The sequence below is a fragment of the Aliihoeflea sp. PC F10.4 genome, assembly GCF_054612275.1.
Genome location: NZ_JBTSWH010000001.1, coordinates 3,830,684 through 3,886,212, shown reverse-complemented (window position 1 = coordinate 3,886,212; position 55,529 = coordinate 3,830,684). Strand labels below are relative to the sequence as shown.

At 62.5% G+C, this 55,529-nt stretch carries 57 protein-coding genes (2 of these 57 running past the window's edge); 42 read left to right on the top strand and 15 right to left on the bottom strand.

The window, feature by feature from the left end; genetic code table 11:
• The 3 genes in view from ACX82Z_RS19470 to dnaQ are tightly spaced (each overlapping or abutting the next) and all read left to right on the top strand, a layout consistent with a single transcriptional unit that may run on beyond the window.
• A protein-coding gene (locus ACX82Z_RS19470; RefSeq protein WP_459590708.1) for a shikimate dehydrogenase crosses the window boundary here: on the top strand, positions 1 to 727 show its 3' portion. The gene continues 110 nt to the left of window position 1, outside the view; only the last 727 of its 837 coding nucleotides appear in the window; its start codon lies beyond the left edge, outside the window; the stop codon is at positions 725 to 727.
• On the top strand, positions 724 to 1,323 hold the full coding sequence (gene coaE / locus ACX82Z_RS19465; protein ID WP_459590706.1) for a dephospho-CoA kinase: 600 nt from the start codon (positions 724 to 726) through the stop codon (positions 1,321 to 1,323). Before ACX82Z_RS19470 ends, coaE begins: the two co-directional genes overlap by 4 nt.
• Positions 1,316 to 2,041, top strand: a complete 726-nt coding sequence (gene dnaQ, locus ACX82Z_RS19460; RefSeq protein WP_459590704.1) for a DNA polymerase III subunit epsilon — start codon at positions 1,316 to 1,318, stop codon at positions 2,039 to 2,041. Before coaE ends, dnaQ begins: the two co-directional genes overlap by 8 nt.
• 48 nt (positions 2,042 to 2,089) lie before the next feature.
• Here dnaQ and secB read toward each other — a convergent pair whose 3' ends face one another.
• Both secB and ACX82Z_RS19450 read right to left on the bottom strand, forming a co-directional pair.
• Positions 2,090 to 2,623: a protein-export chaperone SecB gene (secB, locus tag ACX82Z_RS19455; protein ID WP_459590703.1), complete on the bottom strand. Its 534-nt coding sequence runs from the start codon at positions 2,621 to 2,623 to the stop codon at positions 2,090 to 2,092.
• Positions 2,624 to 2,719: 96 nt separating this feature from the next.
• Complete coding sequence (locus tag ACX82Z_RS19450) at positions 2,720 to 3,220, bottom strand: FxsA family protein (RefSeq protein WP_459590700.1); 501 nt, start codon at positions 3,218 to 3,220, stop codon at positions 2,720 to 2,722.
• A gap of 158 nt (positions 3,221 to 3,378) precedes the next feature.
• Here ACX82Z_RS19450 and ACX82Z_RS19445 point away from each other — a divergent pair, with 158 nt between their 5' ends.
• Genes ACX82Z_RS19445 through ACX82Z_RS19430 form a run of 4 tightly spaced genes read left to right on the top strand, consistent with a single transcriptional unit; the run spans position 3,379 to position 6,088 of the window.
• Positions 3,379 to 4,077: a Tim44/TimA family putative adaptor protein gene (locus ACX82Z_RS19445; RefSeq protein ID WP_459590699.1), complete on the top strand. Its 699-nt coding sequence runs from the start codon at positions 3,379 to 3,381 to the stop codon at positions 4,075 to 4,077.
• Between the two features lie 15 nt (positions 4,078 to 4,092).
• Positions 4,093 to 5,157, top strand: a complete 1,065-nt coding sequence (mltA, locus tag ACX82Z_RS19440) for a murein transglycosylase A (protein WP_459590698.1) — start codon at positions 4,093 to 4,095, stop codon at positions 5,155 to 5,157.
• Positions 5,154 to 5,711, top strand: coding sequence for a Smr/MutS family protein (locus ACX82Z_RS19435; protein WP_459590696.1), 558 nt, complete (start codon positions 5,154 to 5,156; stop codon positions 5,709 to 5,711). Before mltA ends, ACX82Z_RS19435 begins: the two co-directional genes overlap by 4 nt.
• Positions 5,708 to 6,088 (top strand): helix-turn-helix domain-containing protein, encoded by a 381-nt coding sequence (locus ACX82Z_RS19430; protein ID WP_459590695.1) that lies wholly within the window; start codon positions 5,708 to 5,710, stop codon positions 6,086 to 6,088. The genes ACX82Z_RS19435 and ACX82Z_RS19430 overlap by 4 nt, the downstream gene beginning before the upstream one ends.
• On the opposite strand, the gene ACX82Z_RS19425 is transcribed toward ACX82Z_RS19430, so the two are convergent.
• The 4 genes from ACX82Z_RS19425 to hslV all read right to left on the bottom strand — a co-directional run bounded on the left by ACX82Z_RS19425 (position 6,072) and on the right by hslV (position 9,504).
• On the bottom strand, positions 6,072 to 7,070 hold the full coding sequence (locus tag ACX82Z_RS19425) for a DUF1402 family protein (RefSeq protein ID WP_459590694.1): 999 nt from the start codon (positions 7,068 to 7,070) through the stop codon (positions 6,072 to 6,074). The genes ACX82Z_RS19430 and ACX82Z_RS19425 overlap by 17 nt on opposite strands.
• An 85-nt stretch (positions 7,071 to 7,155) precedes the next feature.
• Positions 7,156 to 8,454 (bottom strand): ATP-dependent protease ATPase subunit HslU, encoded by a 1,299-nt coding sequence (hslU, locus tag ACX82Z_RS19420; RefSeq protein WP_459590692.1) that lies wholly within the window; start codon positions 8,452 to 8,454, stop codon positions 7,156 to 7,158.
• Positions 8,451 to 8,966 (bottom strand): GNAT family N-acetyltransferase, encoded by a 516-nt coding sequence (locus ACX82Z_RS19415; RefSeq protein ID WP_459590690.1) that lies wholly within the window; start codon positions 8,964 to 8,966, stop codon positions 8,451 to 8,453. The genes hslU and ACX82Z_RS19415 overlap by 4 nt, the downstream gene beginning before the upstream one ends.
• Positions 8,956 to 9,504, bottom strand: a complete 549-nt coding sequence (gene hslV, locus ACX82Z_RS19410) for an ATP-dependent protease subunit HslV (RefSeq protein WP_459590688.1) — start codon at positions 9,502 to 9,504, stop codon at positions 8,956 to 8,958. The genes ACX82Z_RS19415 and hslV overlap by 11 nt, the downstream gene beginning before the upstream one ends.
• A gap of 143 nt (positions 9,505 to 9,647) precedes the next feature.
• On the opposite strand from hslV, the gene hisB reads away from it, so the two are divergent.
• The 8 genes from hisB (at position 9,648) to ACX82Z_RS19370 (ending at position 14,721) form a co-directional block, all read left to right on the top strand.
• On the top strand, positions 9,648 to 10,259 hold the full coding sequence (gene hisB / locus ACX82Z_RS19405) for an imidazoleglycerol-phosphate dehydratase HisB (RefSeq protein ID WP_459590686.1): 612 nt from the start codon (positions 9,648 to 9,650) through the stop codon (positions 10,257 to 10,259).
• 4 nt (positions 10,260 to 10,263) lie between these two features.
• Positions 10,264 to 10,737 (top strand): DUF2628 domain-containing protein, encoded by a 474-nt coding sequence (locus ACX82Z_RS19400; RefSeq protein WP_459590684.1) that lies wholly within the window; start codon positions 10,264 to 10,266, stop codon positions 10,735 to 10,737.
• Entirely contained in the window at positions 10,737 to 11,387 is a 651-nt protein-coding gene (gene hisH, locus ACX82Z_RS19395; RefSeq protein ID WP_459590682.1) for an imidazole glycerol phosphate synthase subunit HisH, read from the top strand. The genes ACX82Z_RS19400 and hisH overlap by 1 nt, the downstream gene beginning before the upstream one ends.
• Entirely contained in the window at positions 11,384 to 12,121 is a 738-nt protein-coding gene (gene hisA, locus ACX82Z_RS19390; RefSeq protein WP_459590680.1) for a 1-(5-phosphoribosyl)-5-[(5-phosphoribosylamino)methylideneamino]imidazole-4-carboxamide isomerase, read from the top strand. The genes hisH and hisA overlap by 4 nt, the downstream gene beginning before the upstream one ends.
• Before the next feature lie 103 nt (positions 12,122 to 12,224).
• Entirely contained in the window at positions 12,225 to 13,010 is a 786-nt protein-coding gene (gene hisF / locus ACX82Z_RS19385) for an imidazole glycerol phosphate synthase subunit HisF (protein WP_459590679.1), read from the top strand.
• 69 nt (positions 13,011 to 13,079) lie between these two features.
• Entirely contained in the window at positions 13,080 to 13,400 is a 321-nt protein-coding gene (locus tag ACX82Z_RS19380; protein WP_459590678.1) for a phosphoribosyl-ATP diphosphatase, read from the top strand.
• Positions 13,397 to 14,398 carry a type I pantothenate kinase gene (gene coaA / locus ACX82Z_RS19375; protein ID WP_459590676.1) on the top strand — a complete coding sequence of 334 codons (1,002 nt, stop codon included), beginning with the start codon at positions 13,397 to 13,399 and terminating at the stop codon, positions 14,396 to 14,398. The genes ACX82Z_RS19380 and coaA overlap by 4 nt, the downstream gene beginning before the upstream one ends.
• Entirely contained in the window at positions 14,395 to 14,721 is a 327-nt protein-coding gene (locus ACX82Z_RS19370) for a YnfA family protein (protein WP_459590675.1), read from the top strand. The genes coaA and ACX82Z_RS19370 overlap by 4 nt, the downstream gene beginning before the upstream one ends.
• Here ACX82Z_RS19370 and ACX82Z_RS19365 read toward each other — a convergent pair.
• From ACX82Z_RS19365 to ACX82Z_RS19355, 3 genes are all read right to left on the bottom strand, one after another.
• Positions 14,718 to 15,335 (bottom strand): alpha-ketoglutarate-dependent dioxygenase AlkB family protein, encoded by a 618-nt coding sequence (locus tag ACX82Z_RS19365; protein WP_459590673.1) that lies wholly within the window; start codon positions 15,333 to 15,335, stop codon positions 14,718 to 14,720. The genes ACX82Z_RS19370 and ACX82Z_RS19365 overlap by 4 nt on opposite strands.
• The gene (gene arfB, locus ACX82Z_RS19360; protein WP_459911893.1) at positions 15,335 to 15,772 is read right to left on the bottom strand and encodes an alternative ribosome rescue aminoacyl-tRNA hydrolase ArfB; all 438 of its coding nucleotides are present in this window, start codon (positions 15,770 to 15,772) and stop codon (positions 15,335 to 15,337) included. The genes ACX82Z_RS19365 and arfB overlap by 1 nt, the downstream gene beginning before the upstream one ends.
• A gap of 78 nt (positions 15,773 to 15,850) precedes the next feature.
• Positions 15,851 to 17,461 carry a phosphoenolpyruvate carboxykinase gene (locus tag ACX82Z_RS19355; protein ID WP_459590672.1) on the bottom strand — a complete coding sequence of 537 codons (1,611 nt, stop codon included), beginning with the start codon at positions 17,459 to 17,461 and terminating at the stop codon, positions 15,851 to 15,853.
• Between the two features lie 340 nt (positions 17,462 to 17,801).
• On the opposite strand from ACX82Z_RS19355, the gene ACX82Z_RS19350 reads away from it, so the two are divergent.
• The 16 genes from ACX82Z_RS19350 (at position 17,802) to soxZ (ending at position 39,808) form a co-directional block, all read left to right on the top strand.
• Positions 17,802 to 18,503 (top strand): response regulator transcription factor, encoded by a 702-nt coding sequence (locus ACX82Z_RS19350; protein WP_459911891.1) that lies wholly within the window; start codon positions 17,802 to 17,804, stop codon positions 18,501 to 18,503.
• 30 nt (positions 18,504 to 18,533) lie between these two features.
• Complete coding sequence (locus tag ACX82Z_RS19345) at positions 18,534 to 20,318, top strand: stimulus-sensing domain-containing protein (RefSeq protein ID WP_459590670.1); 1,785 nt, start codon at positions 18,534 to 18,536, stop codon at positions 20,316 to 20,318.
• A complete protein-coding gene (locus tag ACX82Z_RS19340) occupies positions 20,318 to 20,743 on the top strand; it encodes an HPr kinase/phosphorylase (protein WP_459590668.1) in 426 nt (141 codons plus the stop codon). Before ACX82Z_RS19345 ends, ACX82Z_RS19340 begins: the two co-directional genes overlap by 1 nt.
• Before the next feature lie 283 nt (positions 20,744 to 21,026).
• Complete coding sequence (locus ACX82Z_RS19335; RefSeq protein ID WP_459590666.1) at positions 21,027 to 21,428, top strand: PTS sugar transporter subunit IIA; 402 nt, start codon at positions 21,027 to 21,029, stop codon at positions 21,426 to 21,428.
• Complete coding sequence (locus ACX82Z_RS19330) at positions 21,425 to 21,718, top strand: HPr family phosphocarrier protein (protein WP_459590665.1); 294 nt, start codon at positions 21,425 to 21,427, stop codon at positions 21,716 to 21,718. The genes ACX82Z_RS19335 and ACX82Z_RS19330 overlap by 4 nt, the downstream gene beginning before the upstream one ends.
• Before the next feature lie 129 nt (positions 21,719 to 21,847).
• On the top strand, positions 21,848 to 23,245 hold the full coding sequence (gene ahcY / locus ACX82Z_RS19325; protein ID WP_459590663.1) for an adenosylhomocysteinase: 1,398 nt from the start codon (positions 21,848 to 21,850) through the stop codon (positions 23,243 to 23,245).
• 203 nt (positions 23,246 to 23,448) lie between these two features.
• A complete protein-coding gene (locus ACX82Z_RS19320; RefSeq protein ID WP_459590662.1) occupies positions 23,449 to 25,923 on the top strand; it encodes a PAS-domain containing protein in 2,475 nt (824 codons plus the stop codon).
• 6 nt (positions 25,924 to 25,929) lie between these two features.
• On the top strand, positions 25,930 to 27,423 hold the full coding sequence (gene tsaE, locus ACX82Z_RS19315) for a tRNA (adenosine(37)-N6)-threonylcarbamoyltransferase complex ATPase subunit type 1 TsaE (protein ID WP_459590661.1): 1,494 nt from the start codon (positions 25,930 to 25,932) through the stop codon (positions 27,421 to 27,423).
• A complete protein-coding gene (locus ACX82Z_RS19310) occupies positions 27,420 to 28,148 on the top strand; it encodes a nucleotidyltransferase family protein (protein WP_459590659.1) in 729 nt (242 codons plus the stop codon). Before tsaE ends, ACX82Z_RS19310 begins: the two co-directional genes overlap by 4 nt.
• Positions 28,145 to 31,255 carry a double-strand break repair protein AddB gene (gene addB / locus ACX82Z_RS19305; RefSeq protein ID WP_459590658.1) on the top strand — a complete coding sequence of 1,037 codons (3,111 nt, stop codon included), beginning with the start codon at positions 28,145 to 28,147 and terminating at the stop codon, positions 31,253 to 31,255. Before ACX82Z_RS19310 ends, addB begins: the two co-directional genes overlap by 4 nt.
• Positions 31,252 to 34,770, top strand: a complete 3,519-nt coding sequence (gene addA / locus ACX82Z_RS19300; RefSeq protein ID WP_459590657.1) for a double-strand break repair helicase AddA — start codon at positions 31,252 to 31,254, stop codon at positions 34,768 to 34,770. Before addB ends, addA begins: the two co-directional genes overlap by 4 nt.
• 77 nt (positions 34,771 to 34,847) lie before the next feature.
• Complete coding sequence (locus tag ACX82Z_RS19295) at positions 34,848 to 36,071, top strand: NAD(P)/FAD-dependent oxidoreductase (RefSeq protein ID WP_459590656.1); 1,224 nt, start codon at positions 34,848 to 34,850, stop codon at positions 36,069 to 36,071.
• A 146-nt stretch (positions 36,072 to 36,217) separates the two neighbouring features.
• Positions 36,218 to 36,535: a c-type cytochrome gene (locus tag ACX82Z_RS19290; RefSeq protein WP_459590655.1), complete on the top strand. Its 318-nt coding sequence runs from the start codon at positions 36,218 to 36,220 to the stop codon at positions 36,533 to 36,535.
• A gap of 11 nt (positions 36,536 to 36,546) precedes the next feature.
• Positions 36,547 to 37,836, top strand: a complete 1,290-nt coding sequence (locus tag ACX82Z_RS19285) for an NAD(P)/FAD-dependent oxidoreductase (protein WP_459590654.1) — start codon at positions 36,547 to 36,549, stop codon at positions 37,834 to 37,836.
• 79 nt (positions 37,837 to 37,915) lie between these two features.
• A complete protein-coding gene (locus ACX82Z_RS19280; protein WP_459590653.1) occupies positions 37,916 to 38,962 on the top strand; it encodes a YeeE/YedE family protein in 1,047 nt (348 codons plus the stop codon).
• 48 nt (positions 38,963 to 39,010) lie between these two features.
• A complete protein-coding gene (soxZ, locus tag ACX82Z_RS19275; RefSeq protein ID WP_459590652.1) occupies positions 39,011 to 39,808 on the top strand; it encodes a thiosulfate oxidation carrier complex protein SoxZ in 798 nt (265 codons plus the stop codon).
• Between the two features lies 1 nt (position 39,809).
• Here soxZ and ACX82Z_RS19270 read toward each other — a convergent pair whose 3' ends face one another.
• Complete coding sequence (locus ACX82Z_RS19270) at positions 39,810 to 40,346, bottom strand: cytochrome b (RefSeq protein WP_459590651.1); 537 nt, start codon at positions 40,344 to 40,346, stop codon at positions 39,810 to 39,812.
• A 128-nt stretch (positions 40,347 to 40,474) separates the two neighbouring features.
• On the opposite strand from ACX82Z_RS19270, the gene ACX82Z_RS19265 reads away from it, so the two are divergent.
• From ACX82Z_RS19265 to ACX82Z_RS19250, 4 genes are read left to right on the top strand one after another with little or no spacing between them, the layout of a single operon-like run.
• The gene (locus ACX82Z_RS19265; protein ID WP_459590650.1) at positions 40,475 to 41,209 is read left to right on the top strand and encodes a CDP-alcohol phosphatidyltransferase family protein; all 735 of its coding nucleotides are present in this window, start codon (positions 40,475 to 40,477) and stop codon (positions 41,207 to 41,209) included.
• Entirely contained in the window at positions 41,206 to 41,946 is a 741-nt protein-coding gene (locus ACX82Z_RS19260; RefSeq protein WP_459590648.1) for an FkbM family methyltransferase, read from the top strand. Before ACX82Z_RS19265 ends, ACX82Z_RS19260 begins: the two co-directional genes overlap by 4 nt.
• Complete coding sequence (locus ACX82Z_RS19255) at positions 41,924 to 43,552, top strand: alkaline phosphatase family protein (protein WP_459590647.1); 1,629 nt, start codon at positions 41,924 to 41,926, stop codon at positions 43,550 to 43,552. The genes ACX82Z_RS19260 and ACX82Z_RS19255 overlap by 23 nt, the downstream gene beginning before the upstream one ends.
• The gene (locus ACX82Z_RS19250) at positions 43,539 to 44,363 is read left to right on the top strand and encodes a RibD family protein (RefSeq protein ID WP_459590646.1); all 825 of its coding nucleotides are present in this window, start codon (positions 43,539 to 43,541) and stop codon (positions 44,361 to 44,363) included. The genes ACX82Z_RS19255 and ACX82Z_RS19250 overlap by 14 nt, the downstream gene beginning before the upstream one ends.
• On the opposite strand, the gene ACX82Z_RS19245 is transcribed toward ACX82Z_RS19250, so the two are convergent.
• Genes ACX82Z_RS19245 through ACX82Z_RS19230 form a run of 4 tightly spaced genes read right to left on the bottom strand, consistent with a single transcriptional unit; the run spans position 44,360 to position 47,531 of the window.
• Positions 44,360 to 45,121 (bottom strand): class I SAM-dependent methyltransferase, encoded by a 762-nt coding sequence (locus tag ACX82Z_RS19245; RefSeq protein WP_459590645.1) that lies wholly within the window; start codon positions 45,119 to 45,121, stop codon positions 44,360 to 44,362. The two genes, ACX82Z_RS19250 and ACX82Z_RS19245, sit on opposite strands and share 4 nt — an antisense overlap.
• Complete coding sequence (locus ACX82Z_RS19240; protein WP_459590644.1) at positions 45,118 to 46,164, bottom strand: glycosyltransferase family 4 protein; 1,047 nt, start codon at positions 46,162 to 46,164, stop codon at positions 45,118 to 45,120. The genes ACX82Z_RS19245 and ACX82Z_RS19240 overlap by 4 nt, the downstream gene beginning before the upstream one ends.
• Positions 46,161 to 46,556 carry a 6-pyruvoyl trahydropterin synthase family protein gene (locus ACX82Z_RS19235; RefSeq protein WP_459590643.1) on the bottom strand — a complete coding sequence of 132 codons (396 nt, stop codon included), beginning with the start codon at positions 46,554 to 46,556 and terminating at the stop codon, positions 46,161 to 46,163. Before ACX82Z_RS19235 ends, ACX82Z_RS19240 begins: the two co-directional genes overlap by 4 nt.
• Entirely contained in the window at positions 46,557 to 47,531 is a 975-nt protein-coding gene (locus ACX82Z_RS19230) for a zinc-dependent alcohol dehydrogenase (protein WP_459590642.1), read from the bottom strand.
• A gap of 196 nt (positions 47,532 to 47,727) precedes the next feature.
• On the opposite strand from ACX82Z_RS19230, the gene ACX82Z_RS19225 reads away from it, so the two are divergent.
• Positions 47,728 to 49,005 (top strand): polyhydroxyalkanoate depolymerase, encoded by a 1,278-nt coding sequence (locus tag ACX82Z_RS19225; RefSeq protein WP_459590641.1) that lies wholly within the window; start codon positions 47,728 to 47,730, stop codon positions 49,003 to 49,005.
• Positions 49,006 to 49,058: 53 nt separating this feature from the next.
• Here ACX82Z_RS19225 and ACX82Z_RS19220 read toward each other — a convergent pair whose 3' ends face one another.
• Entirely contained in the window at positions 49,059 to 49,865 is an 807-nt protein-coding gene (locus ACX82Z_RS19220) for an undecaprenyl-diphosphate phosphatase (protein WP_459590640.1), read from the bottom strand.
• A 294-nt stretch (positions 49,866 to 50,159) separates the two neighbouring features.
• Here ACX82Z_RS19220 and ACX82Z_RS19215 point away from each other — a divergent pair, with 294 nt between their 5' ends.
• The 6 genes from ACX82Z_RS19215 to ACX82Z_RS19190 form a co-directional block, all read left to right on the top strand.
• Positions 50,160 to 50,852, top strand: a complete 693-nt coding sequence (locus ACX82Z_RS19215; RefSeq protein ID WP_459590639.1) for a glutathione S-transferase family protein — start codon at positions 50,160 to 50,162, stop codon at positions 50,850 to 50,852.
• A 1-nt stretch (position 50,853) separates the two neighbouring features.
• Entirely contained in the window at positions 50,854 to 52,005 is a 1,152-nt protein-coding gene (queG, locus tag ACX82Z_RS19210; protein ID WP_459590637.1) for a tRNA epoxyqueuosine(34) reductase QueG, read from the top strand.
• Positions 52,002 to 52,865: an NAD(P)-dependent oxidoreductase gene (locus ACX82Z_RS19205; RefSeq protein WP_459590636.1), complete on the top strand. Its 864-nt coding sequence runs from the start codon at positions 52,002 to 52,004 to the stop codon at positions 52,863 to 52,865. The genes queG and ACX82Z_RS19205 overlap by 4 nt, the downstream gene beginning before the upstream one ends.
• A 71-nt stretch (positions 52,866 to 52,936) precedes the next feature.
• Positions 52,937 to 53,944, top strand: a complete 1,008-nt coding sequence (gene mepA / locus ACX82Z_RS19200; protein WP_459590635.1) for a penicillin-insensitive murein endopeptidase — start codon at positions 52,937 to 52,939, stop codon at positions 53,942 to 53,944.
• 63 nt (positions 53,945 to 54,007) lie between these two features.
• Positions 54,008 to 55,045 (top strand): glucokinase, encoded by a 1,038-nt coding sequence (locus tag ACX82Z_RS19195; protein WP_459590634.1) that lies wholly within the window; start codon positions 54,008 to 54,010, stop codon positions 55,043 to 55,045.
• Between the two features lie 181 nt (positions 55,046 to 55,226).
• On the top strand, positions 55,227 to 55,529 hold the start of the coding sequence (locus ACX82Z_RS19190) for an ABC transporter ATP-binding protein (protein WP_459911889.1). 1,428 nt of this gene lie beyond the right edge of the window; the window shows 303 of its 1,731 coding nt (coding positions 1–303); its start codon is at positions 55,227 to 55,229; its stop codon lies off the right edge, out of view.

Genomic DNA, 55,529 nt, shown 5'->3' with positions numbered 1-55,529 from the left:
TGCGATTGATGTCGCGCCGGGCGATCTCGGTCCATTTATTGAACGTATTCGCGCCGGCGAGTTCGTCGGTGGCAACGTCACGATCCCGCACAAGGAAGAGGTGCGGCAGCTTGTTGCTCGCCGGGACGAAGCGGCCGAGGCGATCGGAGCGGTCAACACGCTCTGGGTAGAAAAGGGCGAACTCGTCGGCGGCAATACCGATGCCTACGGGTTCGCGGCCAGTCTCGATACGGGTGCTTCCGGCTGGCGCAATGCCCAATCCGCCCTCGTTCTTGGTGCTGGGGGTGCCGCGCGCGCCGTGGTCCATGCACTGCGTGCGGCCCGGATCGGCAAGGTCACGGTCGTAAATCGCACGCCCGCACGCGCCGGCGAACTTGCGCTGGCCTTTCCGGGCGTAAAGCCTGCCGGTTTCGACAAGGCGCAATCCCTGCTCGCGCGAACCGACCTTCTTATCAACACGACCTCGCTCGGCATGAAAGGCCAGCCGCCGCTCGACCTTGAGCTTGAAGCGCTGCCTGACGACGCCATCGTCACCGATATCGTCTATGCGCCGCTCGAAACGCCGCTTTTGAAGAAAGCCCGTGAAAGGGAACTGGCGACGGTGGACGGCCTCGGCATGCTCCTGCATCAGGCCGTGCCCGGTTTCGAGCGCTGGTTCGGCGTGCGATCCGAGGTGACGGATGCGTTGCGCGATCTGATCGTGGCTGATCTGGAGGCAAAACGATGATCGTCATCGGCCTGACGGGGTCGATCGGTATGGGCAAGTCGACGACTGCGCGGTTTTTTCGCGAGGCGGGCGTGCCGGTTCACGATTCGGACGAGGCCGTACATCGGCTATATGCCGGCAAGGCCGCACCGTTGATCGGGGCTGCCTTCCCCGGCACCGTGAACGATGGCGTGGTCGACCGGAAGCTTCTGGCGGAGCGCATCTTGGGTGATGCAGAGGCAATCAAAACGGTCGAGCGCATCGTTCATCCGCTGGTGCGCGCTGACGCGGATGCATTTTTGGAAACGCATCGCGCGGCGGGAGAGAAGCTGGTGGTGCTCGACATTCCGCTTCTGTTCGAAACCGGTGGTGAGAACCGCGTCGATAGGATCGTCGTCGTCTCCGCGCCGGCCGACATCCAGCGCCGACGCGTTCTGGACCGGCCGGGAATGACCGTGGAAAAATTCGAGGCTATCCTTGCAAGACAGACCCCGGATGCCGAAAAGAGAAACCGCGCCGACTTCATCGTCGAAAGCGGCGAGGGGCTCGACGTTGCCCGCCGGTCTGTGGATGCCATTGTGGCGCGGTTGAAGGACGAAGCGAAATCCGATGCGTGAAATCATCTTCGACACCGAAACGACCGGCCTCGATTCGTCAGAAGACCGGATCATCGAGTTCGGCGGCATCGAACTCGTCAACAGGTTTCCGACGGGAAAAACCTTCCACGTCTATATCAACCCGCAGGGTCGTAAGGTTCATCCCGACGCGCTAGCGGTGCATGGCATCACGGACGCTTCGCTCGCCGACAAACCTGTTTTCAGCGGCATAACGGATGGGCTTCTCGCTTTCCTGGAAGGCGCGGACCTGATCGCCCACAACGCCAATTTCGACATCGGCTTCCTCAATGCCGAATTCGCGCGGCTCGATATTCCGATGGTCGAGCCATCGCGCGTGGTCGATACGCTAGCGATCGCGCGGCGCAAGCATCCGATGGGGCCGAACTCGCTCGATGCTTTGTGCCGGCGCTATGGGATCGACAATTCGCATCGCACCAAGCACGGCGCGCTGCTCGATTCGGAGCTTCTGGCGGAAGTTTATATCGAACTGATCGGCGGCAAGCAGGCCGCGCTCATGCTCGATGTCCAAAATGGCAACGGAAGCGATGGCGCGAGGGGCGGAACGGTCGTCGCGATCAAGCCGCGCCCAAATCCGCTGACGCCCCGGCTGTCGGATGACGAACTGGCAGCCCATCGCAAACTCGTCGACGGACTTGGCGATGCGGCGATCTGGCGTGCGGTCGATCCATCTTACGCCGCCGCCTCGCATGGCTCATGAAAAAAGCCCGGTCTGAGCCGGGCTTTTTATTTCGTCGTGGAGTGCCGATCAGGCGGTGCCGGTAGGCTGCGCGACCTTCGCCTTGGCCTGTTCCTCGGCCATACGACGCTGGAACATCTGCGCGAAGTCGATCGGATCGATCATCAGCGGCGGGAAACCGCCCTGGCGCGTGATGTCGGCGACGATCTGGCGCGCGAACGGGAAGAGCAGGCGGGGGCACTCGATGAAGAGCAGCGGCAGCATGTGCTCCTGCGGGAAGCCATCGACCTTGAAAATGCCGCCATAGACCAGTTCGACGTTGAAAAGCACGGCCTTGTCGGCTTCAGCCTTGGCAGTGAGCGTCAGGACGACGTCGAACTCCTTTTCGCCGATCGGATTCGCGTTGACGTTGACGTTGATATTGATGCCGGGCGGCTGGGTGCGGTTGCGCAGCGATGCGGGCGCGCCCGGATTTTCGAAGGACAAATCCTTCACATATTGCGCGACGACGTTGAACGTCGCGCCCTGTGCCGTCTGCCCGGTGGGCTGACCGGCGGCTCCGCCGCCATTTTGACCATTGGTGTTTTCGGGCGACTCGGCCATTTTTCTTCCTCTCATCGCGCGCAGGGCTTTGCCGCACGGTTTCTTTATTCGGAAAATCGGGCGTTCGCTAACACGTGATGCCCTCACGTGACAAGTTTATCGCGGGGGAAGGCGCCGATCGGATGGAGGCGGGTTTGGCGGTTCCATGTCGAGATCGTGGTAATCGTCCTCGTTGAGATCCACGACGCCGTCGCGGTTGCGCCGCCGCGGGTCCCAGGACGTTCTCGTTTGAACTGTCGCGACCTGGATTCTTCCCTTCAGGAAGCGCCAGCCGAAGTCACGCACCGGCGGCAGGAACAGCAAAAGGCCGATCGCGTCACTGACGAAACCGGGAATGATGAGCAATATGCCTGCCACGAGGATCATCATTCCGTGCACGAGATCGCGACCGGGCGAGCCGCCCCGGTCGAGTTCGGCGCGGATTCGCTGCACGGTACTGAAGCCCTGAATACGCACCAGCACGATGCCGAGGATTGCGGACGCAAAGAGAAGGCCGAGCGTCGCCAGAACGCCGATTTCACTGCCGACGGCAATCAGCACGGCGATCTCGATGACCGGCATGGCGAGGATAAGAATGGGAATGAGCGGAAAACGCACGTTTGGTCCTCGAAATAACTTCTGCATCATATAGGTAAGGCACAAGGATATTTGAATGCGGCGTGTTGGCGATCTATATGCACAATAGTTGCATCGGCTTGATTTCGTGCCGGAAGGCTTCACCATAGAGAAACGACAACAGGGTCTTGGCGGACGACATGGAATTTTTCGATTTCGGAACGATCTTTTTCATCGTTGCCGCCGCGGTCATCTTTTACCAGCTCCGCAGCGTTCTCGGTCGTCGTACGGGCAATGAACGCCCGCCGCACGATCCCTATACGCGCCCTGAAAACGACCAGCAGCCCGCGCCCGAGAACGTCGTCTCGCTGCCGCGCCGAAAGAGTGCAGCAGGCGCGCCTGAGGCTGACTATTCCGCTATCGACGCGGTTGCGCCCGAAGGCACGCCGCTCAATGCCGGCCTGCGCACGATTCGCCAGGCCGATCCGACCTTCGATCCAAAGGAATTCGTCAACGGTGCGCGCATGGCCTACGAGATGATCGTGATGGCCTATGCCGACGGCGACCGGCAGACGCTCAAGAACCTCCTCTCGCGAGAGGTCTATGACGGGTTCGTGCAGGCGATTTCGGATCGCGAGACGCGCAACGAAAAGGTCCAGTCCTCCTTCGTGGGCATTGACAAGGCCGATATCGTCGCCGCCGAGCAGAAGGGCTCCGAAGCCCACATCACTTTGCGGATTATCAGCGAACTCATCTCCGCGACCCGCAACGATGCCGGCGAGGTCGTCGACGGCGATCCCGAAACGGTCGTCGAGGTCAAGGATGTGTGGACCTTCGCCCGCGACACGAGGTCGCGCGACCCCAACTGGAAGCTGGTCGCGACCGAAGCGGAAGAATAGGACGAAGGCGCTGGCATGAACGCGCCGGCAGCTCTGAACTTCATTTCATTCGACGACATCGAAGGCTGGCCCGGTGACGATCATCGCGCGGCCTTCGACGCGTTTCGTCGGTCAGCATTCCACGGGCTTGAAAAGCCGTATCGGACCGGCACATTCGGCATCTCGCATGAAGATCTGGCCCTTGCCTTTGCCGCGGCGCGTGCTGGCAGCAGCGTTGATGCGCGCGGTTTCTTCGAGCAGCATTTCATTCCCGCGCGGATAAAGGCCGAAGGTTTCGTCACCGGCTTTTACGAACCTATTGTTTCGGCTAGCCTCACGCGCACGGACACGTTCCAGTTGCCGATCCTGTCACGGCCTGATGATCTGGTCGCCGTGGATGATGACAACAGGCCGGCCGGTTGGAACGAGAATGTCGCGTTCGGCCGCCGGACGGGTGACGGGCTCCAAACCTATTTCGATCGCGGCGAGATCGAGCGTGGTGCGCTTGACGGCCGGGGGCTGGAACTCGCCTGGCTTGCCGACAGGGTCGATCTGTTTTTCATCCACGTGCAGGGCGCGGCGCGCCTCCGTTTGACGAATGGAGCCGAGCGCCGGGTCACCTATGCCGCGAAGTCCGGGCATCCCTTCACCGGGCCGGGCCGGATTCTTGCCGAGATGGGCGAGATCGCGCGCGAGAAGGTGACGATGCAGTCGATTCGCGCCTGGTTTCGGGAAAATCCCGGACGGATCGATGAAATCCTGTGGCAGAACCGCTCCTTCATCTTCTTTCGCGATGCGCCGGTCGATGATCCGGCGGCGGGGCCGATTGCGGCGGCGAAAGTCCCGCTGACGGCGGGGCGCTCGCTCGCCGTCGACCGCAAGCTGCACAGTTTCGCAACGCCCTTCTTCATCGAAGTGCCCGGCATGGATTTCGCGCGGTTGATGATCGCGCAGGATACCGGTTCGGCGATCGTCGGGCCGGCGCGTGGCGATATTTTCTGCGGGTCCGGGGATGAAGCGGGTGACGAGGCGGGCATTATCAAGCATGCCGCCAGCTTCACCATGCTCGTTCCTCGCGCGGCTGCGGAGCGTATGCGGTGAGCCGGCGTGCGAAGGGACTGACCCGTGAAGATCAGGTCCTGTGGTCGAAAGTCGCCCGCTCCGTCGAGCCGATGAAGGGAAAGTCCTTACCCGAAGCGCCGGTACAGAGCGACGAGGTCATGATGGGCGAAGAGGCTACGTCCTCGCAACTGCCGCCCGTTATGGCCGATGCCAAGCATCAGGCGGAAATTCTTCGCCGCCGCACGCCGCAACCTGCATCGATCGACCGCTCGACGAAAAAGAAGCTCGCAAAGGGGCGGCTTGCCATCGAGGCGAAGATCGATCTTCACGGCATGACGCAGAGCGAAGCCTATGGAACGCTCCTCTCGTTCCTGCACAACGCCTATGGGCAGGGAAGGCGTCACGTTCTGGTTGTCACCGGAAAAGGCGCGTCGATGGGCAGCGACGGCATCTTGCGAAGGCAGGTTCCGATATGGTTCTCGACACCTTCATTTCGCGGTCTCGTCTCGGCTCATGAGGATGCCGCGCGTCATCATGGCGGGCAAGGCGCGCTTTACGTGCGGTTGCGCCGCCGTCCCGGCCACGCGACATGACACCATTCGGCGAGAAACTGCGCGAAATGCGCCGCGAGCGCGGCCTGTCGCAAAAAGAAATGGCAGCGGAAATCGGCGTCAGCGCGGCCTATCTGTCGGCGCTCGAACATGGCCGGCGCGGCGTGCCGAACTGGGCGATGGTGCAAAAGATCATCGGTTATTTCAACGTGATCTGGGACGAGGCGGAGGAACTGGAGACGCTGGCATGGTCGTCCGATCCGCGTGTCGTGCTGGACACAGCGGGCCTGTCGCCGAAAGCCACGCTTCTGGCGAACCGGCTTGCAGAGGCGATCGGGAAAATGTCGGAAGACGATATCGCGCGATGCAACGCGCTACTCGACGAATTGAGAACGAGGGCCTTTAGAAAAGCGCCTTGAGCTCGTCGATCCGGTCGTTGACCAGCCACCCGTAATAATTTTCTTCGGGCAGGCGTGGGCTCTGGCTGCTTGCCTTGCGCTGATCGTTCTCGCGCTTTAGCCGCCGCGCGCGTTCTTCCGGGCTGCCGATATTGTAAAGCGTCGCCGTTACGCCCGGATTGGTCGAAATGTCGAAACCGGCGATCTGCCGGTAGGCATCGATAGAGGTTTTCAATGTCGCGGCGACATAGGCGAGCGTCAGGTCCGGGTCCATGATCGTGCGATAGACCGCCTGCGGATTGGAAGCCTCTAGTCTGGGCAGGCGCGACACCTTGTGCACGAGATCGCTCATCTGCAGGGCCGTCAGCGGATTGAGCTGACCGATCCCGAAGGTCTGCCCGGCATAAAGCGGCTGGAAAAAGACCGCGCCGAAACGATTGTCGGGAAAGGATGCGCCATCGACGGACTTGCCACGGAACTTTGCGTTCCAAACTCGCTCGCGGCAGGCCCAAAGATCGTAGCTGTCGCCTGCAAACTTGTCGCATTCGGCAAATTGCGGCCGGGTGACGAAGTCTGACACCAATTCGCCGCCATGCCCAAACTGGAAGCTCGTGCCCAGATAAGAGACGGCTTTGACGTAATAGGTCTGAAGCCGGTCATACGCGTCGACATTGTAGGTGTGTTCGCCGACGATGGCTCCCGCCATGTGGACGGGGTCGATGCCATACTGGGCCGAAATCTGACGGATTTTGGAGCGCAGCCCTTCATCCTGACGGAAAAGCCTCATGACGCGCTGATATTTGGCGTCGTAGGTCGTCGCCATCGCGCGGGTGCGGCTGGCCGATCCGCCCGGGACTGCCGGTTGCTCGGCATTGCGATTGCCGGCTGGAACCTTGACCTGCGCGAATGCGTCGCCCGCAAAGGTGACGAGCGAAAGCGACAGCCAAAGTCCGATCAAAGCTTTCATTGCGAATCCGGAGAGGTCGGGAAGTGGCGCGACCATAGTGATCGACCCGACGCCCGTCGAGATGCAAGAAAGCCCGGAACGGTGCCGGGCTTTCAAATGATTGCGAGGTGTTGCAGATCACCTACAGGATGAAGCGCGACAGGTCCGTGTTGCGCGACAGGTCGCCGACATTCTTCTCGACATAATCCGCGTCGATCGTGACCGTATCGCCCGATTTGTCCGGCGCATTGTAGGAAATGTCGTCGAGCACCCGCTCCATCACGGTCTGAAGACGCCGCGCGCCGATATTTTCGACCGTCGCGTTGAGGTCGACGGCGATGCCGGCCAATGCGTCGATCGCGTCGTCGGTAAAGTCGAGCGTCACGCCTTCCGTCTCCATCAGGGCGATATACTGCTTGATGAGGCTGGCCTCCGTTTCGGTCAGGATACGACGGAAATCTTCTTTTTCCAGCGCGCGCAGCTCGACACGGATCGGCAGGCGACCCTGCAGTTCAGGCAGGAGATCGGACGGCTTGGCGACGTGGAACGCACCGGACGCGATGAACAGGATGTGGTCCGTCTTCACCGGCCCGTATTTGGTCGCGACGGTCGTGCCTTCCACCAGCGGCAGGAGATCGCGCTGAACACCTTCGCGCGAGGGGCCCGCGCGCGAATCCGAACCGGCCACCTTGTCGATCTCGTCGAGGAAAACGATGCCGTCATTTTGCGTCACGTCGAGCGCGCGGGCGATCACTTCGTCATTGTCGAGAAGCTTGTCGGATTCATCGTTGATGAGCTGCGCGTAGGATTCCTTGACCGTCGTCTTGCGCGTTTTGGTGCGCTGGCCGCCCATCGCCTTTTGCAGCATGTCGTTGATGTTCAGCATCTGCGCGCCCGGCATACCGGGAATCTCGAAGCCGCCAGCGGGCTGTCCGGTATCGGCCACCTCGATCTCGATTTCCTTGTCGTCGAGTTCGTTGTCGCGCAGCTTCTTGCGGAAGGAATCACGCGTCGCGGGGCTTGCAGTCTTGCCGACCAATGCCTCGAGAACGCGTTCCTCGGCATTGATGTGGGCGCGTGCCTTGACGTCCTCGCGCATCTTTTCGCGCGTCAGGCCGATGGCCGTTTCGACCAGATCGCGGATGATCTGTTCGACGTCGCGACCGACATAGCCGACCTCGGTGAATTTCGTCGCCTCGACCTTAATGAACGGCGCTCCGGCAAGTTTGGCGAGACGGCGCGAAATTTCAGTCTTGCCGACGCCGGTCGGTCCGATCATCAGGATGTTCTTCGGCATCACCTCCTCGCGCAGTGAACTGTCGAGCTGCTGGCGTCGCCAGCGGTTGCGCAGCGCGATAGCCACGGCGCGCTTGGCGTCCTTTTGGCCGATGATGTAGCGGTCGAGTTCGGAAACGATCTCGCGGGGGGAAAACGTGCTCATGATTTTTCCATGTCTTCGGGAGCGTCCAAGGCCATCAGATAGGCCGGACCATATTGTGAACTTCGCGTGTCGATGTGCCGGAAGCCGGCTTTCTCGTAGGCGCGTATCGCCCTTGCGTTGCCTGGGTCGGGATCGATGACGAGACGCGGCGCGCCTTCCTCGAAAAGCTCGGCGGCGAACTGCGCGATGATCGCGCTGCCATGGCCTTTGCCGACGAGGTCGGCTTCGCCGATCGAAATGTCGAGACCGAGCGTGCCCGTCGGCTGATCCGCATAAGGATGATCGTCTTCCAGATGCGGGTCGTAGGATTGGAGATAGGCGATCGGCTTCCCGTCCAGTTCGACGATCAGCGGCTCGACGGAAATCTCGTCCATCGCGGCTTCGATTTCGGCGACGCCCTTGTCGGGATCGCCCCACCATTGCCGCACATGCGGCTGACGCAGCCACTGCCCGATCATCGGCAGATCGTCCGGCTCGACGTTACGCAAGCTGTAGCGCCGGCTATTCGGCATCCAGAACTTCCATGACGATATTGTCGTTGGTGTAGACGCAGATCTCGCCGGCGATCTTCATGGCGCGCTTGGCGATTTCCTCGGCATCCATGTCGGTGTCGATCAGCGCGCGCGCGGCGGCGAGCGCATAATTGCCGCCCGAGCCGATCGCCATGACGCCCTGTTCAGGCTCCAGCACGTCGCCGTTTCCAGTCAAGGCGAGCGTAACGGATTTGTCGGCGACGAGCATCATGGCTTCCAGCCGTCGCAGATAGCGGTCGGTGCGCCAGTCCTTGGCGAGTTCGACGCAGGCGCGCGTCAACTGGTCGGGATATTGTTCGAGCTTGGCTTCGAGCCGTTCGAGCAGCGTGAAAGCGTCGGCAGTCGCACCCGCGAAGCCCGAAATCACATTGCCCTTGCCGATGCGCCGCACCTTGCGTGCGTTGCCCTTCATGATCGTCTGGCCGAGCGAGACCTGCCCGTCGCCCGCGATCACCACCTTATTACCCTTGCGCACGGTGACGATCGTCGTGGCGTGCATGGATTGTTCGTTGGACATATCTTCTCCGATACTGTCTGCGGCGGGCCCGATGGCGCCCGCCGCTCGGTTCGTTATGTATGCCGTCGCGAAGCGTTTGCAATCGGCGCGGCTTGACTGGTATGACGCGGGCGCTTTTTCCAAAACGGGCAGGACGCCACCAAATGGCCGAGGACAGTGCGGCGCGCAGCGCCACCATCGAGCGCAAGACGAAGGAAACCGCGATTTCCGTCACCGTCGATCTCGACGGAACCGGAAAGGCGGACATCGCCACTGGCGTCGGCTTCTTCGACCATATGCTCGACCAGCTTTCAAGGCACTCGCTGATCGACATGACGATCAAGGCCGATGGCGACCTGCACATCGACGATCACCACACGGTCGAGGACACAGGCATCGCCATCGGGCAGGCGATTTCCAAGGCGCTCGGCGACCGGCGCGGGATCGCGCGCTACGCTTCGATCGACCTTGCCATGGACGAGACCCTGACGAAGGCGGCGATCGACGTATCGGGCCGGCCGTTTCTTGTCTGGAACGTCGAGTTTTCCAGTCCGAAGGTCGGCACGTTCGACACCGAACTGGTGCGCGAGTTCTTCCAGGCACTGGCCCAGAATGCCGGGATCACGCTCCACGTGATGAACTATTACGGTGCGAACAATCACCATATAGCCGAGACCTGCTTCAAGGCCGTGGCGCGCGCCCTGCGCGCAGCCGTCGAGCCGGACCCGCGGCAGGCAGGCATGATCCCCTCCACCAAGGGAACGCTGAAAGGCTGACGCGATGGCAAGCTATGTGGTGATGGAACCACCCTTGCGCGATCCGGCCGAAAAGGCCGTTCTGGTGCGCGACGGGTTTCATGTGCTGGCCTTTCTCGTGCCGTTCCTGTGGTTCGCGTTCCATCGCATGTGGTGGGAGGCGGCGATCACGCTTGGCGTCGGTATCGCTCTGTCTGCTGTCGGCTCTTTCGTCGGGCTTGGCGCGGCGAGCGGATGGCTGTCGTTGCTCGTCGGCCTTTATGTCGGGCTGGAAGGCGCAGCCCTGCGCATCGCGGCGTTGAAGCGTGCGGACTGGGCAGAGTGGGGCGTCGTCGAGGCGCAGAACGCCACCGATGCCGAAATCCGCTATCTGAACGATCGCGACGAGACCATCGAGCCGGAAGCGCCGCGCGTGATGGCGCCATGGTCGCGCACATCTCCGCATGCGCAACGCAGCGGTCCGGCGCTCGGCATGCTCAGCTATCCGGGGGCGCGTTGATGCGCGTTGCGATCATCGATTACGGCTCGGGCAATCTGCGCTCGGCGACGAAGGCGTTCGAGCGCGCCGCGCGAGAGACTGGACTTTCCGCGCAAATCGACCTGACGGATGATGCGGAACACGTGGCGAATGCCGACCGGATCGTGCTGCCCGGCGTCGGAGCCTATGCCGACTGCCGGCGCGGGCTGGACGCGGTACCCGGAATGGTTGACGCGCTGAACGAGGCGGTTATCGCCAAGGGCCGTCCGTTTCTGGGTATCTGCGTCGGCATGCAGCTTTTGTCGACGCGCGGACTTGAAAAGACGACGAGCTACGGGCTCGACTGGATCGGCGGGGACGTGGTCGAAATGACCCCGTCGGACACGTCGCTGAAAATCCCGCAGATCGGCTGGAACACGATTCACGTGAAACAGGATCACCCGCTTTTTACGGGGATATCCACCGGCGAGAACGGCCTGCACGCCTATTTTGTACACTCCTATCATCTTGCCGCAAGCGATCCTGCCGACGTGCTGGCCGAGACGGACTATGGTGGTACCGTTACCGCTGCCGTCGCCCGCGACAATGTCGCCGGTACGCAGTTCCATCCTGAAAAGAGCCAGGCGCTGGGCCTGGCTCTGATCGCCAATTTCCTGAAGTGGAAGCCATGATCCTTTTCCCCGCCATCGACCTGAAGGATGGTCAGTGCGTGCGCCTGAAGCTCGGCGAGATGGACTCTGCGACAGTCTACAATCCCGACCCGGCGGCACAGGCGAAAGCATTCGAGGATCAGGGTTTCGAGTGGTTGCACGTCGTCGATCTGAACGGCGCGTTCGAAGGCCAGTCGGTCAATGGTGCGTCGGTCGAGGAGATCCTGAAGGCGACGAAGAACCCGGTCCAGCTTGGCGGTGGCATCCGCACGCTTGCCCATATCGAAAGCTGGCTGGACAAGGGCTTGGCGCGCGTCATTCTCGGGACGGTTGCGGTGCGCGATCCCGAACTCGTGCGCGAAGCATGCCGGCTATTTCCCGGACAAATCGCAGTCGGCATCGACGCCAAGGGCGGCAAGGTCGCTGTCGAGGGCTGGGCGGAAGCCTCGACTTTGGGCGTCGAAGAACTGGCGCGAAAGTTCGAAGGCGCGGGCGTTTCGGCGATCATCTACACCGATATCGACCGCGACGGCGTCCTGACCGGGATCAACTGGGAATCAACCATCGCGCTGGCGGATGCCGTTTCGATTCCCGTCATCGCGTCGGGCGGTCTCGCCTCGCTCGCCGATATCGTTCGCATGACCATGCCGGATGCGCAGAAGCTGGAAGGCGCGATTTCCGGCCGTGCTCTTTACGACGGCCGCATCAATCCGGCCGAGGCGCTGGCAATCCTGCGAGGAGAAGGCGCCGGATGACCCTCAAAACCCGCGTAATTCCCTGCCTCGATTTGAAGGACAGGCCGCGACGCTCGCAGCGGCGCAGCCGCGAGGACGCGCAAGCAAAAAAGGAGGCCGTCCTTTGACCCTCAAAGCCCGCGTCATCCCCTGTCTCGACGTGAAGGACGGCCGCGTCGTCAAGGGCGTCAATTTCGTCGATCTCATCGATGCGGGCGACCCGGTCGAGGCGGCGAAGGCCTATGACGCGGCGGGTGCGGACGAATTGTGCTTCCTCGACATCACGGCTTCATCGGACAACCGCGAGACGATTTTCGATGTTATCGCGCGCACGGCCGAACAGTGCTTTATGCCTTTGACGGTCGGCGGCGGCGTCCGGCAGGTCGGCGATATCCGCAAGCTTTTGCTTGCGGGGGCCGACAAGGTGTCGATCAACACGGCGGCGGTGACGAATCCGGATTTTGTCGCCGAGGCCGCCGACAAATTCGGCAACCAGTGCATCGTCGTCGCCATCGACGCTAAGAAGGTGTCGGGCGCGGACGAGGCGGCGCGGTGGGAAATCTTCACCCATGGCGGACGCGAGCGCACCGGCATCGACGCGGTTGAATTCGCCAGAAAGGTCGTTGATCTCGGCGCGGGCGAAATCCTTTTGACCTCGATGGATCGTGACGGCACCAAGATCGGCTACGATCTCGACCTGACGCGCGCCGTCGCGGATGCCGTGCGTGCGCCTGTCATTGCGTCGGGCGGTGTCGGCAATCTCGATCATCTGGTCGAGGGCGTGCGTGACGGACATGCCGGCGCGGTTCTTGCTGCCTCGATCTTCCATTTCGGCACCTACACGATTGCACAGGCCAAGGCCCATATGGCAAAAGCAGGCTTGCCCATGCGGCTCGATCCGGCCGCATAAAGCAATTCCAGGAAAAGTGTCTTGCGGTTTTCCGTTCGGAATTGCGGCATACTTGATCCGGAGGGACATATGGCGGATTTTTCGCTCGCCGATCTTGAACGCATCGTGACCGAACGCGGCCGCTCGGGCGATCCTGCTTCCTGGACGGCGAAGCTTTTCGCCGGCGGGCCGGAGCGCGCCGCCAAGAAGATGGGCGAGGAAGCGGTCGAGGCCGTCATAGCGGCGGTCAAGGGCGAGCGCGCAGAGCTCGTCTCGGAAACCGCCGATCTTCTCTATCATCTGACGGTCGTGCTTGCCGTCGCAGACATCCCGCTTGATGAGGTGATGGCGGAACTTGAGCGGCGCACCGCGCAGTCCGGTATCGCCGAAAAGGCATCCCGCGAAAAATGAGCGCCGGCCGCAAGATTTCGACGACGGGCCGGAATAAGCGCGCCACACGCGGGGCCGACCAATTCTATTCGCCTTACCGCCGTTTTTCGGCGGACGAGTGGGCGGGTTTCCGCGCCGATACGCCGCTGACCTTGAGCGGTGACGAAATTCGCCGACTGCGCTCGATGGGCGATCCGATCGATCTGGAAGAGACGCGGCGCATTTATCTGTCGCTGTCGCGAGTCTTGTCGGCGCATGTCGAGGCGAGCCAACTCCTGTTTCGACAGCGCCAGGTATTCTTTCGTTCCGAGGAAGCGCGCAAGACGCCGTTCATCATCGGCATCGCCGGCTCGGTCGCTGTCGGCAAATCGACCACCGCGCGTATCCTGAAAGAGCTTTTGCGCCGTTGGCCATCGAGCCCGAAGGTCGATCTCGTCACGACAGACGGCTTTCTCCTCCCCAACGCGGAATTGCGCCGTCAGGGATTGATGGAGCGCAAGGGCTTCCCTGAAAGCTACGATGTCGGCGCGCTTTTGCGCTTCCTCTCCGGCATCAAGTCCGGTGTGCGCGATATGAAGGCGCCGCTTTATTCGCATTTCAGCTACGATGTCCTGCCCGGTGAATTCGTCACGATCGACCAGCCGGATATCCTGATCTTCGAAGGCATCAACGTCCTGCAGACGCGCGATCTGCCGAAGGATGGCAAGGCCGTGCCTTTCGTCTCGGATTTCTTCGACTTTTCGATCTATGTCGATGCCGAGGAAAGCCAAATCCGGCAATGGTATATCGAACGCTTCATGCGCCTTCGCGAAACGGCGTTCCTCAACCCGGACGCGTTCTTCCATAAATATTCGCAGCTTTCCGAACCGGCCGCGCTGGCGATTGCGGAAAGCCTGTGGGCCAACATCAACCTGAAGAACCTTCACGAGAACATCCAACCGACGCGCCCGCGTGCCGACATCATCCTGAAGAAGGGACCGGATCACCTCGTCGAGGAAGTGGCGCTGCGCCGGCTATGAGGACGCCGCTGATCTATATTGGCGCGGCATTTGCCGAAATCGCCGGCTGTTTCGCTTTCTGGGCGTGGTTGAGGCTGGACAAATCGGTGTTCTGGCTCGTCCCGGGCATGCTCTCGCTCGCCGCCTTCGCGTATCTCCTGACGCTGATCGAAGCCGAGGCGGCGGGCCGCGCCTATGCGACCTATGGCGGCGTCTATATCGCAGCATCCCTCGCCTGGCTGTGGGCGTTCGAGGGTATGCGACCCGACCGATGGGACGTGACCGGCGCGGCCATCTGCCTTGTCGGCGCGGGCGTCATCCTGTTCGGCCCGCGACCCGCTTAAACGGTGACACGTCTAAGCGTCAGATTGATCCGCCCGCCATTCTTCAACAGCGTCGATGTGCCCGGATAGATGCGGTCGACGCCGTGAAAGGCGAGCCGGCTATAGCCGCCGAGAATAACCACGTCGCCGCTTTTCAGACGCAACGACCGGGTCGGATCGGAACGTTCCGTCCCGCCGATGCGGAAGAGGCATTCGTCGCCGAGCGAGACCGAAACGACAGGCGCGGCAAACTCGGCCTCGTCCTTGTCCTGATGCAGCCCCATCTTCGCGGTGTCATCGTAGAAATTGACGAGACAGGCCTGAGGGTCGGCATCGAAGCCGGCTTCCGCGCGCCACAAATCAAGCAGCGTCGATGGAATCGCGGGCCACGGATTTCCGGTTTCGGGATGGGCCGCCTGATAGCGGTAGCCGCGCTCCTTGTCCGTCATCCAGCCAAGAGCGCCGCAATTCGTCATGCGAACACTCATCGGCTTGCCTGTGCGCGGCATACGCGGCACGTAAAGCGGTGCGGCGGCGACCACATTGCGAATGTCCGCGACCAGCCTTTCCTGCGCTGCCCGGTCGAAATATCCCGGGAGATGGCGGAAGCCGGCCGGAAGCGAAAAGCCCGCCATCAGTCGAACCCGACCTTGCCGCGGTTTTTCTTGATCGTGGATCGTCCGGATTTGGCTTTCAGCCGCCGTTCGACAGAGCCTTTTGTCGGCTTCGTCTTTCGGCGTGGCTTGGGCGGCGGCTCGGCGGCCTTGGCGATCAGCTCGATAAGGCGGGATCGCGCGTCCTCGCGGTTCTGCTCCTGCGTGCGGAAGCGCCCGGCCTCAATGACGATCACGCCGTCCTTCGTCGCGCGTTGGCCGGCCAGCTTGATCGTGCGTTCGCGCACGCGCTCGGACAATCCCGGCGAACCGGCCGCATCGAAGCGAAGCTGGACGGCGGTCGCGACCTTGTTGACGTTTTGTCCACCCGGTCCGGACGAGCGAATGAACTGCTCCTCGAGTTCGCTTTCGGCGATCTCGATGTTTGGCGGAATGCGAAGGCCGTCACGCGTGCTCATGATCTTCATGTGCCGTGCCGGCGCGCAAAAGAAAAGGCCCGGACGATGCCGGGCCTTGTCGTTTTCGTTCGCGAAAGACTACTCCGCCGCTTCCTGATAGCGCGGCGCGGCGCCCATGACGCTTGCATCGACATGGCTTTCGAACTTGGTGAAATTGTCCGTGAACATCGTCGCGAGCTTTTCGGCCTGCCGGTCATAGGCGGCAGTGTCGGCCCAGGTCGAGCGCGGATCGAGGATTTTCGAATCGACGCCCGAAACGGCGACCGGAACCGCAAAGCCGAAATTCGGATCGGTGCGGAACTCGGCGTCCTTGAGCGAACCATCGAGCGCTGCGGAAAGCAGCGCGCGTGTCGCCTTGATCGGCATGCGATGGCCGACGCCGTGCGCGCCGCCGGTCCAGCCGGTATTGACCAGCCAGCAATCAACCTCGTGACGCGCGATCAACTCCTTCAGGAGATTGCCGTACTCGGACGGATGACGTGGCATGAACGGCGCACCGAAGCAGGTCGAGAACGTCGCTTCCGGTTCCGTCACGCCCTTTTCCGTGCCGGCGACCTTGGCCGTGTAGCCCGAGAGGAAGTGGTACATGGCCTGTGCGGGTGTCAGCTTGGCGATGGGCGGCATGACGCCGAAAGCGTCCGCCGTCAGCATGATGATGTTCTTGGGATGCGGTGCGACGCCCGTCGCGCTCGCATTGGGGATGAAATCGAGCGGATAGGCGCAGCGCGTATTTTCCGTCAGCGATCCGTCGTCGAAATCCGGCACGCGGGCCTCGTCGAGGATCACGTTTTCAAGAACCGTGCCGAAGCGGCGCGTGGTGGCGAAGATTTCCGGTTCGGCTTCAGCCGACAGCTTGATCGTCTTGGCGTAGCAGCCGCCCTCGAAATTGAAGATGCCGTCTTCGCCCCAGCCATGCTCGTCGTCGCCGACAAGTGTGCGGCGCGGATCGGCCGAAAGAGTGGTCTTGCCGGTTCCCGACAGGCCGAAGAACACGGCCGAATCGCCGTCCGGCCCGACATTGGCCGAGCAGTGCATCGGCATGACGGACTTTTCCGGCAAGAGATAATTGAGCGCGGTGAAGACCGACTTCTTCATCTCGCCGGCATAGGACGTGCCGCCGATCAGAACGATCATGCGCGAGAAATCGACGGCGATGACCGTTTCGGTGCGCGAGCCGTGGCGTTCGGTGTCGGCTTTGAAGGACGGCAGGTCGATGATCGTCAGCTTCGGCACGAAGCCGGCAAGATCGGCGCGATCCGGCCTGATCAGAAGGTTGCGGATAAAGAGCGAATGCCAGGCATATTCGGTCACGACGCGCGTCGGCAGCGCATGGCCGACATCCGCTCCGCCGACGAGATCCTGAACGAAAAGGTCCTTGCCCTTCGCGTGTTCGAGGAAATCGGCGTGGAGCCGGTCGAACTTCTCCCGAGACATAGGCTTGTTGTTGTCCCACCAGATACGCGGCTTCGTCGTCTCGTCCTCAACGATGAACTTGTCTTTCGGCGAGCGTCCGGTGTGCTGGCCGGTGCGCGCCAGAAGCGCGCCATGGGCGGTCAGTTCGGCCTCGCCGCGGCGCAGTGATTCTTCATAGAGTTCGGCGGCGCCGAGATTGTAGTGGACCTTGCCGAGGTCTTTCAGACCGCTTGCATCGATCCCGCAGGCCGGATTGCGCTTACCGATTTCCGTCATGTTCCATCCACCAAAAGAAGTCCGCGTCAAGAAAAGCTAGGCCCGTTCGACCCGAAGAGCGAAAGGTTAAAAGCAGGCTGTCAGGTGGAGAACCAGAAAAGCATAGCGATATCAAATCATTAATCGATTTAGAAATTTGCCGGGCCGGTTTAATCGGTTATATCCTCCGCGACCGACACACGCCGAGGTCATGCGACGGGAGCGGTGCGACGGCCATGACGCGCAACGCCCTGTGACAATGCGCGAAAACTGTGCCACATTTTGTACCAGATTTGTCCCTCAAGAGACGGCGCGTTTCTTAGACAGCAAGGGACACCCGCCTATGAAGGAGCCGCTGGAAATGGCAACGATCGCGCTTGTCGATGACGACCGCAACATTCTTACTTCGGTCTCGATCGCGCTTGAATCGGAAGGCTATCGCGTCGAGACCTATACCGACGGAGCTTCGGCGCTGGAGGGGCTGGGCGCTCGCCCACCGAACCTTGCGATATTCGATATCAAGATGCCGCGCATGGATGGCATGGAGCTATTGCGCCGCCTTCGCCAGAAGACGGACCTGCCCGTGATCTTCCTGACGTCCAAGGACGACGAGATCGACGAACTCTTCGGCCTGAAGATGGGTGCCGACGATTTCATCCGCAAACCGTTTTCGCAGCGGCTTCTGGTCGAGCGCGTCCGCGCGGTTCTGCGCCGGGCCAGCGCCCGTGACGCGAGCGCGAAGCCGGCCGCGCAGCAGGCCCGCTCGCTGGAACGGGGGCAGCTCGTCATGGATCAGGAGCGGCACACCTGCACCTGGAAAGGCGAGCCGGTAACGCTGACCGTGACTGAATTCCTGATCCTTCATTCGCTGGCGCAGCGCCCCGGTGTCGTCAAAAGCCGTGACGCGCTGATGGATTCGGCCTATGACGAGCAGGTCTATGTCGACGACCGCACGATCGACAGCCACATCAAGCGGCTGCGCAAGAAATTCAAGTCGGTCGACGACAGTTTCGATATGATCGAAACACTCTATGGCGTCGGATATCGCTTCCGCGAGGCCTGATATCGGATGCCGCGAATGTTCGGATGAGAAATGGCGGCTGACACCGATCGATCGATGACGTCCCTGCCGCGTGCCGCGCGGCCGGGCGTCGTGCGCTGGACGCGGTCGTGGCGCGCGATGCGGCGCGTGCTCGGGCAGTATATGTTCTCGAGTCTGACCAAACGCATCCTGTTTCTCAATCTGGCGGGTCTCGGCGTTCTGGTCGTCGGTATTCTCTACATGAACCAGTTTCGCGACGGCCTGATCGATGCGCGCGTCGAAAGCCTGATGACGCAAAGTGAGATCATCGCAGGGGCAATCGCCGCCTCGGCGACGGTCGAGACCGATTCGATCACCATCGATCCCGAACGTCTCCTCGAATTGCAAGCCGGTGAAAGCTTGCCGCCCGATCAGGGCGCGCTCGACAGTCTCGAGTTTCCGATCAATCCCGAAAAGGTCGCGCCGGTGCTTCGGCGGCTCATCTCGCCGACGCATACGCGCGCGCGCATTTTCGACCCCGACATGAATTTGCTGCTCGATTCGCGGCATCTTTATTCGCGCGGCCAGATCCTGCGTTACGACTTGCCGCCCGTCGAGCCGGCCGAACCCACTTTCTTCGACCGGCTGCGCGTGATCTTCGCCGAGTTCTTCCGCCGCACCGACCTGCCGATCTATCGCGAACAGCCCGGCGGAACGGGCGCGGCCTTTCCCGAAGTCGTGGCCGCGGCGCACGGCACTCCCGGCTATCTCGTGCGCCTGTCCGAACAGGGCGAACAGATCATCTCTGTCGCCGTCCCGATCCAGCGTTTCCGGGCCGTCCATGGCGTCCTGATGCTGTCGACGCAGGGCGGCGACATCGACCGGATCGTCGCGGCCGAGCGACGCGCCATCCTGCGTCTGTTCGGCGTGGCGGCGCTGGTCACTGCGATCCTGTCCATGCTTCTCGCCTCGACCATCGCCAATCCGCTGCGTCGGCTTTCGGCGGCGGCGGTGCGTGTGCGCCGCGGTGGCAAGGATCGCGAGGAGATCCCCGATTTCTCCGACAGGCAGGACGAGATCGGCAATCTGTCCGTCGCGCTGCGCGAGATGACCAACGCGCTTTATGCGCGCATCGAGGCGATCGAAAGCTTTGCGGCCGATGTCAGTCATGAGCTGAAAAACCCGCTGACGTCTTTGAGAAGTGCGGTCGAGACCCTGCCATTGGCGAAGAACGAGACGTCCCGTGCCCGTCTGATGGAAGTCATCCAGCATGATGTGCGCCGCCTCGACCGGTTGATCACCGACATATCCGACGCATCGCGCCTCGATGCGGAACTGGCGCGCGATGATGCCGAACGCATCGATGTCGAAAAGCTCGTCGGAGATTTGACGCGGCTGCTCGCCGATCATGGCCGCAAGATCGACAAAAAGGTCGAGATCGATTTCAAGGTCGAAAAAGCCCCGCAACAGCAGCAAAAGGGCTTCTTCGTCATCGGACACGATCTGCGGCTCGGTCAGGTCATTACCAATCTCGTTGAAAACGCGCGCTCCTTCGTTCCCGAAAAGGGCGGCCGGGTGGTCGTGACACTCGCACGCACGCAACGCTCCGTTCTCGTGACCATCGAGGACAACGGGCCAGGCATCCGCATCGACAATATCGACCGCATCTTCGAGCGCTTCTATACCGACCGGCCCTCGTCCGAGGCATTCGGCCAGAATTCGGGTCTTGGCCTCTCGATCAGTCGCCAGATCGTCGAAGCGCATGGCGGAACGATCACCGCCGACAATATCCTCGGCGGCAAGCCCGGTGATATCCGCGGTGCACGGTTCGTCGTACGTCTCCCGGCCGACGGTTGATGGAGACGGGAAACCGTCACGCATCGCTCGTCCTCCTCGGTGATCGGGGTATTTTGATCAGCGGCCCGTCCGGTGCCGGCAAGTCCGCGCTGGCGCTTGAACTGATAACGCATGCAGATGGGTTTGCCGTGCTGGTCGGCGACGATCGGGTGATCGTTCAGAAGAAGGCTGACGGCCGCTATGTCGGGAGCGTGCCAAACCCGATTGCCGGGCTGATCGAGGTGCGGGGACTTGGCGTTATTGCGCAGCCCCACGAAGCGGAAGTGGTCATCGACCTGATGGTCGAACTTGTCGAGGGCAACGAAATCGAACGGATACCCGAACCGCTGTCGAGCGACGGAATTGCGCTCGTGCAGGTTCCCCGAAACGACTGTCTGTCCGCGCGTCAGCGCATTGCTGGAGCTCTTAGCCGGTTGAAATCGTGATTTTGCGCCACACCTGATGTCCGAATGATACCGAAAGCGCTGCCGATTTATCGATTCGACCTTGTCAACGGCCAAACTCGTGACAAGGATGTCGCCTCTGTCAAACGCGGCGTCTGTCGCCGGACTGACGATCAAAAGGTTCGATTGGCCGCCGGGCTTTTGATCCCGGGTCTTGGCGCGATGCAAAGCTTACGGAGCACAAATTGACTGGAACATGCACCGCGCGCGGGGGCCGGCGGACACATGCGGACCTGAAACGAAAATTCGAACAGGTCCATGCCGCATGATCGGCATCGTTCTCGTGACCCATGGACATCTGGCGGACGAGTTTCGCAATGCCGTACAACATGTCGTCGGTGAGCAGGAACAGCTCGAGACGGTCTCGATAGAGGCCGATGACGATATGGAGCAACGTCGCCGCGACATCGTTGATGCGGTCGCCCGCGCCGACAGCGGCGTTGGCGTGATCATCCTGACCGACATGTTTGGCGGAACGCCGTCCAATCTGGCGATCTCGGTCATGGCGGCCGACAATGTCGAGGTGATCGCGGGCGTAAACCTGCCCATGCTGATCAAGCTGACCAGCGTGCGAAAGTGCGATGATATGGCGCTGGCGCTCGAAGAAGCGCAAAATGCCGGGCGCAAATACATCAATGTCGCCAGTCAGGTTCTGAACGCCAAATGAGCGGAGCCGAAGTCAAAAGCCCCATCGTACGCGATCTCATGATCCTCAATCAGCGCGGCCTGCATGCGCGTGCGTCGGCCAAGTTCGTCCAGCTTGCCGGCGCCTATGACGCTGTTATCGAAGTCGCGAAGGATGGAACGACGGTCGGCGGCACCTCGATCATGGGCTTGATGATGCTGGCGGCTAGCCCCGGATGCAGCATACGCGTGTCGGTGAGCGGACCGCAGGCCGAAGATGCGATGAATGCGATCGAAGCGCTTGTCGCCGATCGTTTCGGCGAGGAAATCTGACGCGTCGGTAACCCTGTCATATAACGATATCCTTATATCCATTGCCGACCGGCCCCTTGTTTGCTAGGTACGCGCCACGATGGGCGGCTGCCGCCCCGCATTTTAGACAATCAAGACCGGGAGCCGTTCATGGCCGTCAATGACTATGTAGTTGCCGACATTTCCCTGGCCGACTGGGGCCGCAAGGAAATCGAGATCGCCGAAACGGAAATGCCGGGTCTGATGGCCTGCCGAGAGGAATTCGGCTCCGATCAGCCGCTCAAGGGCGCACGCATCACCGGTTCGTTGCACATGACGATCCAGACGGCGGTGCTGATCGAGACGCTCAAGAGCCTCGGTGCGGATATACGCTGGGCTTCGTGCAACATCTTCTCGACGCAGGATCATGCGGCAGCCGCGATCGCGGCAGGCGGAACGCCGGTCTTCGCGGTCAAGGGCGAGAGCCTTGAGGAATACTGGACCTACACCGACCAGATTTTCCAGTGGCCGGATGGTGAACCGTCCAACATGATCCTCGACGATGGCGGCGACGCCACGATGTATATCCTGCTCGGTGCGCGCGCGGAGGCCGGCGAGGACGTTCTGAAAAACCCCGGTTCGGAAGAAGAGGAAATCCTGTTCGCGCAGATCAAGAAGCGTCTGGCACAGACGCCGGGCTTCTTCGCTCGTCAGCGCGACGCGATCAAGGGCGTGACCGAGGAGACGACGACAGGCGTCAACCGTCTCTACCAGTTGCAGAAGAAGGGCCTTCTTCCGTTCCCGGCGATCAACGTCAACGACAGCGTCACCAAGTCGAAATTCGACAACAAGTATGGCTGCAAGGAATCGCTGGTCGACGGCATCCGTCGCGGCACGGACGTGATGATGGCCGGCAAGGTCGCCGTCGTGTGTGGCTATGGCGACGTCGGCAAGGGTTCGGCCGCTTCGCTCGCCGGTGCCGGCGCGCGCGTCAAGGTGACCGAGGTCGATCCGATCTGCGCGCTTCAGGCGGCGATGGACGGCTTTGAAGTCGTCACGCTCGAAGATGCCGCGCCGACCGCCGACATCGTGATCACCACGACGGGCAACAAGGATGTCGTCCGGCTGGAGCATATGCGCGCTTTGAAGGACATGGCGATCGTCGGCAATATCGGCCATTTCGACAACGAGATTCAGATCGCCGCCCTGCGCAACATGAAATGGACGAACGTGAAGCCGCAGGTCGACATGATTTCCTTCCCGGACGGCAAGCGCATGATCCTTCTGTCGGAAGGGCGTCTGCTCAATCTGGGCAACGCGACCGGGCATCCGAGCTTCGTGATGAGCGCGTCCTTCACCAACCAGGTTCTGGCGCAGATCGAGCTCTGGACGAAGGGCGAGGCCTACACGAACGAAGTCTACGTCCTGCCCAAGCACCTCGACGAGAAGGTCGCCCGTCTGCACCTCGACAAGCTCGGCGCGCGGCTTTCGGTCCTGTCGGACGAACAGGCGAGCTATATCGGCGTCACGCCGCAAGGCCCGTTCAAGCCGGAACATTACCGGTACTGACAGGGTAGAAACGCAACATCCGACGATGATTCGGCGTCCCACTGGGCCGCCGATTGCGTTTTGAAGCGGCACGCAAGCTTCACGCAGTCCGGCGCAGGCGATACATTGTCATGATTCGCGGGAATGTCATGCGTCGCGGGGGCGGCGGGCATTGATCTCCAATGCCCGTGAAGCGGCGAGAGGTTGGGACATCGATGTCAGGCATGGAGCCAGTGCAGAAGGCCGTTTCACGCCAATGGTCGACATTGCGGCGTTGCACCTCGACTGCGCTTCTTCTGGCGACGACCGCGTTTGCGACCGGCCCCGCCTTCGCACAGGAAGAAAGCCTGGAAGTCTCGTCCGTCGCCCAGTTCGCGCTTCTGGCCGGCGTCATGTCGGCCGCTTTCATCTCCGCCATCCTGCTGATCCGTGAGCGCGCGCGCATCGATCGCGAGAACGGTCAGCTCAAGGCGCGGCTTGCCGAACTCGGCGGTACGCTGCGACGCTCCGAAGCGCTGCTCAATCTGCGCGATCAGCGCATCGTCGTCTGGGATGACCGGAACGCACGTCCCGAACTCGTCGGGTCGCTTGGGGCCGAGACAGGCGCGCCGGACGATCGTGCGACGTTTCTCGCCTTTGGCAGGTGGCTTGCGCCGCATTCCGCCTCTGCGCTCGAGGGTGCGCTGAGTGCGCTGCGCGATGCCGGCACCCAATTCGAAATGGTGGTCGAGACCGTATCGGGCGCGGTTCTCGATGTTCAGGGACGCAGCAGCCTGTCGCATTGCCTTGTCAGGTTCGCGTCGGTCGCGCGTCGCCAGCAGGAATTCGCCGAACTGAAGCTCGATCATCAAAGGCTTGTCCGCGATCACGAGACGACGCTGGCGCTGCTTGATGCTTTGCCGATGCCGTTCTGGCTGCGCGATGCGCGCGGCAGGCTCGAATGGGTCAACCGGGCCTATGCCGCAAGCGTCGACGCGCCTGACGCAGGCGTCGCCCTTCGCGAGCAGCGAGAGCTTTTGTCGGAAACGGCGCGTGACGCGCTCGATCGCCACCACGCGGCAAAGCCGCTTTTCGAGCAGACACTGTCCGTCGTGATCGGCGGCGAGCGGCATATGTATTCCGTCACCGATTTCGCAGCGGGGGAAGCATCCGCAGGCCTTGCCGTCGACCGCACGGAGATCGAGGCGATCCGCGAGGAATACCAGCGCACGATCATCAGCCACGCCGATACGCTCGATCAGCTTCAGACCGCCGTCGCAATCTTCGATGCCGACCAGAAGCTCCTGTTCTTCAATCAGGCGTTCCAGAAACTGTGGGATCTGGATTCGGCGTTTCTGGAGAGCATGCCGGACCAGACGCTGCTTCTCGACCGGCTGCGCAGCGACGGAAAGCTCGCCGAGCAGCCCGAATGGCGGCGCTGGAAGGAAACGATCCTTGCCGCCTATCGCGCGATCGACCCGCAGGAACATGTCTGGCATCTGCCGGACGGGCGCACGCTGCGCGTCGTCGGAAATCCGCAGCCCAAGGGCGGCGTGACATGGGTGTTCGAGAATCTGACCGAACAGCTCAGTCTCGAAAGCCGCTACCAAACGGCGGTGCGGGTTCAGGGCGAGACGCTGGACAATCTGGCCGAAGGCGTCGCCGTGTTCGGGCCGGACGGCAAGGTCCGGCTCGCCAATCCCGCCTTCTCGAACCTGTGGAGCTTGCCTCCCGATCTCGTTCGCTCCGGCACGCATATCGCCGTCATCCGCGCGGCCTGCGAAGGTAATGCCGTCGTCAGCCCGTGGAGCGAACTGATCGCGCTCGTCACCGGTTTTGATGAGGAGCGTCGTGACCGCAACGGGCGTGCCGAAATGCGCGACGGCACCGTACTGCGCTATGCGGTGATCCATCTGCCGAACGGGCAGGTGATGACGACCTTCGTCGACGTGTCGGACAGCGTGAACATCGAACGCGCGCTGAAGGACAAGAACGAGGCCCTCCAGCGCGCCGACCGCCTGAAGAACGATTTCGTCCAGCACGTTTCCTACGAACTGCGCTCGCCGCTCACCAACATTATCGGTTTCACCGAGCTTCTGTCGTTCGACGGCACGGGTTTGCTTAACGAGCGCCAGCGTGAATATGTCGGTCATATCGGCTCGTCCTCGGCCGTCCTTTTGACCATCGTCAACGACATTCTCGATCTGGCGACGGTCGACGCCGGCATCATGCAACTCGATATCAGCGAAATCGTCGTCGAGGACGCGGTAAGCTCGGCCGCCGATCTGGTCGTGGAGCGTTTGCGCGAGCACAACATCAAGCTGGACGTGGACTTGTCGCGTTCGCCAGCGACCATCCAAGCGGATGGGCACCGGCTGCGCCAAATCCTTTACAACGTCCTGAACAATGCGGCGAACTACGCACCGGAAGGCTCCACGGTACGGCTTGAAGTCGACGAAGCGAAGGAAATCGTCGAGTTTCGCGTTCACGACGACGGACCGGGCATGTCGCAGGAGGTTCTCGAAACCATCTTCCAGCGTTTCGAAACGCACGCGAATGGCGGCCGCAAACGCGGTGCCGGACTTGGCCTGTCCATCGTTAAAAGCTTCATCGAGTTGCATGGCGGAACCGTCGATATCAGGACGGGCCGGGATCAGGGCACGTCGGTCATCTGCCGCATGCCGTCGGTCGCGACACCCGTTCGCGCTGCGGCGGAGTAGATAATCGTGATCGAACGCCTGCTCGGCGACGAAGCCGCGACGCTGCAAGCCGGAAACGATCTTGCAGCAGCCCTGCGCCGTGGAGATGCGCTGGCGCTTCACGGCGATCTGGGCGCGGGCAAGACGACTTTGGCTCGCGCCATCATCCGCTCTCTGGCCGGCGATCCCCTGCTGGACGTTCCAAGCCCGACCTTCACGCTGGTACAGCTTTACGATAGCCGGTTGCCGGTCGCTCATTTCGACCTCTACCGCATCGGCGAACCTGACGAGGTGATGGAACTGGGGCTGGAAGATGCGATTCAGGGCGGCGTCGCTTTGATCGAATGGCCGGACAAGGCCGGCGTTTACCTTCCCGAAACCACGATTCACGTGAAACTTCTGGATGAAGGCGAGGGGCGACGGCTGGTTGTTGACGGCCCCATTGAGTCGCTGGCCCGCTTTGAGCGGGCATTTGCCATTCGTGATTTCCTCGATGGATCGGACCGCCGGTCAGCCATGCGCGGCTATCTGGCCGGCGACGCGTCGGCGCGCAGCTACGAGACGATCGAGAGCGGGGCGGGAGCGGAACTCTTGATGAACGCCCCGCGCCAGCCGGACGGACCGCCGATCCGAGACGGCAAGCCCTATAGCCGCATCGCGCATCTGGCCGAATCCGTTCATCCGTTCGTGGCGATTGCCAACGCGTTGCGTGATCATGGATTCGCCGCGCCGCAGATCAAGGCGATGGACCTCGATGCTGGATTGTTGCTGATCGAGAATCTCGGTCCGGACGGTATTCTTGACGGTGAAGGTCGACCGCTTGCGGAGCGATACGCTGCGGCGGCCGAAACACTGTCCGTCATGCACACGAAGACATGGTTCGATACGTTCGCTCTGCCTGGTGGCGGCACCTATCATGTGCCGGCTTATGATCGCGGCGCAATGGGTGTCGAGACCGAGCTTCTGATCGACTGGTATCTGCCCTATGCGACGGGACGAGCCGCAACGCCGGAAGAGCGGGCCGACTTTCGCGCGTGCTGGGAAAAACTGTTCGAACGGCTAGACCGATCTGAAAAAAGCATCGTCCTGCGGGATTATCATTCGCCCAATATCATCTGGCGCGATGGGGCCGTCGGCACGGATCGCATCGGCATCATCGACTTTCAGGACGCGCTGATCGGCCCGTCCGCCTATGACGTCGCCTCGTTGGCGATGGATGCGCGTGTGACGATTTCCGAGGAACTGGAAGCCGACATCCGCGCGACATATCTCACCGGGCGCATCGATGCTTCATTCGACCGCGCGGCATTCGATCGGGCCTATGCGATCATGGCAACGCAGCGCAATTCGAAGATTCTCGGCATATTCGTTCGTCTGAACGCGCGCGACGGCAAGCCGCAATATCTGAAACATCTGCCGCGCATCCGGGATTATCTGGAGCGTGCGACCCGGCATCCCGATCTTTCGGAATTGCGCGAACTCTACCGGCGGATGCGCGTACTGCCGGAGGCTGCGAAATGAATCCGGCTAAGATGAGCGCAATGGTGCTGGCGGCGGGTCTGGGAACGCGGATGCGCCCCATTACCGATACCGTGCCGAAGCCATTGGTCGAAGTCGCCGGTCGCACATTGCTCGACAGGGCGCTGGACGCCCTCGAAGCGGTCGGCGTTACGCGCGCGGTGGTCAATGTCCATCATCTGGCCGACCGGATCGAGGCGCATTGCAGAACCCGTTCAACGCCCGGCATCGTGATTTCCGACGAACGCGCTGAATTGCTGGATTCGGCTGGCGGCATTGTGCGTGCGTTGCCGGCATTGGGGGCCGAGCCGTTCTATCTTCTCAACGCCGATACGTTCTGGATCGACAGCGATCGTCCAAGTCTTGCAGCGCTGGCGGATGCGTGGGACGCTGCGCAGATGGACATGCTCTTGATGCTCGTGCCGGTCTCGGACACAACGGGACACGGCACGAAGACGGATTTTCTGATAGGAGAAGAGGGACGTTTGAGCCGCGCAAATGGCGACCCGCAGGGTCTCGTCTATGCGGGCGCGGCGATCGTCGATCCGGCGATATTCGCCGACGCCAAGGCCGCGCCGCATTCGCTCAATCTCTATTTCGATCGCGCGATCGAGCAGGGTCGCCTCTTCAGCCATGTTATGGAAGGCCACTGGATCACGGTCGGTACGCCGCAGGCGATCGGTGAAGCCGAGCGCGCTTTGAAGCGCATCGCCATGCAGGCGTCATGACGGCGCGACATCCGCACGTCCTGAATATTGCGGCCGCAGCGCCCTTCATTCCCACGCTCATAGATGCGTTGCTCGATGGCCGGCTGGTCCCAGGATTTCGCTATGACGGGTCGCCGCTTTCGCTTGCCGACGTGACGATCTACGTGCCGACGCGCCGTGCGGCACGCGAATTGCGGTCGGGCTTTCTGGAAAAGTTCGACCGGCAATCGGCGATCCTCCCGGTTATCCGCCCGCTCGGAGAGTTCGACGACGATAGCTGGATTTCCGGCGCGTCGGAATTGGATGTTCTGCCGGCAATCGATCCGCTCGAACGGATCGTTCGCCTTGCGCCGCTAGTGCAGGCATGGAAGCGGCGTCTGCCGTCGCATCTCGCCGCGCTCTACGGCGAAGACCTAGCCATTCCCGCCTCGCTGTCGGATGCGATCTGGCTTGCCCGCGATCTTTCCTCCCTGATCGATGAAATCGAGACCGAAGGCGGCGACTGGACGCGCCTGTCGGAGCTCGTTCCGGCCGAACTTGCCGGCTGGTGGCAAGTGACGCTCGATTTCCTTCAGATCGTCACGCAGGCTTGGCCGCAATATCTTGCCGAGGCTGGGCGTGTGAATCCGGCTCATCATCGTGACGCCCAGATTAGAGCGGAGGCCGAGCGGCTGAACAGCCGCGCCCTTAGGGGACCCGTTATCGCGGCCGGTTCGACCGGTTCGATCCCGGCGACGGCGGAATTGCTGGCGACGATCAGCCGTCTTGAACAAGGTGCCGTGGTCCTGCCGGGGCTCGATCGCGCGATGGACGAGCAGGCATGGCAAGCTATCGGCCGCGAGAACGCGTCACCCGCGATCCACGGACATCCCCAGGCAGGCCTGAAGAAGCTGCTTCGCCGGCTCGGTATCGACCGGCGCGATGTCGGCGAGCTTGGCGAGGGACGGGAAGACATCGCGGCGCGGATTTCGCTTGTCGGCGAGGCTCTGCGACCGGCGGAGACGACCGAAGCCTGGGCACAGGATCGCGATGGCCTGATGGATATGGTCGCGCGCGGTGCGCTGGATGACGTGACGCTGGTCGAGGCGGCGAACGAGCGCGAGGAGGCTCTGGCTATCGCGATCGCCCTGCGCCTTGCGGTGCAGGAACCGGAAAAGACGGCTGCGCTCGTCACGACGGACCGCGATCTTGCACGGCGCGTGTCCGGAGAATTGCGCCGCTTCGGCATCATCGCAGACGATTCTGCTGGTACGCTTCTGGCTGACGAAGCGCCGGCAGTGCTGATGCGCCTTGCGGTCGAAACGGCACTTCGTCCAGGCGATGCGGTTTCGGTTCTGTCGCTTCTCAAGCATCCGCTTCTGCATCTTGGCTTGCCGCGCGGAAATGTCAGGCGTGGCACCGAGACTATCGATCTCGTAACGCTTCGCGGCGGCACGGGACGGCCGGATATTGCCTCGATCGGTGAGGATTTCGCGGAACGCCTTGCAGCGCATGACGAACAGGCCCGCAAGCCGTTCTGGCTTGGCCGGCTGGACGAAGAGCGCCGCAGCGAAGCGGGCGAGATCGCCGAGCGGCTTGCGCGTGCGGTTCAACCCTTGTGCGCTTTGCGCACGCTCGGTGAAATCGACCTGCAACAAGCCCTGCGCGCGACCGTCGAGACCATCGAGGCGCTCGGGCGTGACGAGACGGGTCGCCTTGATCCGGTCTACGGTAACGAAGCGGGAAACAGGCTGGCCGATTTTCTGCGCGGCCTTGCCGGGCTGGATGCCTCGCTTTCTTTCGCGCCTGCCGAGTGGCCCGATATCCTGGCCGCGCTGATCGCAAACGAGACCGTAAAGCCGACGCCGGCGGGCGATCCGCGCGTGTCGATCTGGGGGCCGCTCGAAGCGCGCCTTCAGACCGTCGATACGATGATCGTCGGTGGCTTGAACGAGGGCAACTGGCCGCGCAAGGCAGAGGCCGACCGCTTCATGTCGCGCATGATGAAGCAAGGACTCGATCTAGAGCCGCCAGAGCGCCGCATTGGCCAGTCGGCTCATGACTTCGTCATGGCGATGGTCAATCCACGCGTGATCCTCACGCGTTCAGCCCGTGCCGGCGAAGCGCCGGCCGTCGCCTCGCGCTGGCTTCAGCGGTTGCTGACCTGTGCCGGGCCGGAAGCCACTGGGGCGCTGCGTGCACGCGGTCGCGACTATATCGCCTGGACACGCGGTATCGACGCGCGGCCGGATATGGCGCTGGCCGGACGGCCCGAGCCGCGCCCGCCTATCGAGGTGCGTCCGACGCATTTTTCGGTCACGGAAGTGGAGACGCTGCGGCGCGATCCCTACGCGATCTATGCGCGGAAGGTTTTGCGGCTGCAGGCTGTCGAGCCCTTGTTGCGCGATCCGGGAGCGGCCGAGCGCGGAACGCTCTTTCACGACATCCTGCATGGTTTCGCCGTCGCCGAAATCGACCCTTTTGCGCCGGGCGCAGTCGATCATCTGCTGCGTATCGGTCGTGAAAAATTCGACGAAACCGCACTGCCGCCCGATGTCGACGCCGTCTGGTGGCCCCGCTTCCAAAAGATGGCAGGCCGTTTCGTCGGCTGGGAGCGCAGCCGCGTCGGTGTCGTTCGGCGGATCGCCGAAGCGCGGGCGGACCCGACGGCGGTCGGCGCGAGCGGCGTGACGTTGTCGGGTTATGCCGACCGGATCGACCTTCTGGCGGCGGGCATGGCCGACATCATCGATTTCAAGACCGGCACCAATCCCTCCAAGGGTCAGGCGCACAGCTTGCTTGCGCCGCAGCTTGCGCTGGAGGCGGCGCTCCTTATGCGTGGCGCGTTTGTCGGAATCGGTGAGGCGATGCCTGCCGAACTCGCTTATGTGAGGTTGAAGGCGAATGGCGATGTCGAACATGACGGCATCCACGAGTTCAAGAAGGAACTCAAATCCGGACCCGACCTTGCCCATGAGGCATGGGAGCGGCTGGAACGGCTTATCGCGCATTATCAGCAGCCGCAAAACGGATACATCTCACGCGCCGTGCCGTTCCGCGAGGGCGATTTCAGCGGCGATTACGATCATCTGGCGCGCGTGCATGAATGGTCTGCGGGTGGCGACGGTGACGGTGGAGGCGAAGAATGAGACCGGCATTCGTCATTCCAGAATCCACGCGCCTCGATCAGGCGCGCGCATCCGATCCAAAGAATTCCGCGTGGGTTTCGGCCAATGCCGGCTCGGGAAAGACGCATGTCCTGTCGCAGCGTGTCATCCGGCTCCTTCTCGACGGCACCGATCCCTCGCGTATCCTGTGCCTCACCTATACGCGCGCGGCCGCCGCGAACATGTCGAACCGCGTCTTCCAGACGCTGAGCGCGTGGACCGCGCTTGACGAGGAAGCGCTGCGCAAGACGATCGCCGCGATCGACGGACGCATGCCGTCACCGTCGCGACTGACGCGCGCGCGCCGCCTCTTTGCCGAGGCGCTGGAAACACCGGGTGGCCTGAAAATCCAGACGATCCACGCCTTTTGCGAAGCGATCCTGCATCAGTTTCCGCTCGAAGCGAATGTCGCCGGCCATTTTGAACTGCTGGATAGCCAGATGGAGGCGGCGCTGATCGCCGAGGCGCGCCGCTCGATGATCGCAGGTGCAGCCGAGAACGCCGACCCGGAACTGACGGCTGCCTTTGCCGACATCCTCGATATTGCCGGTGAAGCGGGGCTGCAAAATCTCCTGAGCGAGATCGTGCGTCAGCGCGATGATCTGCGCGCTTTCGTCGTGGAAGTAGGCGCGCCGCCGGAAAATTTCGCGCCGTTCTTTGGTGCCTTCGGCTTTGCTGGTGGCGAGACGAGCGACGATCTTCTCGCGGGGTTTTTTCCTGACGCATATTTTGACGCTGCGTTCGCCGAACGGTTCGCCGACCGTGCGGCAGCTGCTGGAAAGGCGCGTGCATCGGAGTTCGCGGACAATTTGAAGGTGGCTTGTACGGTAAGCGATGCGGATGCGTGTTTCGCGGCGCTGCGCAAGACCTTCCTGGCGAAAAAAGGTCCGGTCTACGAGGCGCGGTCGACCAAGCAGATTCTCTCCAAGGGCGTCGCCGAGTATTTTCCCGAGTTCGAGGTCGAGTTCGCACGCATGGCCGAGGCTGTTCGCGCGACCCTAGACCGCGCGGCGCTTTTAGCAATGCTGAACGCGTCGCGCTCAGCGCTGACCCTCGCCGAATGGTTGATCGCGCGCTACGAACGCTTGAAAAGCGCGCGCGGGTTTCTCGATTTCAACGACCTCATCCGCCGCACCGCAGCGCTCTTGCAGCGCAAGGATGCGGGCGCGTGGGTCCATTACAAGCTCGACAAGGGCATCGACCACATTCTGCTCGACGAGGCGCAGGATACGAGCCCCGACCAATGGCGGGTTGTACGGCAACTCGCCGACGAATTCTTTGCCGGCGAAACGGCGCATGAGGAATTGCGCACCGTCTTCGCGGTCGGTGACGAGAAACAGTCGATCTACTCCTTCCAGGGCGCGGAGCCGGAAGCTTTCGCCATGTCCGGGCACGAGTTCGGCCTCCGTGTCGAAAGCTCGCAAAAAAGCTTCGAGCGGGTGCGCTTAAGCCATTCGTTCCGCTCGACGCAGGACGTCTTGTCGGCGGTCGATCTCGTCTTCGCCGAGCCGTCGTCGCGCGAAGGGCTGACCCGCGACATCGAGGATATCCGCCACAGTGCGATCCGCACGGACGATGCGGGGCAGGTCGAGGTCTGGCCGTCGCTGACGCCCGATGAGGTCGAAGCGCCGGACGACTGGACGCTCGCGATCGATCACACATCCGCGCCCGCGGCCCGGCTTGCGCGCAACATCGCCGTCACGTTGCAAAGCTGGCTCGATTCGGGCGAAACCATTCCCGGACGCGGAAGACGCCTGACGCCGGGCGACGTGATGGTGCTCGTCAGGAAACGCGGCAGCTTCGTCAATGCCCTGTCGCGTGAGTTGAAAAACCGGCATGTACCTGTGGCGGGTGCCGACCGGCTCGTTCTGGCAGACCATATCGCCGTTAAGGACCTGATGGCGATCGGCCGCTTCGCGCTCCAGCCCGAGGACGATCTGTCTTTGGCCGCCTTGCTCCGCAGTCCGATCTTCGGCTTGTCGGAAGAGCGTCTCTTCGAGGTCGCGCATGGTCGCGGACGCTCTTCGCTTTACGCGGTCTTGCGCGCCAAGGCCGCAAATGACGTTGAGATCAGGCTGATCCATGATCAGTTGCAGGTTTGGCGCGACGAGGTCGGCTTCATGCCCGCCTTCGAATTTTACGGACGGATTCTCGGCCGTGACGGCGCACGCGCAAAGATTGTTGCACGGCTCGGACCCGAAGCCGGCGACGTGGTCGACGAATTCCTGAACTTCTGCCTTGCCGCGCAAAAGAGCGGCGCTGCGGGGCTTGAGGCCGTTCTGGCCATGCTCGATGGGGATGGCCCCGAGATCAAGCGTGAGATGGACCAGTCGCGCGGCGAGGTTCGCATCATGACGACCCATGCCGCCAAGGGACTGGAAGCGCCGGTCGTCTTTCTGGTCGACAGCGGTTCGGCTCCTTTTTCAGATAGCCATCTGCCGATCCTGATGCCTTTCGATGCGCCGAACCGGGAATGGCCGGGGCGCGGTTTCCTGTGGCGCGCCGGGGCCGATACGAACAACGATTTCGCCCGTGCCATCGCCGCCGTCGCGCGGCGCAAGGTGGAAGAAGAGTATAGGCGTCTCCTCTATGTCGGCATGACCCGAGCGGAGGACCGGCTGATCGTGTGCGGCTATCAGGGCAAGCGCGCACCGTCCGACATGACGTGGCACGCAATGGTCTCCCGCGCTCTGGAAGCGTCGCCGGCAACCGTTCGCCAGACGCATCCGGCCATCAGCGAGGAGATTTCAGTTTATCGCCTCACGCCGCAAGGGGCGGAGCAGACAATTGCGGAGACGACAGCCACAGCCGCTGACCCTGTGGTCCTTCCAGCCGCCCTACGCGAACGCCTGCCTGCTGCGCCGGTTCTGCCGAGACCGCTCGCTCCGTCCGGCGTCAGGCTTGTGATCGAACCGGGGGCGGAAACCGCCGCTGTTTCCGGCTCTCCCGTCCTCGACGTGGTGGTGCAAACGTCGCATGCGCTCGAACGCGGAACGGCGATCCACCGGTTGCTTCAGTCCTTGCCGGACGTGCCGCCCGACACGCGCGAAACGAGCGCGCATCGCTATCTTGACCGGCTTGCCTGGAGTGAGGGCGATCGCGCGGAGGCATGGAGCCGGATTGACGCGATCCTGAACGATCCCGAATTCACGGAGCTTTTCGCACCGAATTCGCGTGCCGAAGTCTCGATCATGGGACGCGTGCGGATCGGGGCGGCCGACCGCGCGATCTCAGGCAAGATCGACCGGCTCGTCGTCACGGACGATCATGTCCTGATCGTCGATTACAAGACCAATCGTCCGCCGCCGCAGACCTTGGCGCAGGTTCCGCCCGGCTATGTCGCGCAGATGGCGCTCTACCGCGCCCTGCTCCAGCCACTCTACCCGGACCATGTGGTTCGCGCCGCGTTGCTTTTTACCGAAGCGCCGGTGCTGATCGAGGTGTCGCAAGCGCAGATGGAAGCCGCCCTGTCGCGGCTGGCCGAAGCCGAACGCTAGCTACGTCAAAGGGGGTTGCGGCGCGGATCACGCGACCGCACATAGATGTTCGAAATCGATACGGGGCGAGGTAGCGAGTGGACGAGCGCGTAATCATCATCGGCGGCGGACATGGCGGCTCGCAGGCGGCAGCAAGCCTGCGTCAGGAAGGCTTCGAAGGGCAGATTGCACTCGTCAACGATGAAACTGAACTACCCTACCACAAGCCACCGCTGTCGAAGACGTTCCTGAAAACGCCCGATGCCGGTTCGCAGATGCTGCGCCCGGAAAGTTTCTACCGTGACAATCAGGTCGAACTGATGCTCGGTCGCCGGGTGGATGTTCTCGATCGAAATGCCGGTCGTGTCCTGTTCGACGACGGTATGATTTTGCCCTTCTCCCATGTCATACTGGCAACGGGCGCGCGGCCGCGCCTGCTCGATGTCGACGGCTCCAGTCTCGACAGCATCTTCCCGCTGCGCAACTTCACCGACGCGGTCCGCATCCGGCAGGCGACGGAGCGGGCGCACTCCGCTGTCGTTGTCGGCGGCGGGTTCATCGGCATGGAAATCGCGCATACGCTGGCCGCGCTCGGCAAAAGCGTAACACTCATCGAGATGGCGCCGCGTGTTCTCGGCCGGTCCGTCGCGCCGCTCATTTCATCTTATGCCGAACGGCGTGCGAAAGAGGCGGGGATCGATCTGCGAACGAATGTCGGTGTCGCCGGCTTCGAGGGTTCGGGCAGCCATGTCGAAGCCGTGCTTCTTGCGGACGGCACGCGCGTTCCAGCCGATCTCGTTGTCCTGGGAACGGGCGTCGTGCCGAATGTCGAGCTTGCGGCTAAAGCCGGACTTGAAATCGACAATGGCATCGTCGTCGATGAGGCGATGCGCACTGGCGATCCGCGCATCCTGGCATTGGGCGATGTCGCAAGCTTCCGCCACTGGCATGCGGCGCGTTCCGTGCGGCTGGAATCTGTGCAGAACGCGACCGATCAGGCAAAGCACGCCGCGCGCACGATCACCGGAAAGCCGGCTTCCTATCGCGAGGTACCGTGGTTCTGGTCGGATCAGGGAGATACCAAGCTCCAGACGGCGGGTCTTTCCTTCGACGCCGATCATTATGTCGTGTCGGGCGATCCCGACACGAACGCGTTTTCGGTCTGGCACTTCGCTGGATCGAGGTTGCTTGCGGTCGATTCGATCAACCGTGCGGCCGATCATATGATCGCAAGACGGCTTCTCGCAGCCGGCATCGACCCGAGCGAGGAAGATATCGATCTCGGCGCAGCGCGATTGAAGGAAATGATTTCCCATAAATAGTTCTTCAAAGAGTATCTGATTCTATTATCGCCGCCATATTGGCCAGTGCGGAAGTATAGAGTTGCTAAGCCGTCCTTCCTTTCTATAATCATTCCAAAGAGGCGGTGCGCTTGCACCCCGGAGGGATTTGGAAAGGGGGCTTATCCATGTTCTCGAAACAGTTTCGAAAGGCCGTCGCCGCTGCGGCCGTGCTGGGTGCACTCGCTGGGCCTGCCAGCGCGTTGAGCGAAGACGAGGTGTCCGTGCTTGCTGGCACCTGCGCCAACTGCCACGGCACGGATGGCCGATCGCCGGGCGCGATACCGGCGATCGCCGGTCAGGACTACGACATCCTGCGCGAGCAGCTTCTGGCCTTCAAGGCGGGCGAGGTCGAGGGTGCGACGATCATGACACGTCACGCCACCGGCTATTCCGACGAGGAGCTCGACGCGCTCGCCCGTTATTTCTCCGAAATCGAGCCATGAGGGAGCGCACCATGATCACCCGTCGCAAAATGCTTGCATTCGGTGCCGCCGCCTTCGCCGCGCCGCTCGCCATGCCCAACATTCTGCGTGCTCAAGGTTCTGCAGGCCGTGTCATCATCGTTGGCGGCGGCTTCGGAGGCGCGACCGCCGCGAAATACATCAAGCGGCACAACCCCGATATCGACGTCACGCTGATCGAGGCGCAGGAGCGGTTCTATACGTGCCCGTTCTCGAACCTTTATCTCGGCGGCCTTCGCGATTTCGAATCGATCGGCCATTCCTATGACGAACTGACCGGCGAATATGGCGTCAACCTCGTCACCGCGCTTGCCGAGGATGTAGATGGCGAGGCGCATAATGTTACGCTGTCGAATGGCGAGACGGTCGAATACGACAAGCTGATCCTGTCCCCGGGTATCGACATCAACTGGAATGCGCTGGAAGGCTATGACGAGGCTGCGGCAGAGCTTGCACCGCATGCTTGGAAGGCTGGTGCGCAGACGCAGCTTTTGAAGCGTCAGCTCGAGGAAATGGAAGATGGCGGCATGTTCGTCCTCTCCGCGCCGGCCGATCCGTTCCGCTGCCCGCCCGGACCTTACGAGCGCGTGTCGATGATCGCGCATTACTTTAGGGAAAATAAGCCGAATTCGAAGATCCTGCTTCTGGACTCCAAGGACCAGTTTTCCAAGCAGGGTCTGTTTACTGCTGGTTGGCAGTCGCTCTATGGCGACATGATCGAATGGGTCGGCCTGTCGGATGACGGCCGTGTCGTGCGCGTCGATGCGGAAAATCTCGAGGTCGAGACTGAATTTGGCACGGTGCATCAGGCAAACGTCCTCAACATCGTGCCTCCGCAAAAGGCCGGCTTCATTGCCGAGCGCGCGGGCGTCACGAACGAGGGCGGCTGGGTGCCGATCAAGGCGTCGACCTTCGAATCGCGCGCCGTCGCGGACATCCACGTCATCGGGGATGCGGCAATTGCCTCGCCGATGCCGAAATCCGGCTTCTGCGCCAATACGCAAGGCAAGGTCGCTGCCGCCGCGATCGTCGCCGCGCTTGCCGGCGAAGAAGCACCCGCCGCTTCGTGGTCGAACACTTGCTACAGCCTGATCGGCCCCGATTACGGCATCTCCGTCGTCGGCGTCTACGAGGCTGTCGACGATGAGGTCGTGCAGGTCGAGGGGTCGGGCGGCGTCAGCCCGTCGGATGCGGATGCCGACTTCCGTCTACGCGAGGCGCAATATGCGGTTGGCTGGTACGATGCTATCGCCAACGACACATGGGGCACCGTGCCGGTCTGATCGAGCGGCGCGCGCTTTGTTGCAATGAAGCCGCCCGGACACCGGGCGGTTCTCATTTGACGGGACGGGGACAAGACGCATGACGCCATCGCCGGAAACGATGCTTTGGGCCGCTTTTGCCATCGGCCTCGTCTTCGGCGCGGTCGGTCAGGTTTCTGGCTTTTGCCTGATGAGCGGCCTGCGCGGCTGGTGGGTCGAAGGCAGCGGCCTCAGGATTCGTGCGTTCGCTTTGGCGCTCGCCATCGCGATCCTCGGCAGCCAGCTTCTCGACGCGGCGGGCGTGGTGCGTCTTGCCGGCTCGCTTTACATGCAACCCGTTCTGCCCGTGCCGCTCCTGCTGATCGGCGGGGCGCTTTTCGGTTACGGCATGGTGATGTCCAACGGCTGCGGCGCTCGCTCGTTGGTGCTGCTGGGGACGGGCAATCTTCGCTCCGTGCTTGTCCTGCTTTGCCTCGGCATCGCCGCCCAGATGACTTTGACCGGGCTGATTGCGCCATGGCGCGCCGCTGGCCAGGCCGTAATGGCGCTGCAAGCACCCGTGTCGCCGCCGACACTGACGACGTTGCTGGGTGGCGGTTTTGCGCGGTGGATTATCGTCGCCCTTATCAGCGGCGGCCTTGCGTTGTTCGCGTTCAGCCATGCACCGTTTCGCGCGGCGGCGATCCATATTCTCGGTGGCACGGTCGTCGGCCTGCTCGTCATAGCCGGCTGGTATGCGACGGGCGTTCTCGGCGCGGACGATTTCGATCCCGCGCCGCTCGCCTCGCTGACCTTCATCGCGCCAATTGGCGATACGATCCAGTATGTGATGCTGGCGACGGGCGTCCGTCTTTCGTTCGGTGTCGCGGTGGTGACGGGCGTCGTCCTCGGCGCGCTCGCAATGGCGCTCGTCACACGCACGGCGCGATTGCAGGGCTTCACGCGGCCGGGATCGATGCTGCGCTATATGGGCGGTGGCACGCTGATGGGCATTGGCGGTGCGCTCGCGCTTGGTTGCTCGGTCGGTCAAGGACTGACCGGCCTCTCGACGCTTGCACTCGGCTCCTTCATCGCCGCTGCCGGCATTCTCGCAGGCGCGGCGCTTGGTCTGGTCGGGCCGCTGCGCCTGCCCGCGCCCCAGCCTTGAGCCGGACGGTCGGATCTCTATATCAGGGACATGATGGATACGAACGACATGACCTTTTTGACGCGCCGCTCTGTGCTTGCACTTTCAGGTGCAGGCGCTCTCGCCATGATCGGCTTTCGTCCCGCATCGGCGCAGACCGGTGCCTGGCAGCGCCTCGACGCGGCGCGTGAAATCGTCGGTGACGCAACGCCGACATCCGGCATAACGCTGGAACTGCCGCTGGTCTCGGAAAATGGCGCAGCGGTGCCGTTGTCGTTTCGTGTGGAGCGCCCGCTTAACGACGCGGACCCGGTCGAGACGGTGCATCTTTTCGCGCCGCTTAATCCCGACCCGCTCATCGCCATCTTCCATTTTACCCCGCTTGCTGGCCGGGCGGACATCGCCACGCGCGTCAGGCTCAACGAAAGCCAGACGGTGATCGCGATCGCGCGAACCGCGTCGGGCGAGGTCATGATCGGCGAGCGCGAGGTGCGGGTAACGACGACCGGCTGTCTGATGGTCGACGACACCTATGAGAGCGCGAACGTTTTCCAGACTCGGCTGCGCGCGCCGGAAAGCGTCGCGGCGGGCGAGGCGGGCGAAGTGCTGTCGATGATCAATCATCCGATGGAAACGGGCCTTCGCACCAATTCGTCCGGCGATACGCTGCCCAAGCGCATCATCGAGCGCCTGGAGGCGACGGTCGGCGGTGCGCCGATCCTGACCGTCGAACTCAATCGCTCGGTATCGGCGAACCCGTATCTGCGCTTCCTCGTAGCCCCGACGGAGACCGGGACGCTGCAGCTGGTCTGGACGGAAGATACCGGTGAAAGCGTCGAGGCAAGCGCCGAGATTGCGGTCGGGTAATTCAGGCCCGTCCGCCAGCCGGCGGCCACATGCGCGAGAACACGCCGTCGCGCCGGATCAGCCCATGCCAGGTCGCGGCTGCGACATGCAGCACGATGAAGAACATCAGCGTGAACTTGGCCGTTGCGTGGATCGACTTTGCCGTTTCGGCGAGCGCCTCGTCGCGCGGCACGAATGACGGCACGCTCATCGCATCGAGCATCTCGATCGGAAAACCGCCGGCACGTACCCGTACATAGCCGCTGACAGCCATGACGATGAGCAGAAAATAAAGCGCGAAATGGCTGATTTTCGCTGCAGCCTTCTGAGCGCGCGGCATCGAGCCCGGCAAGGGCGGCGCGGGGTGTGTCGCGCGCCATGCGACGCGGATGACCAGAAGGATCAGCAACAGCGCGCCCGTATTCTTGTGAAAGATGAACAAGGTGTCCTGAAGGGCGCGGTTTTCGGTGTCTGCCATCACGAGGCCCGCCGGAATCATCGCCAGCACGAGGATCGCCATCAGCCAGTGCAGGATGCGGGTAATCCGATCGTAGCCCATTGGCGTATCCTCTCTCGTCGGGACACGGCAAGAATGACGCGAATGTGAGCAAAGTCAAAGCTTTAAAGCGCGTGAGGGACTTGCAGCCGGCAAAGTCCGGCCCATCATCATCGGCGTGGAGGATCGAAATGGACGTGATACTGCGCCGGTTTCCGCATGTTCGGGAACTCGTGATGCGAACGGGGCTGTGGCTTTTGGCGGTGGGAGCGGTCGTCTTCTTCGCGGCCATCGCGCTCGAAACGTTCGATCTGGGCTCTGGCGTCGTCGCAATTCTGCTTTATCTGGCGGTTTCCTGCTGCGTGATCATGCGCATTTCAGGCAGCCACCCTCATGAGGCCTTCGGGGCCGCCAACGCTATCACGCTCGTGCGTGCCGGCATGACCGCGCTTGTGGCCGCCACGCTTTTCGTGCCGCTCGAAAACGAGGCTGCACTTGCGATAGCGGCATTTTGCGCGCTGGCGTTGGCGCTGGACGGCGTCGATGGATGGTTCGCCCGCCGCAGTGGACTTGCATCGACATTCGGTGCCCGGTTCGACCTTGAAATCGATGCGCTTTTTGTCCTCGTTCTGTCCGCGTCGGCCTATACCCACGGCAAGGCCGGAGCGTGGGTGCTGCTGATCGGGCTGATGCGCTACGCGTTCTTCAGCGCCGGCATGCTGTCCAAGCGACTGGAAGCGCCCCTTCCGGAATCGATGCGCCGCAAGGCGGTCTGCGTCGTTCAGATCGCAGCGCTTGCGCTTCTCCTGCTTCCGCAGATCGTCCCGCCGCTATCGGTCTCGATTGCGGCAGGGGCATTATTGCTTTTGACCTGGTCCTTCGCGGTCGACATCAATTATCTCTTGAGGCGGGAGCGGTCCGCATGAGCCTACGCAGCGCCGCTGGCCTAGCGCGTTCCCTGATCATCTACTATTCCCGCCCCCACCGCATCGGCCGCACCGCGCGTCTTTACGCCGAATTCGCCGGCGCGGGCGACGTGGTCTTCGACATCGGCGGCCACGTCGGCAACCGGTCGCGCGCGTTGCGCCGCACCGGCGCCAAGGTGATCACGCTGGAGCCGCAGCCGCTTTTCTACGGGTTCCTGAAACGGACATTGCCGGCCGATATCACGGTCCTGCCCGTCGCCGCCGGTCCGCGCACCGAGCGAGCCGCCATGGCGGTGTCGAGCCTGCATCCGACCGTGTCGTCGATGCGCACGGACATTGCCGGCGCAGTTCGCAGCGATCCAGGTTTTGACCGCGTGTCGTGGGATCGCTCCGCAATGGTGGAGATGACGACGCTCGATGCGCTGATCGATCGTTACGGCCTGCCTGCTTTCGTCAAGATCGACGTGGAAGGTTTCGAGGATCAGGTTCTTTCAGGGTTGAGCCTGCCCGTCCCCGCGCTGGCGTTCGAGTTTCTTCCCGCCTTGCGCGATGTGACCGAAGCCTGCATTTCGCGGCTCGAATCGCTCGGGCGCTACCGCTTCAATTTGATGACGGGCGAGCGGCTTCGCTTTGCCTCGAACGACTGGCTCGACGCGGCAGAGCTGCGCGAACGCCTCGACGAAACGATGGGCAACGGACGGTCAGGAGATATCTATGCGCGCCTCGACCATGCGTGAGCGCCCACGCGCCGTTGCGATTTTTTTTGCGCTTGCGATCCTCGTCGCCGTGCTTGCGCTGCCGGGCCGGCCACAGGACGCAACTTTACCGCAGCTTGCGCATCTGCCGCTCGAATTGGTCGCGATGGTGGCGATCCTCCTGTTCCTGCCGCGCGGCGGACTCGTGTCCGGAACGGTGCGGACTGCCTTTACGGTTTTGCTCGCCACGCTTCTTCTCCTGAAGATCGCCGATCTTTCGCTCTATGGGTCGTTAAACAGGCCGTTCAACCTCGCCTACGATCTTCCGCTTCTTCATGCCGGCTGGATGCTTGTCTCAGGCACGAGCGGATTGGTCCGCGCGAGCATTTACGTCGTTGGCGCGGGCTTTTCGATCATTTTCGCCGCCATCGCCATCTGGTGGGCGACCGGGATCGTCGCACGGCTGCGCCCGCGCCGCGCGGTCCCGATCTTTGTCGTGTCGCTGATCTTCGCCTTCGCGCTTGCCTCCATCGGCCGCGCCTCGTTCGGTGCGACGGAACTGCTGGTCTCTCATGTTGAGGCGGCGCGCACCGCGCAAACGCAGATCGCGGCGCTCGAAAATGAGGCAGGAACCGACGACATCGCCATCCCCGCCGACGCAAATCTGCTTCAGGCGCTCAAAGGACGCGACGTGTTTTTCATCTTCGTCGAATCCTATGGACGCTCGACGCTCGACAACCCGCTTTACGCAGATACGACGCGCGAAGCGCTCGCCGATCTCGAAACGAACGCCGCGCACCATGGTCTCGCCGTTAAATCCGCATTTCTGACCGCACCGACTGTCGGCGGCCAGAGCTGGCTTGCGCATGCCAGCGTCCTGTCGGGTCTGTGGATCGACAGTCAGGGCCGTTACCGCGCAATGCTGGCCAGCTCACGAAAATCGCTGATGCAGCTTGCCTCGGAATCGGGTTGGGAAAGCGTGGGAGTGATGCCGGCGATCACCATGGCGTGGCCGGAAGGCGCATGGTTCGGCTATGACCACATATTGGCGAAGGACGATCTCGGCTATCGCGGCCTGCCCTTCAATTGGGTGACGATGCCGGACCAGTACACGCTCTCGGCTTTCGAGCGGCTGGCGCTGAAACAACCAGATCGCGCGCCGGTTTTCGCGGAGATCGCTCTGATTTCGTCCCATGCGCCGTGGACGCCGATTCCCGAGCCGGTCGACTGGGACGCGATCGGCGACGGGAGGATTTTCGATGTTCAGGCTCAGTCCGGCGACACGCCGGAGATGGTCTGGCGCGACCGCGACCGCGTGCGCGACCAGTTTCGCCAGTCGATTAACTATTCCTTGCGCACGGTCGCATCCTTTCTCGATCGGTTGGACGGGCCGCCGCCGCTGATCGTCGTTTTAGGCGATCATCAACCCGCGACGTTCGTCTCAGGCAGCGAGACGAACCGCGACGTGCCGATCCATATTATTTCCGACCATGCGACCTTGAACGCAATCGAAGGCTGGGCGTTTAGCGAAGGCGCGGTGCCGGCCGACGATGCGCCCGTATGGCGCATGGACGCGTTTCGCAAACGGTTCGTCGATGCCTTCTCGACACCATTGCCACAGGATGGCCAAGCCAATGAACCGGTATGAGCGTGTCGCGCCCATGACAGAACCCACACATTTCGGCGGTAGTGATCCGCAAATGCCGATTGCGTCGATCGATATGACCGACCGTGTCTGGGATGCCCTCGTCGATGAAAAAGACGATGCGAAGGACGATTGGACACCGGCCGAACTTGCCGCTTGGCATCTTTATGCGCCACTGCGCGGCGTGGCCGGAAAGCCCATTGTCTTCGCGCAGATCGGCCAGTCGCTCGATGGACGTGTGGCAACGGTGGACGGCGATGCTGCCGATATTTCCGGCTGCGAAGGTTTGAAGCATCTTCATCGCTGCCGCGCATTGGCGGATTGCGTCGTCGTAGGTGTGAACACAGCCGTGCAGGACGATCCGCGCCTGACCGTACGGCTTGTGCCGGGTGACAATCCCGCCCGCGTCGTGATCGATCCGAACGGCCGGCTTGGCAACGAAGCGGCGATGATGGCGGGGAGGGGCGAACGCTGCTTCGTGGTTCAATCCTGCGACCGTTCGCGTCCCACCGGGATCGAGACGATCAAGGTCGCTTCGTCGAACGGCGGTGTCGACCCGGTCGCCATCATCGCCGCTTTGGTCGAGCGCGGTTTCAGGCGCATTCTCATCGAAGGCGGCGGCATCACTATCGGCCGGTTCATGGATGCCGGCATCGTCGACCGACTGCATGTCGCGATTGCGCCGCTCATCATCGGCGCGGGGCCTTCGAGCCTGACGGCGCGGCCGATTTCGCTTTTGTCGCAGGCAAAGCGTCCGAAATCGCGGGTTTACGGGCTCGGCTCCGACATCGTCATCGATTGCGAGCTTCGTTAGGCCGGCAGCGCCAGGACGTCGACATGACCGACCGTGCATTGGCTTTGCCCGGCGGCTTCAAGCCTGCGCGCCAGCCAGGCGGCGGCATTCGCCATGCCCGAACGCCCGGCAGCCTCCGCTATCCCTTCCAGAAGCGATGCGTGCAACGCCGCCCCCGCTTCGCCAAGCCGCCAGGGGCTCTGCGCGATGGTCACCTCAAAGCCACGCATCCGCAGAGCTTCGGCGAGATACGTTCCGCCATCGGGTCCGAGCGCCGGCCCGAAGCTCTTCACTGTGCGCTGATCGGCGTTGAACGCAGTTCTGGCATCCGCGTCTTCGTCATCCGCCGGATCCCATTCAAGCACGCCGTCATATGTGAGCGCGGCATAGATGCCGATGCGCGCCTTGGCGAGTCTGTCGGCAAGCGCGTCGATCCACTCGGCGCCGACCAGATCGAAAAGCGCCGATGCGGTGACGAGCGACGCGCCGTCGAGCGGGATGGCCTCGACGCGCGTCAGATCCATTTCAGCGGTCTCGACCGTCGAACCACCACGTCGTGCAGCTTCGGCGAGAAGCGCCGGATCGTGATCGACCAGTCGCCATTTTGCATTCGCCACATCCAGCGCCCGCATGGTCGAGCCGGTTCCGGCACCCAGATCGACGACAAGCGGATCGGACGCCGAGCCGAGAAACGCCGTCACACGGTTTCGTAGGTCAGCATCGCGCGCGGCGTTGTCGGCTGCCTCGCGCAGATCGAGCCAATCGGTCGTGAAACTCATATGTCGATACCTTCCAACGCCCGGGCGATGATGGCGACGCTGTCCTCCCAGCGCGGCAAAGTCTCAGCTGCGGCCCGCGCGCCTTCGGCAGCGCTGTCGTATACGTTGTCTTTCTCCAGCAATTCGCGGAGGGCATCTGCGAAGGCGGAGGCGTTGTCCGACGGCACCAAGGCCCCCGCGTTCGGCGGCACGACTTCCGGAACGGCCCCGACCGCGCATCCGACGACCGGCAGACCTGCGGCGAGCGCCTCTGCATAGGCCATGCCATAGCCTTCGTGCCGGGTAGCAAGGACGAAAATGCCCGCCGCCGCATATTCGGGATCGAGATCGTTAAGCCGCCCGGTGAAACTGATCCGGTCGCCAAGACCACGCGAAGCAATCTGCTGATCTAATCGCGCGCGCCATAGATCGTCGCGTGACGGCCCGACGAAACGCGCGGTCCAGTCGTGATTCTTGAGCAGCGCGAAGGCCTCGATCAGCACGTCATGCCCTTTACGCTGCACGATCGACGCAACGCAAAGAAGCCGGTTCCTTTGGCGATTATCGGTAAGTAATGACTTACGTTCAGTTCCCGGCGGTGCGATGTGAAGCTGTGTCGAAGAAACCCCGTAAGCATCCATCAGCCTGCGCCCGGTCGTCTCGCTCGTGCATATGACGGCGCGTGCGTTTTCAAGCGCGGCGATCTCGTCCGTTTTGAAATCATGCGCGATCTCTTCGGAAAGATTCCCTTCGTCGGCGAGCGGGTGATGGACGAGCGCCGCCAGTCGCAACCGCCTGGAATGGCGGCGTGCAACATCCGGCAGTCGCGCAAAGGCGAGACCGTCAACCAGCACCAGAGCGTTGTCCGGAAGGGCAGCAAATGCGGCGTTGGCCTTTGCCAGCGTATCCGCGTCGGTGTGGGGATACGTGCCGGGCAGCGAGACGATTTCGACCTGCCATCCCAGCGTACGAAGGCCGGCGGCGATGCGGCGATCATAGCCGTAGCCGCCTGTCGGCGTGTCGATGTCGCCGGGAACGACGAAGTGAAGCTGCCTGCCGGTCACAATTCGCTTTCGTACCAGGCGCGCGCGACATGGCTCTCATGCAGCATGACGCGGATTTTCGCGATGCGGCCATTGTCGCCTAATCCCTTGTCGCGAGCGGCGTGGGCCAAGGCGTCGAAGATGTGCTTGCAAAGGAATTCCGTGGTCGTGATCTTGCCTTTGAACGCCTCGACATCGTCGAGATTTCCATAGCGTAACGGATCGAGCGCCGCCTTCAGCGCCTCCGTGGCAAGGCCGATATCGACCACCAGCCCGTTCTCATCGATATCGCGGGTGAAAAACGCGGCATCCACGACGAATGTCGCCCCGTGAACGCCTTGGGCCGGCCCGAAGACCGGAGAGGGCAGGCTATGGGCGATCATGATGTGGTCACGGACTTCGACGGCGAACATTCAGTGTCCTTTGGCAGGTGTTTCGTAGCGTATACGGTGGCAAAGCGTTTCGGGATTACCGAGAATGCCGGCATAGTCGTGGTCGAGCGTTTCGAACGGTGTCTCGCCCGAAATCAGCGCATCGAGCGCGTCGTCGGTCGCCAGAAGTCGCAACGCGGTCGAAAGCCGTCGTGCATAGGTCCAGCGTGCCGATCGATCAGCCGGGATCGATCCCACCTGCGAGGACACGAGTTGGAGACGGCGGCTGTGAAAGCCAGCCCCGAGCCCGATCTCGACCGGTTTGTCGCCGTACCAGCTTGCCTCGACGATGCGCGCTTCGGAGCCGGCGATGTTGAGCGCGGTCTGAAGGCCCGCCGCGCTGGCGCTTGCATGGATGACCACGTCGCAATCTGCGGGCGCCATATTAGGTTTTGAGAATGCAGCACCGAGTGTTTCGGCAAGCGACTGCCGGTCCGGGTTCACATCGACCAGCGTCACGTCAGAGCCGGGCAAACGCGCGCAAAGCCACGCCGCCAAAGCGCCGACAACGCCCGCACCGATGACGGCGATGCGGTCGCCAGGGCCAGCCTTCGAATCCCAGACGATGTTGAGCGCCGTCTCCATATTGGCAGCCAGCACGGCGCGCTCAGCCGGCAGGCCGTCGGGCAACGCATGAAGTTCACCATCAGGCAGGGCGAAGGGATCCTGATGGGGATGAAGCGCAAAGACGAGTTCGCCTTTTCGGGTTCCGTTGAGAATGCGCCCGACGCTTGCATAGCCATATTTGACCGGGAACGGAAAATCGCCGCCCTGATTCGGACAGCGCATGCGCTCATATTCGCCTTGCGGGACCGATCCTGCGAAAACCAGCGATTCGGTTCCCCGGCTGATGCCCGAATAAAGAGCCTCCACCTCGACGAGGCCGTCGCCGCTCGGCAGTTCCTCCTGCCGCAACGCACATTTGTGCGTGCCCGTGATCCACAACGCTTTCGGCAAGATAACCCCTTGTTTGACTCGGTCGAAACTAGAGGCGGCACGCGACGAGACAAGCCGTTAAGGCTGGAGAAAGGCCTTTGAGCGAGAATCGTGTTCTATTGCATTGCAACAAGAGCCTGCTTAATTTCGTTATACAGGACAACAACAGCCCCGACCGTACGGCTCATCGCCGGCCGAGGCTATCCGGGGCAAAAGCATGTACTACCAGTTTTACGAATTGAACCACGCAGCGCTCCAGCCGGCGCGCGCCTTTGCCGATACGGTGAAGCTGCTTTATTCCAATCCGCTCAATCCACTGTCGCATACGCCGGTCGGTCGGACCATCGCGGCCGGCGCGGAGATGTTCGAGCGCACGACGCGGCGCTATTCGAAGCCCGCCTTTGGGATCACGGAGACGAAAGTCGCGTTCGACACCGTCGCTGTGAGCGAGCGGGTCGTCTGGAATAAGCCGTTCTGCAATCTCATCCATTTCGATCGCGCGCTGCCCAAGGGTCGCAAGGCGGACCCGAAGCTGCTGATCGTCGCGCCGATGTCGGGCCACTATGCGACGCTGTTGCGTGGCACGGTCGAATCGATGATCCAGCATGCCGAGGTCTACATCACCGACTGGACCGATGCGCGCATGGTTCCCGTTGCCGAAGGCCGGTTCGACCTCGATGATTATGTCGACTACGTGATCGAGATGCTCCACCATCTTGGCCCCGACACGCATGTCATGGCCGTCTGCCAGCCTTCCGTGCCGGTCCTTGCGGCTGCGGCGGTCATGGAAGCGCGGGGGGACCGATTTGCACCCGCCTCGATGACCCTGATGGGCGGCCCGATCGACACGCGCCGGAACCCGACAGCGGTCAACAAGCTTGCCGAGGAAAAGGGGATCGACTGGTTCCGCGACAACGTCATCATGCAGGTGCCGTGGCCCGAACCCGGCTTCATGCGCTCGGTCTATCCGGGTTTCCTGCAGCTTTCGGGCTTCATGAGCATGAATCTCGATCGCCATATCATCGCGCACAAGGACTTCTTCATGCACCTCGTCAAAGACGACGGGGAGCCGGCCGAAAAGCACCGCGATTTCTATGACGAATATCTCGCGGTCATGGATTTGACGGCCGAATTCTATCTACAGACCGTCGAGACCGTGTTCGTCGAGCATGCGCTTCCCAAGGGCGAGATGCGCCATCGCGGAGAACTGGTCGACCCGTCGGCCATCCGCAATGTCGCGCTTTTGACCGTCGAGGGCGAGAACGACGATATTTCGGGCATCGGCCAGACGAAGGCGGCGCACGATTTATGCGTCAACATCCCTGATGATATGCGGGCGCACTACATGCAGCCCAAGGTCGGCCATTACGGCGTCTTCAACGGCTCGCGTTTCCGCGCCGAGATCGTGCCGCGCATCGTGGATTTCATGGCCAGCAATCCGGGAGCCGGCAAGCGCCAGCGTCCGAAGCCCAAGATCGTCGCGTCGAAAGTATGATGCAGCCGGGTCGAACGACCCGGCGTCGCAGACATCCGTCTGGAAAATACTGATCAGCCGAAGACGAGCAGCGCGATCATGCCGACCGTGCCGATGAAGATGCGCCAAAGTGCGAACGGCGTGTAGCCGCGCTTCGCAACGAAATCGAGCAGATAGCGCACGACGAAGACCGCTGCGATGAAGGCCGTGATGAAACCGACCGTGATGATCCAAAGATCGTCGCCGGACAGGATGTCGCGGTTCTTGAACAGGTCGTAGGTGAACGCGCCGGCCATGGTCGGCATGGCGAGGAAGAAGGAAAATTCCGCCGCCGAACGCTTGTCCGCGCCCATCAAGAGCGCGCCGACGATGGTAGCGCCCGACCGCGACGTGCCGGGGATCATCGCCAGGCACTGGATGAGCCCGATACGAAAGCACACGGACAGCGGAAATTCCGCGACATGCGTGTATTTCGATTCCATCGGGCGCTTGTCGATCCACAGCAGGATGAAGCCGCCGATAATGAGCGAAACGCATACCACCATCGGCGTTTCGAACAGGACTGTCTTGATGAAATCATGTGCGAACACGCCGATCACCGCCGCCGGCATGAAGGCGAGCAGGATGCCGCCGACGAAATATTGCGTTTCGCGATTGTTCGGCAGCGTGACGGCAAGGTGCCAAAGCCGCGCGAAATAGACGCTGACGATGGCGAGGATCGCGCCGAGCTGGATCAGCACCTCGAAGCTGCGGCCCGTCGATTGAAAGCCAAGAAAATGGCCCGCCAGCAAAAGGTGGCCGGTCGATGAAACGGGAATGAATTCCGTCAGCCCCTCAAGGATACCGAGGAAGGCTGCGATGAGAAGCGATTGTTCGTCCATGAACACTCCGGCGCGGGCAGGGATCGCGAGGCGCCGCTTGGGAGGGCCGGCACCGCCACGATCCGAATCTCGGAAGGAGCATCGGACAGGTCCGATCGGCGGATGCCGCTTACCGGTCCCCATGCTCCCGTCACAAAGGTTCGCTTGTCACGCGCGCGCTGCTTGCCTATAGCTCTGGCCCGCATCGGCGTGGTCGAATCCGAAACCGCGCCGAGGATTATCCGCCGAAGCGCGAAAAGGCCATACCCTTTCCTCGCCCTGCGACGCACCGCCCATTCATGAGTTCGAGTGCCAATGCTGACCCTTTTCCATCATCCGCTCTATGCGCCCTGCCGTTTCATCCGCCTGGCTTTCGGCGAATATGGCGAGGAGTTGTCCCTGATCGAGGAAAAGCCGTGGGCGCGGCGCAGGGAGTTTTTGCAGCTTAACCCGGCCGCGACGCTTCCCGTTCTTCTGGCCGAAGCCGATGAGCCGATCGTCGGCGCATCCGTCATCGCCGAATATGTCGATGAGACGCGCGGCGCGCTGAAGCGCGACAAGCGGCTGATGGCTGAAAACCCGGTCACGCGCGCTGAAATCCGCCGTCTGGTCGAATGGTATCTGGTCAAGACCGATGGCGAGGTTACGAAGCATCTGGTTCGCGAGCGCGCGCTGAAGCCGCATATGCCGACCGAACAGGGTGGCGGCTCGCCCAATTCGGCCGCGATCCGCGCCGCCCGCGCGAACATACGCCAGCACATGAAATATACGAACTGGCTCGCCGGCACCCGAAACTGGCTTGCCGGGCCGCGCCTGACCTATGCCGACCTTGCCGCCGCCGCCGCCATATCGGTGCTCGATTATATGGGCGAGATCGAATGGTCCGAGCACGGCGCGGCGAGAGAATGGTATACGCGCATGAAGTCCCGGCCATCCTTCCGGCCGCTGCTCGCCGATCGAATCCGTGGGCTGACGCCCGCTTCGCACTACGCCGATCTGGATTTCTGACATGACCGCTCCCCGAAACCCCGTTCCGGCGGCGCGTCTTCGGGAATTCATCGAAGGCGAGGCCCGTGCGCTCGGGTTCGACGCGGTGCGGATCGCGCGTCCTGAGGCGGGGTGGCCGGCCGCTTCGCGACTTCGCACCTTCGTGGAAAAAGGCCGCCACGGCACGATGGAGTGGATGGCCGAAACGGCCGAGCGCCGTTCCCATCCCAATGCTCTTTGGCCTGAAGCACGCTCGGTCATCATGCTGGCCATGAATTACGGGCCGGACGAAAACCCGCTGGCGCTTCTGGAGCGTCGGGATCGGGCGGCGATTTCCGTCTATGCACGCAATCGCGACTATCACGACGTCATCAAGGGAAAGCTGAAGACGCTGGCCCAGAAATTCGCCGCCCGCACGGGTGCCGAGGTCAAGGTCTTCGTTGACACAGCTCCTGTCATGGAAAAGCCGCTTGCGGCGGCGGCGGGCCTTGGCTGGCAAGGCAAGCACACCAATCTCGTCAGCCGCGAGTTCGGATCGTGGCTGTTTCTCGGCTCGATCTTCACGGCGGCCGACCTTGAGCCTGACATGGCGGAGATCGATCATTGCGGCTCGTGCCGCGCTTGTCTCGACATCTGCCCGACGGCCGCCTTTCCAGCGCCCTACCAGTTGGACGCGCGCCGCTGCATCTCGTATCTGACGATCGAGCACAAGGGATCGATCCCGCCCGAATTCCGGCCCCTGATGGGCAACCGCATCTATGGGTGCGACGATTGCCTTGCGGTTTGCCCGTGGAACAAATTCGCCAAGGAAGCCAGCGAGGCGAAGCTCGCCGCGCGCGACGATCTGGCCGCACCCGCAATTGCCGAACTGCTGATGCTGGACGATGCAGGATTTCGCGAAAAGTTTTCCGGTTCGTCGATCAAGCGGATCGGGCGCGACCGCTTTATCCGCAACGTGCTGATCGCGGCGGGAAACTCGGGCGATACGTCGCTGGTGCCGTATGTCGAGGCGCTGCTGGCCGATCCCGCGCCGCTGGTGCGCGGTGCGGCTGTGTGGGCGCTTTCGCGCATTTCGCAGCCGGCGCAGTTTGAACAGCTTTCGAAAGCGCGTCTGCCAAGTGAAACGGACGACACCGTGAGAGCGGAATGGACAAACGCGATGGAGCCTGCATGACGCGGACCTTTTTCCTGTTCGGTGCCGGTTATTCCGCCAAAGCGTTCGCCCGACGCGCGCTCGAAAATGGCGACAGGGTTTTCGGTACGACGCGCAGCGCCGATAAGCTGGAAGGGCTACGCGCCGTTGGCATCGAGCCGTTATTGTTCGACGGCACGCTCGATGCTGCCGGAAGCTCCGCTCTGGGCGAAACGACCCATCTCGTCATATCGATAGCGCCTGGCGATGGCGGCGACCCGGCGCTTTTCGTCGTCGCGGCTACGTCGATGCCGAAGCTTCGATGGATCGGCTATCTGTCGACCGTCGGCGTTTATGGCGATCATGGCGGCGGCTGGGTTGACGAGGAAAGCCAATGCAGGCCGGTCTCGAAACGCTCGATCCAGCGGGTCGATGCCGAGCGCGCATGGTCCGAACAAGCCGCCTGCATAAACGTGCCGCTTTCCATCCTGCGCCTGTCGGGCATCTACGGTCCCGGTCGCAACGCCTTTGTCAATCTGGAGCGGGGGACAGCAAAGCGGATCGTCAAGCAGGGGCAGGTCTTCAACCGCATCCATGTCGACGATATCGCAGGCGCGCTGGCCCATCTCGCGGGGCAAGAGGCGGACGGCATCTTTAACGTGACGGACGATCAGCCGGCTCCGCCGCAGGATGTGGTACTCCACGCGGCCGAGCTGATGAACGTGCCGCCTCCGCCCGAAACGCCTTTCGCCGAAGCTGAGATGACGCCGATGGCGCGGTCTTTCTACGGTGAGAACAAGCGCGTCTCGAATGCGAAGTTGAAGGCGGCGGGCTATTCGTTCAGATATCCCGCCTATCCCGACGCGCTCGACGCAATGTGGCGCGACGGTACTTGGCGCTAGCGCGATCCACGTTAGGATTGCGGTAACCATTCGGCGCAAGGCTGGGAACAGACGATTCCGGGAGAGATGCGATGAAATTGGGTAGGCTGGTGCAATCCGTAGCGATGCTTTTGAGCGTGCTGATGGCCGCGCCGGCCGTCGCCGATCCGCTGGCCAAGGATCTCTTCGGCAATACGCCGCTGCCCGCCGCGACGCAGGCCAGCGTTTACGGTTCCTATTCGAAAGGCTGTTTTTCCGGTGGTGTCGCGATCGCGACCGACGGACCGCAATGGCAGGCCATGCGCCTGTCGCGAAACCGCCGCTGGGGCCATCCCAACCTCGTCAATCTGGTCGAACGCCTGTCGCGCGAGGCGACAGCAGATGGCTGGCCGGGCCTTCTCGTCGGGGATATTTCGCAGCCGCGCGGTGGCCCGATGCTGTCGGGTCACGCCTCGCACCAGCTTGGCCTCGATGTCGACATATGGTTCCAGCCCATGCCGCAGCGCCGGCTTTCGACGCGCGAGCGCGAAAACATGGAATTCGTCTCGATGATTCGCGATGGCGCGCTGACGGTGGACGATCGCAAATGGACGCCCGCTCATGCCGGTATTCTGCGCCGCGCGGCGTCTTATCCAGAGGTCGAGCGCATTCTCGTGCATCCCGGCATCAAGAAGAAGCTGTGCGACACGGTGACGGGTGACCGGTCATGGCTCGGCAAGGTGCGCCCTTTCTGGGGGCACGATTCGCATTTCCATGTCCGCATCGGTTGTCCCGCCGGCTCGCCGAATTGTCGTCGTCAGGAGCCGATCGGGCGCGGCGATGGGTGCGATTCGTCGCTTGCCTGGTGGTTCACCGAGGAGCCGTGGCGTCCTGCGACCGGCCCGCAGCAGCCGCGCGCGCGCGACGTGATGCGCATTTCGGATCTGCCGCGCGAATGTCGCGCCGTGCTCGACGCGCCGGCCCCGCAATCCGAGGCGGCCGTCACTGTGACCGGACCGGGTCGCACGATCGCCGCGACGGGCGCGCCTGTCGCCGCCAGCGCCTATGCGCCGACCCCCGAAAGCCGCATCCCCTTGCCGATGCCGCGCCCTCAGCCTTGACTCGGGCGCGCGCGTGTGACCTTCAAGGAGCCTTGATCCAGACGTCATGTGCGGCAATTTTCCATGCCTGTTGAGACCGACGCCGCAGGCGTCCTGCATTTTCCCGTCCTTGTCGGCGATATCGGCGGAACCAACGCACGGTTCGCGATCCTGCCTGCGCCTGATGCCGAGGCGATCGACTTACCAAACGTGGCGACCTCGGATTTCCCGGATATCGACGTCGCGATCGAGGAAGCCGTGCTGGCGCGCAGCACGGTCAGGCCGCACTCGGTGGTGCTGGCGATCGCCGCACCCGTCACGGGAAATGAAATCCGGCTGACGAACAGCCCGTGGACCGTTCGCCCGGACCTGTTGATCGAACGCCTCGGCTTTTCCGAAGTCGTCATCCTGAACGATTTCGAGGCGCAGGCGCTGGCAGTGGTCGCGATCGGGCCGGAGCATCTCGTGCAGATCGGCGGCGGCGCGGTGGACCCCGATGCCAGCCGCGTTGTTCTGGGGCCGGGTACAGGACTGGGCGTCGCCGGGCTCGTCAACGCGAATGGCGTCTGGATACCCGTTCCCGGCGAGGGTGGTCATGTCGACATGGGGCCTCGCACGCCGCGCGATTTTCATGTCTTCCCGCATATCGAACGGATCGACGGACGCATTTCGGGCGAGCAGATGCTGTGCGGGCGCGGTCTGGTCAATCTTTACCGAGCCGTTGCGGCGGCCGACGCGGTGCCGACCCCCCTTGCCACGCCGGCGGCAATAACCAGTGCGGCGCTAGCGAAAAACGATGGCGTGGCCGAGGAGGCCCTCGACATTTTCGTTACCTGCCTTGGTCGCCTTGCCGGCGATCTGGCGCTGATCTTCATGGCGCGGGGCGGCATCTATCTGACCGGCGGTATTGCGCAAAAAATTGTTTCGGCGCTCGGGCATCCGCGTTTTCGCGAGGCGTTCGAGGACAAGGCTCCGCATTCGGCATTGATGCGCGGATTGCCGGTCTTCGTCATGACGCACCCGCTGGCGGCGCTTGTCGGGCTGGCCGCCTATGCGCGAACGCCGCAAGCGTTTCATATCCGCACCACCGGCCGCCACTGGCGCGGCGGGAAAGCTGGATGAGGCCATTTGCCGATTGCATCCGCAGCATTCAGCCTGCATAGGCTGGCAGCCGCATCCGAGCCGGCACGAAAACGGGAAACCGCCAGCCTTGGCACAGGTCGACAATCAACAGCGCAAGCCCGAGCCGGGCGAGATCGTCGCGGTCATCAGGCGCATTCTGTCCGAAAACGGCCGCGACTACATGGGCCAATACGGGCTGGCGACGGTTTGCCTGCTCGCCGTCGCGGCCACGACCGCGTTCAGCGCGTGGATCATGCGCGACATCGTCGACGAGATCTTCTACCGCGAGAATTACGGGCTCGTACCCTATATCTGCGGCGCGATCGTCGTCGCCTTCGCGATCCGGGGCATCGCCAGCTACGGGCAGGCGGTGATCCTCGCCAAGATCGGCAACAATCTCGTCGCGCGCTACCAGCAACGCCTGTTCGACCATCTGATGAAGCTCGGGCTCGATTTTTATTCGAGCGCGCGCTCGGGCCACCTC

Bases quoted from the DNA above. Each gene is read 5' to 3' on its own strand.
- coaE (WP_459590706.1), top strand. From the start codon at position 724: ATGATCGTCATCGGCCTGACGGGGTCGATCGGTATGGGCAAGTCGACG.
- dnaQ (WP_459590704.1), top strand. From the start codon at position 1,316: ATGCGTGAAATCATCTTCGACACCGAAACGACCGGCCTCGATTCGTCA.
- secB (WP_459590703.1), bottom strand. From the start codon at position 2,623: ATGGCCGAGTCGCCCGAAAACACCAATGGTCAAAATGGCGGCGGAGCC.
- ACX82Z_RS19445 (WP_459590699.1), top strand. From the start codon at position 3,379: ATGGAATTTTTCGATTTCGGAACGATCTTTTTCATCGTTGCCGCCGCG.
- mltA (WP_459590698.1), top strand. From the start codon at position 4,093: ATGAACGCGCCGGCAGCTCTGAACTTCATTTCATTCGACGACATCGAA.
- ACX82Z_RS19430 (WP_459590695.1), top strand. From the start codon at position 5,708: ATGACACCATTCGGCGAGAAACTGCGCGAAATGCGCCGCGAGCGCGGC.
- ACX82Z_RS19425 (WP_459590694.1), bottom strand. From the start codon at position 7,070: ATGGTCGCGCCACTTCCCGACCTCTCCGGATTCGCAATGAAAGCTTTG.
- hslU (WP_459590692.1), bottom strand. From the start codon at position 8,454: ATGAGCACGTTTTCCCCCCGCGAGATCGTTTCCGAACTCGACCGCTAC.
- ACX82Z_RS19415 (WP_459590690.1), bottom strand. From the start codon at position 8,966: ATGCCGAATAGCCGGCGCTACAGCTTGCGTAACGTCGAGCCGGACGAT.
- hslV (WP_459590688.1), bottom strand. From the start codon at position 9,504: ATGTCCAACGAACAATCCATGCACGCCACGACGATCGTCACCGTGCGC.
- hisB (WP_459590686.1), top strand. From the start codon at position 9,648: ATGGCCGAGGACAGTGCGGCGCGCAGCGCCACCATCGAGCGCAAGACG.
- ACX82Z_RS19400 (WP_459590684.1), top strand. From the start codon at position 10,264: ATGGCAAGCTATGTGGTGATGGAACCACCCTTGCGCGATCCGGCCGAA.
- hisH (WP_459590682.1), top strand. From the start codon at position 10,737: ATGCGCGTTGCGATCATCGATTACGGCTCGGGCAATCTGCGCTCGGCG.
- hisA (WP_459590680.1), top strand. From the start codon at position 11,384: ATGATCCTTTTCCCCGCCATCGACCTGAAGGATGGTCAGTGCGTGCGC.
- ACX82Z_RS19380 (WP_459590678.1), top strand. From the start codon at position 13,080: ATGGCGGATTTTTCGCTCGCCGATCTTGAACGCATCGTGACCGAACGC.
- coaA (WP_459590676.1), top strand. From the start codon at position 13,397: ATGAGCGCCGGCCGCAAGATTTCGACGACGGGCCGGAATAAGCGCGCC.
- ACX82Z_RS19370 (WP_459590675.1), top strand. From the start codon at position 14,395: ATGAGGACGCCGCTGATCTATATTGGCGCGGCATTTGCCGAAATCGCC.
- ACX82Z_RS19365 (WP_459590673.1), bottom strand. From the start codon at position 15,335: ATGGCGGGCTTTTCGCTTCCGGCCGGCTTCCGCCATCTCCCGGGATAT.
- arfB (WP_459911893.1), bottom strand. From the start codon at position 15,772: ATGAGCACGCGTGACGGCCTTCGCATTCCGCCAAACATCGAGATCGCC.
- ACX82Z_RS19355 (WP_459590672.1), bottom strand. From the start codon at position 17,461: ATGACGGAAATCGGTAAGCGCAATCCGGCCTGCGGGATCGATGCAAGC.
- ACX82Z_RS19350 (WP_459911891.1), top strand. From the start codon at position 17,802: ATGGCAACGATCGCGCTTGTCGATGACGACCGCAACATTCTTACTTCG.
- ACX82Z_RS19345 (WP_459590670.1), top strand. From the start codon at position 18,534: ATGGCGGCTGACACCGATCGATCGATGACGTCCCTGCCGCGTGCCGCG.
- ACX82Z_RS19340 (WP_459590668.1), top strand. From the start codon at position 20,318: ATGGAGACGGGAAACCGTCACGCATCGCTCGTCCTCCTCGGTGATCGG.
- ACX82Z_RS19335 (WP_459590666.1), top strand. From the start codon at position 21,027: ATGATCGGCATCGTTCTCGTGACCCATGGACATCTGGCGGACGAGTTT.
- ACX82Z_RS19330 (WP_459590665.1), top strand. From the start codon at position 21,425: ATGAGCGGAGCCGAAGTCAAAAGCCCCATCGTACGCGATCTCATGATC.
- ahcY (WP_459590663.1), top strand. From the start codon at position 21,848: ATGGCCGTCAATGACTATGTAGTTGCCGACATTTCCCTGGCCGACTGG.
- ACX82Z_RS19320 (WP_459590662.1), top strand. From the start codon at position 23,449: ATGGAGCCAGTGCAGAAGGCCGTTTCACGCCAATGGTCGACATTGCGG.
- ACX82Z_RS19310 (WP_459590659.1), top strand. From the start codon at position 27,420: ATGAATCCGGCTAAGATGAGCGCAATGGTGCTGGCGGCGGGTCTGGGA.
- addB (WP_459590658.1), top strand. From the start codon at position 28,145: ATGACGGCGCGACATCCGCACGTCCTGAATATTGCGGCCGCAGCGCCC.
- addA (WP_459590657.1), top strand. From the start codon at position 31,252: ATGAGACCGGCATTCGTCATTCCAGAATCCACGCGCCTCGATCAGGCG.
- ACX82Z_RS19290 (WP_459590655.1), top strand. From the start codon at position 36,218: ATGTTCTCGAAACAGTTTCGAAAGGCCGTCGCCGCTGCGGCCGTGCTG.
- ACX82Z_RS19285 (WP_459590654.1), top strand. From the start codon at position 36,547: ATGATCACCCGTCGCAAAATGCTTGCATTCGGTGCCGCCGCCTTCGCC.
- ACX82Z_RS19280 (WP_459590653.1), top strand. From the start codon at position 37,916: ATGACGCCATCGCCGGAAACGATGCTTTGGGCCGCTTTTGCCATCGGC.
- soxZ (WP_459590652.1), top strand. From the start codon at position 39,011: ATGACCTTTTTGACGCGCCGCTCTGTGCTTGCACTTTCAGGTGCAGGC.
- ACX82Z_RS19270 (WP_459590651.1), bottom strand. From the start codon at position 40,346: ATGGGCTACGATCGGATTACCCGCATCCTGCACTGGCTGATGGCGATC.
- ACX82Z_RS19265 (WP_459590650.1), top strand. From the start codon at position 40,475: ATGGACGTGATACTGCGCCGGTTTCCGCATGTTCGGGAACTCGTGATG.
- ACX82Z_RS19260 (WP_459590648.1), top strand. From the start codon at position 41,206: ATGAGCCTACGCAGCGCCGCTGGCCTAGCGCGTTCCCTGATCATCTAC.
- ACX82Z_RS19255 (WP_459590647.1), top strand. From the start codon at position 41,924: ATGCGCGCCTCGACCATGCGTGAGCGCCCACGCGCCGTTGCGATTTTT.
- ACX82Z_RS19250 (WP_459590646.1), top strand. From the start codon at position 43,539: ATGAACCGGTATGAGCGTGTCGCGCCCATGACAGAACCCACACATTTC.
- ACX82Z_RS19245 (WP_459590645.1), bottom strand. From the start codon at position 45,121: ATGAGTTTCACGACCGATTGGCTCGATCTGCGCGAGGCAGCCGACAAC.
- ACX82Z_RS19235 (WP_459590643.1), bottom strand. From the start codon at position 46,556: ATGTTCGCCGTCGAAGTCCGTGACCACATCATGATCGCCCATAGCCTG.
- ACX82Z_RS19225 (WP_459590641.1), top strand. From the start codon at position 47,728: ATGTACTACCAGTTTTACGAATTGAACCACGCAGCGCTCCAGCCGGCG.
- ACX82Z_RS19220 (WP_459590640.1), bottom strand. From the start codon at position 49,865: ATGGACGAACAATCGCTTCTCATCGCAGCCTTCCTCGGTATCCTTGAG.
- ACX82Z_RS19215 (WP_459590639.1), top strand. From the start codon at position 50,160: ATGCTGACCCTTTTCCATCATCCGCTCTATGCGCCCTGCCGTTTCATC.
- queG (WP_459590637.1), top strand. From the start codon at position 50,854: ATGACCGCTCCCCGAAACCCCGTTCCGGCGGCGCGTCTTCGGGAATTC.
- ACX82Z_RS19205 (WP_459590636.1), top strand. From the start codon at position 52,002: ATGACGCGGACCTTTTTCCTGTTCGGTGCCGGTTATTCCGCCAAAGCG.
- mepA (WP_459590635.1), top strand. From the start codon at position 52,937: ATGAAATTGGGTAGGCTGGTGCAATCCGTAGCGATGCTTTTGAGCGTG.
- ACX82Z_RS19195 (WP_459590634.1), top strand. From the start codon at position 54,008: ATGCCTGTTGAGACCGACGCCGCAGGCGTCCTGCATTTTCCCGTCCTT.